Here is a 56555-nt window from a genome sequence, read left to right on the forward strand (position 1 = left end):
GCGCTGTTGTTCTCGGGCGGCAAGGATTCGGTCGTCGTGCTGCATCTTGCGCTGAAGGCCTTCGGCCTCGGCGGCAACCGCAAGACGACGCTGCCGTTCCCGCTCGTGCACATCGACACGGGCCACAACTACGAAGAAGTGATCGACTTCCGCGATCGCCGCGCGAAAGAGCTCGGCGCCGAGCTGGTGGTCGGCCACGTCGAGGATTCGATCAAGCGCGGGACGGTCGTGCTGCGCCGCGAAACCGATTCGCGCAACGCCGCGCAGGCCGTCACGCTGCTCGAGACGATCGAGCAGCACGGCTACACGGCGCTGATCGGCGGCGCGCGCCGCGACGAAGAGAAGGCACGTGCGAAGGAACGGATCTTCTCGTTCCGCGACGAATTCGGCCAGTGGGATCCGAAGGCGCAGCGCCCGGAACTGTGGAGCCTGTACAACGCGCGCCTGCACAAGGGCGAGCACCTGCGCGTGTTCCCGATCTCGAACTGGACCGAACTCGACGTGTGGCAGTACATCGCACGCGAAAATCTCGAACTGCCGTCGATCTATTACGCGCACGAGCGCGAGATCGTGCGCCGCAACGGGCTGCTCGTGCCCGTCACGCCGCTCACGCCGATGCGTGACGGCGAGACGAGCGAGGTCGCGCAGGTGCGCTTCCGCACGGTCGGCGACATCAGCTGCACGTGCCCGGTCGAGAGCGACGCCGACGACGTCGAGAAGATCATCGCCGAGACGGCGGTGACCGAGATCACCGAACGCGGCGCGACCCGGATGGACGATCAGGCATCCGAAGCCGCGATGGAACAGCGCAAGAAGCAAGGTTATTTCTGAAGCACACGAGGACATTCACATCATGAGCATCATCGAGAACAACGAAGACCTCGGCGTGCTGCGCTTCATCACCGCAGGCAGCGTCGACGACGGCAAGAGCACGCTGATCGGCCGCCTGCTGTACGACAGCAAGGCCGTGCTGTCCGACCAGCTGTCCGCGCTGTCGCGCGCGAAGAACAAGCGCACGGTCGGCGACGAGCTCGACCTCGCGCTGCTGACCGACGGCCTCGAAGCCGAGCGCGAGCAGGGCATCACGATCGACGTCGCCTACCGCTATTTCGCGACCGCGAAGCGCAAGTTCATCATCGCCGACACGCCGGGTCACGAGCAGTACACGCGCAACATGGTGACGGGCGCATCGACCGCGCATGCGGCGATCATCCTGGTCGACGCCACGCGCGTGACGATCGAGAACGGCGTCGCAGAACTGCTGCCGCAAACCAAGCGCCACAGCGCGATCGTGAAGCTGCTCGCGCTGCAGCACGTGATCGTCGCGATCAACAAGATGGACCTCGTCGACTACAGCGAAGCGCGCTTCAACGAGATCCGCGATGCGTACGTCGCACTCGCGAAGCAGCTCGGCCTGAACGACGTGCGCTTCGTGCCGGTGTCGGCGCTCAAGGGCGACAACATCGTCGGCGCGAGCGAGCGCATGCCGTGGTATGCGGGCGAGCCGCTGCTCGACGTGCTCGAATCGCTGCCGGTCGAGACGCAGGCGCATGACGCGCTGCGCTTCCCGGTGCAGTGGGTCGCACGCCAGGACGGCAGCTCGGCCGACGACTTCCGCGGCTACATGGGCCGGATCGAGTCGGGCGAGGTGAAGGTCGGTGACGAAATCGTCGTGCTGCCGTCGAACCGCACCGCCACGATCGCCGAGATCGTCGCACCGGTGCCGGGCGGCACGGCTTCCGTCGCGCACGCGTTCGCGGGCCAGACGGTGACCATTCGCCTCGAACAGGACGTCGACGTGTCGCGTGGCGACATGTTCGTCACGACGGCCGAGCCGATCGCGCCGGCGAAGAAGCTCGAGGCCGACCTGTGCTGGTTCGACGAGACGCCGCTCTCGCCGCAGCGCAAGTATCTGTTGAAGCAGACCACGAGCACGGTGTTCGCGAAGATCGGTGCCGTCAAGGAAGTACTCGACGTGCATACGCTGTCGCACGCCACCGACCGTCAGGAACTGAAAATGAACGACATCGGCCGCGTGGCGCTCACGCTGCAAAAGCCGATCGTCTGCGATACGTACGACGCGCACCCGGGTACGGGCGCATTCGTGCTGATCGACGAGGCGACGCACCACACGGTCGCCGCCGGCATGATCCGGGCGTTCTCGGCATAACCGGCATAACCGGCGTTTGGCGCCGCCCTGGCGGCGGCGCGCGCTGGTTGCCGTCCGCACGGGCAGGACAAGCGAAGCGACAAACATGGGCAAGGTGTATCTGATCGGAGCAGGGCCGGGCGCTGCGGACCTCATCACGGTGCGTGGCGCGCGGTTGCTCGCGCAGGCCGACGTCGTGCTGCACGACGCGCTGGTCGAGCCGGCGATGCTGGACTACGCGCCGAACGCGCGCAAGATCGCGGTCGGCAAGCGCTGCGGGCAGCGTTCGACCGCGCAGCACTTCATCAACAAGCAGATCGTCGATGCGGCGCGCGAGCATGCGTGCGTCGTGCGCCTGAAGGGCGGCGACCCGATGCTGTTCGGTCGCGCGGAAGAGGAAATGCGCGCGCTCGAGGCGGCGGGCATCGACTACGAGGTCGTGCCGGGCATCACTGCGGCGCTCGCGGGCGCCGCGACGCTGAAGCGCTCGCTGACGTTGCGCGGCGTGTCGCGCAGTGTCGCGTTCGCGACGCACAGTCGCGCACCGGGCAGTGACGAGATTCGCGAAGCGGCGCGTGCCGATTCGATCGTCTACTACATGGGCCGCGACAGCGCGCCCGGCATCGCGCAGGAACTGATCGACGCAGGCCGTGCGCCCGCGACGCCGGTGGCAATCGTCGAGGCATGCAGCACCGCGCGCGAACGCACGCTGACGCTCACGCTCGCGCAGATGGCGGCGGGCGACGCGCAGGCGTGGCTCGATCCGGCGGAACCGAGCCTGCTGATGATCGGCGATGCGTTCGCCGAACGTGCGCGGCTCGTGAAAGCGGGCGATGCATTGCGGGACGCTGCTTGAGTCGATGCGGCCCGGTAGCGGACGAATCCAATAAAAAAGCGCTGGCTTCTGCCAGCGCTTTTTTATTGGGGGCGTGGAAGCGGCTACGCGTCGCGGCCGAGCTGATCGACGCAGTAGCGCGCGATCGCATCGAGCACGCCATCGTCCTCTCCGACCGCCGTTGCGCAGCGGATCTCGACGCCGGGATGTGCGGCGCGGCATGCATCGACGAGTTGCGGCAGGTCGCGGCGCACATGACCGCCCTGGCCGAAGAACACCGGCACCACGGTGATGCGCGTGCAGCCGGCCGCGACCTGCGCGGCGACGGCCGCATCGAGCGGCGGCGTCATCAATTCGAGGAATGCGAGCGACACGTGCGGCGCGGATTCGCCGGCGCTGCGCAGCCGCGCGGCCAGCCGCTCGAACGGCTCGGCCCAGCGCGGATCGCGTGCGCCGTGACCGAACAGGACGATGCCTTGCGAACTCATGTCGAAGTCTCCGTCGTGACGGCGCTCAGTGCCGGTCGACCCACTTCAGCGCGAACAGGCCGAGCGCGAGATAGATGAGGCCCGGCGTCGCCGCGGTCAGCGGCGCGGGCCACGTATTCAGCGTGCCGATGTGCGAGAACAGCGTGTTGAGCAACTGGAAGCTCATGCCGAGCATGATGCCGCCGAACACCTTCACGCCGACCACGCCCGCCCGCGTATGCAGGTACGCGAACGGCAGCGACAGCACGAGCATCACGAACACCGCGAACGGGTACAGCAGCTTGCGCCACAGTGCGATGTCGTAGCGCTGCGTGTCCTGCTGGTTCTCGCGCAAGTGCTGGATGTAGCGGAACAGGTTGATGATCGACATGCGTTCCGGCGACACGAGCAGCACCGACAGGATCTGCGGCGTGAGGTCCGAGCGCAGCCGGTATTCGGGCAGCGTGACCTGCTGCGACCGGTACACCGGGTTCAGCGCGTCGGCAGGCTGGCCGCTGATCGGCTTGATCGGCGTCAGGACCGTTTCCGTGACGCCCTTGAGCAGCCAGTGGCCGGGCGGCTCGTAGCGGCCCGTCTGCGCGATTCGCACGTTCTGCAGCTGGAATTTCGAGTCGAACTCGTAGATCCGCACGTTACTGATCGTCGAGTCCGGCGACAGGCTGCCGACGTTGACGAAGCGCGTGACCTGCTCGCCGTTCTCGCGTGCCGCGAGCGTGTCCTTCACCCACACGCCCGACTGGAAGTTCGACGACACCGACGCGCCAAGCGCCTGCAGCCGCACGCGTTCGGACAGCTGGTCGGCGTACGGGCCGACGAATTCGCCGATCAGGTAAGTGATGATCACGAGCGGAATGCCGATCTTCAGCAGCGAACGCAGCGCCTGGTTGGTCGCGAGGCCCGACACGCGGAAGATCGTGAATTCCGAGTTCGCGGCCATCTGCGCGAACACGTAGATCGCGCTGATCAGCGCGGCGACCGGGATGATCTCGTAGAAGCGCGACGGGGTTTGCAGCGCGACGCGCAGCACCGCATAGCCGAACTTGTAGTTGCCGTGCCCGACCGAGTTCAGTTCGCTGATCAGGTCGAAGAAGAAGAACAGACCCGAGAACGCGAACAGGATGAAGACGAACGTGACGTAGATCTGCCGCGCGAAGTATTTTTCATAGAGCCGCATCGATCATGCTCCCGAGCGGCCGAACAGCGCGCGTGTAAACAGCGGACGATTGCGTACGCGCAACCAGAAGATGAACGCGACGATCACCGCGACGATCGCATGCAGCCCGACGAGGCCGACGCCGAACGACATCTTGCCCTGTTCGATCTGCGACTGGACGACGTTCAGCAGGTTCGAGTACGTGAGGTAGATCAGCACGGCCATCACGAGGTTGATCGTGCGGCTGCGGCGCGGGTTCTGGTACGAGAGCGGGATGCCGAGCACCAGCAGGTTGATCGCGATCAGCGGCAGCCCCGCGCGCCACGCGAATTCCGCGAGGTTGTCGCGCGTCGGGTTGCGCAGCAGGTCCAGCGTCGGCGTGCTGTTGGTGGTCGGTACGTTGGTGACCGGGGTGCTCGTGATCTTCACGCCGTAGCGCTGGAACTCCATGATCTTGAAGTTCGGCTGACCGGGCGTGCCGTCGTAGCGGCGGCCGTCTTCCAGCACGACGAAGCGATCGCCGTCCTTGGTTTCCGTATGGCCCGTGTGCGACACGACGACGTTGACCTTGCCGTTCTCGGTGGACGTGACGAACACGTTCTGCACCTTGCTCTGGTCCGGCGACATCTTCTCGATGAAGAACACGCGATGGTTCGTCGCCGATTCGCGGAACTGGCCCGGCGCGAGCAGCGAGATTTCGTCGCGCTGCTGGAAGCGTGCCTTGATCATCTTGCTCTGCTGGTTCGACCACGGCCAGCCGACGAACGCGAAGAACGCGATCAGCACGATGATCGGCGTCGCGAACACGCCGATCGGCTTGATCAGGCGCGTGAGGCTCACGCCGGACGCGAGCCACACCACCATTTCGGAGTCCCGATACCATCGGGTCAGCACGAACAGGATCGACACGAACAGCGTGACGACGAGCATCACGGCGAGATAGCCGATCACGGTCAGGCCGATCAGCACGAGCACGTCGCGCGGATCGATTTCACCGGACGCGGCGTAACCGACGATGCGGATCATCATCGTCGTGAGCATGATCGTGAGCAGCACCATGAACACGGCGCCAGCCGTATACGCAAGCTCGCGCTGGAGGGAGCGTTCGAAGATCATTCTTGATGAGAAGAGGGCGGGAGGCGGCGCACGCGTGATGGAGCGCTCGCGCCGCCACGGGAAAAATAGCGGATAATTGCGGCTTTCATCCTTAGCCCAGATTTTATCCGAGGACAAGCGCGATGGACTTTAGCATAAAAGGCTGTGATTGGAGCAAAGGCGAGACCAAGGGGTTCCTGACCGGGAAGTCCGACTGCATCGTGCTCGGCATCTTCGAGGCGCAGACCCTGTCTGGCGCGGCGCTCGACATCGACACGGCCACCAAGGGGCTCATTTCGCGCGTGGTGAAGGCCGGCGACATGGACGGCAAGCGTGGCCGGACGCTGTTCCTGCATGAAGTATCGGGCATCGGCGCGTCGCGCGTGCTGCTCGTCGGCCTCGGCAAGCAGGATGCTTTCAATCAGAAAGCCTACAACGACGCAGTGACGGCCGCATGGCGCGCGCTGCTGGCGACGAAGGTCGTCCAGGTCACGTTCTCGCTCGCGCAACTGCCGGTCGACGAGCGCGGCTCCGACTGGGGCGTGCGCGCGGCGATTCTCGCGCTGCGCAACGAGACGTACCGCTTCACGCAGATGAAGAGCAAGCCGGAACCGGCGTCGCACACGCTCAAGCGCGTCGTGTTCAGCGTCGATCCGTCCGACGAAAAGGCGGCGAAGCTGGCGATCAAGCAGGCCGTCGCGCTCGCCAACGGCATGGATCTGACCCGCGATCTGGGCAACCTCCCCGGCAACGTGTGCACGCCGACCTATCTCGGCAACACCGCGAAGAAGATCGCGAAGGATTGGGGCCTGAAGGCTGAGGTGCTCGGCCTGAAGCAGATCCAGGCGCTCAAGATGGGCTCGTTCCTGTCGGTCGCGCGCGCGTCGGTCGAACCGCCGCAGTTCATCGTGCTGCATTACCAGGGCGCTGCCGTGAAGGCCGCACCGGTCGTGCTGGTCGGCAAGGGCATCACGTTCGACACCGGCGGCATCTCGCTGAAGCCGGGCGAAGGCATGGACGAGATGAAGTACGACATGTGCGGCGCGGGTTCCGTGCTCGGCACGATGCGTGCGGTTGCCGAGATGGGCCTGAAGATCAACGTCGTCGCGATCGTGCCGACCTGCGAGAACATGCCGGGCGGCAACGCGACGAAGCCGGGCGACGTCGTCACCAGCATGAAGGGGCTGACGATCGAAGTGCTGAATACCGACGCCGAGGGCCGCCTGATCCTGTGCGACGCGCTGACCTACGCGGAGCGCTTCAAGCCGGCCGCGGTGATCGACGTGGCGACGCTGACGGGCGCCTGCGTGATCGCGCTCGGCGGCCACAACAGCGGCCTGTTCTCGAAGGACGATGCGCTCGCGGGCGAACTGCTCGACGCGTCGCGCGAGGCGAACGATCCGGCGTGGCGCATGCCGCTCGACGACGAGTACCAGGATCAGCTGAAGTCGAATTTCGCGGACATCGCGAACATCGGCGGACGTCCGGCCGGTGCCGTGACGGCGGCGTGCTTCCTGTCGCGCTTCACCGAAAGCTACCCGTGGGCGCACCTCGACATCGCGGGTACCGCATGGAAGGGCGGCGCGGCGAAGGGTGCGACCGGTCGTCCGGTGCCGCTGCTCGCGCAGTTCCTGATCGACCGCGCCGGCCAGTAATGGCGGTGCACACGACGATGCAGGTACGCGGGCAATGACGCGAATCGATTTCCATTCGAACGTCGGCGATTCGCTCGCGTACGCGTGCCGGCTGCTGCGCAAGGCCTATCAGGCCGGGCAGCCGGTCGTCGTGCTCGCCGAGCCCGCGCGCCTGCGCGCGCTCGACGAGCGGCTCTGGACTTTCTCGCCGCTCGATTTCATCCCGCATTGCGGCGTCGACAGCGCGCACGCGGCCGGCACGCCGATCGTGCTGACCGCCGACCTCGACCAGGTGCCGCATCACCACGTGCTGCTGAACCTCGGTGCCGCCGTGCCCGCGCAGTTCGCCCGCTTCGAGCGTTTGCTCGAAGTGGTCGGCAATGCGCCGGACGAACTCGCCGCGGGCCGCGACCGCTACCGCTTCTACCGCGATCGCGGATACGCGCTGAACAACTACAAGCAGGGCAGCTAGCCGAACCCGTCGACGGAGCGTTCCCGTGACACAAGCCGATTCATCCTCGATCCCGACGCTGACTGACGTACTGGTGCCGGGCAAGCCGGTGCCGGCGCGTTCGTCCGCGGCCGATGCGCCGTCGCCGCACGACGCTGCCGCCATTCCGGTGCTGACCGACGTGGTTGTGCCGGAGCGAGCCGCCGAAGCGCCCAGCGCGTTGCAACACGCGGAAACCGACCCTGAATCAGTGATCGTCGAGCGGGTGCCGACGCCGTACGTACCGGCCGTCGAACTGCCGGGCGACAGCGATGCGCCGGCCGAACCCGGTGCCGCGGAGCACGTCGTCGCAGAGGAGTCCGCGGCGATGCAGACGCCGCTTCGTTCGGCGCTCGTCGCCGACGATTCGCACCAACCCGATCTCGCTGCCGGGCCGCACGAGCCGGCCGGGCACACCGATGAAGCCGCCCAACCCGAGGCGCGGGTATCGGCCGCCGACGCGCCGGTTCCGGATCACGCCGCCGGCGCATCGCAGCCGGATGCGGCCGCCGCGCTGACCGCCGACGACGCGCAGTACATCGCCGAGCGTCTGCGTAACCGTCTGACGAATTACCTGGCCGGGGAAGGGCGCGAGGCGATCGAGGCGCGTTGCCGCGACGCGCTGCACGACCACACGGCCTGGCTGGTCGGCCAGATCACGCGTGAAGTGGCGCTGGCGCTCGAAACGGAAGTGATGGATTGGGTTCGCGACGCGGTCGATGACGAGATCGCCCGCCGCCGGGCCGGTCATTCAGGCTGACCGCGCGTTCGTTTCGGTGCGGGAACCGCGAGCGCGGTGCCGGTTGCGACCGACGAACCTGCCGGCGCGTGTGCGCGCCGGATCATTCTTTTCAGTGCAGCTTCAGTGCAGCGACAGCACCCACTGCGCGAGCGTGTGCGCTTCGGCACTCGTCAGCTGCGTATTGGCGGGCATCGGCACGTTGCCCCACACGCCCACACTGCCGTTTACGATCGACTGCGCGAGGTAATCGGCGGCGTCCGCGCGCGCGGCGTAGCGGCCGGCGATGTCACGGAACGACGGGCCCATCAACGGCTTGCCGACTGCGTGGCAGGCCAGGCAGTTCTTGCGCTGCGCGAGCGCGAGCCCGTCGGCGCCCGGGTCGGCGTACGCGGCTGCCGCGCTGCCGGTCAGCAGCATCACGAGCAGCGCGCGCAATATCGTCTGTTTCATGCAGTTCTCCACCGGCGGGGACGGCCGGCTTCACGGTCCGCGTGCATTATAAGAGTAAAGGGAACGCGCGTTTTGCGCGTTCCCCCGGCGGCCGTCTGCAATGGGGTCGCATGACACCCGACGCGCGTCAGCCGGTGACGGCGCCCTTGTTCGCCGGGCGGGCGAGGGCCGCGTACTTGGCCAGCACGCCGCGCGTGTAGCGCGGCGCCGGCTGCGTCCAGGCGGCGCGCCGGCGCGCGAGCTCCGCGTCGTCGACGTTCAGCTGCAGCACCAGCCGATGCGCATCGATCGTGATCGAGTCGCCTTCCTGCACGAGCGCGATCGTGCCGCCGACGAACGCCTCGGGTGCGACGTGGCCGACCACCATGCCCCAGGTGCCGCCGGAGAAGCGGCCGTCGGTGATGAAGCCGACCGACTCGCCGAGCCCCTTGCCGATGATCGCCGACGTCGGCGCGAGCATTTCCGGCATGCCGGGGCCGCCCTGCGGGCCGAGGTAGCGCAGCACGAGGATGTCGCCCGCGCGGATCCGGTCGCCGAGGATCGCATCCATCGCGCTTTGCTCGTCGTCGAACACGCGCGCCGGGCCGGTGATCACCGGGTTCTTCAGGCCGGTGATCTTCGCGACCGCGCCGTCTTCCGCGAGATTGCCCTTCAGGATCGCCAGATGGCCTTCCTTGTACAGTGCGCGGTCGATCGGGAAGATCACGTGCTGGCCCGCACGCGGCACGCCCGGCACGTCCTTCAGTTCCTCGGCGATCGTGCGGCCGGTGATCGTGATGCAGTCGCCATGCAGCAGCCCCGCGTCGAGCAGGATCCGCAGCACCTGCGGGATGCCGCCGGCCTTGTGCAGGTCGGTCGCGACGTACTGGCCCGACGGCTTCAGGTCGCAGATCACCGGCACGCGTTTGCGGATGCGCTCGAAGTCGTCGATCGTCCAGTCGATCTCGGCCGCGTGCGCGATCGCGAGGTAGTGCAGCACCGCGTTGGTCGAGCCGCCGGTCGCCATGATCAGCGACACGGCATTCTCGATCGACGCCTTCGTGATGATGTCGCGCGGCTTCAGGTCGCGCTTCACGGCCTCGACCAGCACGCGCGCCGATTCGGCGGCCGAATCGACCTTTTCCTGGTCGGGGTTGGCCATCGTCGACGAGTACATCAGCGACATGCCGAGCGCCTCGAACGACGAGCTCATCGTGTTCGCGGTGTACATGCCGCCGCACGAGCCCGACGTCGGGCACGCGTTCTGCTCGACCCCTTCGAAATCCTCCTGCGACATCCGGCCCGCGGTGAATTCGCCGACCGCCTCGAATGACGACACGATCGTCAGGTCGCGGCCCTTCCAGTGGCCGGGGCGGATCGTGCCGCCGTACACGTAGATGCCCGGCACGTTCAGGCGCGCGAGCGCGATCATGCCGCCCGGCATGTTCTTGTCGCAGCCGCCGACCACCACCACGCCGTCCATCCATTGGCCCTGCACGCAGGTTTCGATGCAGTCGGCGATCACTTCGCGCGACACGAGCGAGTACTTCATCCCCTCCGTGCCCATCGACATGCCGTCCGAGATCGTCGGCGTGCCGAAGATCTGCGGGTTCGCGTCAGCCCCTTTCACCGCCGCGACAGCCGCGTCCGACAGGCGCTGCAGGCCCGAGTTGCACGGCGTGATCGTCGAGTGACCGTTCGCAATGCCGATCATCGGCTTGTCGAAATCGTCCTTCTGGTAGCCGAGGGCGTAATACATCGAGCGATTCGGCGAACGGGCCACGCCTTGCGTGATGTGCTTCGAGCGGCGGTTGTACGACATGGGGGACTCCATCGTTGTATTGGCGACGCCCGCGAACGGCGCGCCGGTTCGGATGAAACAAGAATGGAGTTTCCGGTTTGGGATGTCCAATATATTATTTGTCGCTTACTAAGTCGTTTTGCGAATGAGTGAGGCATGGCTGATCCGACACCCGACCTGCGCCAATGGCGCTATTTCGCCACCGTTGCCGACGAACGCCATTTCGGCCGCGCGGCCGAGCGGCTGTCGATGACGCAGCCGCCGCTGTCGCAGGCGATCCGCTCGCTGGAGGACGCGCTCGGCGTCGCGCTGTTCGTGCGCACCAAGCGTTCGGTCGCGCTGACGGCGGTCGGCGCGGCGCTGCTGCCCGACGTGCGCCGGCTGCTCGCGTCGGCCGATGCGCTGCCGCCGCTCGCGAGGCGTCTCGCGCGCGGCGAGGCCGGTTCGCTGTCGCTCGCATTCGTGTCGACCGCCGATTACGGGCTGCTGCCGGCGCTGCTGCGCGCGTTCGGCGCGCGCTATCCGCAGGTGCGGCTGCAGCTCGCGGAGGCGACGAGCGACGTGCAGATCGACGAACTCGTCGCGGGCCGCATCGACGCCGGGCTGGTGATTCCGCCGGTGCCGCCACGCCACGCGGCCGGGTTGTCGTACCTGGCGGTCGTGCGCGAGCCGCTGGTGGTCGCGATGCCGGCGTCGGCCGCGCCGGATGCCGCCGAGAACGAGCCGGTGCATCTGGCCGAGGTGGCCGCGCTGCCGCTGGTGATCTTCCCGCGTCGTTTGGCGCCCGGCTTTTATGACATCATTACGGGCTGCTACGGCGCGGCGGGGGAAACCCCGCGCATCGGCCAGGAGGCGATCCAGATGCAGACGATCGTCAGCCTCGTGTCAGCCGGCATGGGCGTCGCACTGGTGCCGCAGTCGTTGCGTAACCTGCGGCGCACCGGCGTGGTCTACCGGCCGCTCGCCGGCGACGCACCCGTCGTCGAGACGGGCCTCGTGTGGCGCACGGGCGACGTGAGCCCGGTGCTCGCCGGCTTCATCGACGTCGTGCGTGCGCACGGTCTTGCCACGTGATGCGAACGATGACGCGCCGGCGCCGTCCAATGCGCGGTGCGACGCCTGTGCGAGCGTTGTACCGCATTCGAAAACTTCATCGCTAACCCATGATCATTCACCCGAATCTCGACCCCGTAGCGATCCACCTCGGGCCGCTGGCCGTGCGCTGGTACGGCCTCATGTATCTCGTCGGCTTCATCGCCGCGATCGTCGTCGGCCGGATCCGCCTGAAGCTGCCGCATGTCGCGGCGCAAGGCTGGACCGCGAAGGACATCGACGACATGATGTTCTACGGTGTCCTAGGCACCGTGCTGGGCGGCCGGCTCGGCTACGTGCTGTTCTACAAGGCCGATTTCTACTTCGCGCATCCGCTCGACATCTTCAAGGTGTGGGAAGGCGGGATGTCGTTCCACGGCGGCTTTCTCGGCGTGACGCTTGCGATGGTGCTGTTCGCGTGGCAACGCAAGCGCCACTGGCTGCAGGTCACCGATTTCGTCGCGCCGATGGTGCCGACAGGGCTCGCGGCCGGCCGGCTCGGCAACTTCATCAACGGCGAGCTGTGGGGCCGCGTGACGGATCCGCAAGCGCCGTGGGCGATGATGTTCCCGGGCGCGATGCGCGACGACGCCGCATGGCTGCCGAAGCATCCGGCACTCGTCGAGAAGTGGCATCTCGCCGACGTGTTCATGCAGTACCAGATGCTGCCGCGTCATCCTTCGCAGCTCTATGAAATCGCGCTTGAGGGTATTACGCTGTTCTTCGTGCTGTTCTTCTTCTCGCGCAAGCCGCGGCCGATGGGCGCCGTGTCCGCGCTGTTCCTGATCGGTTACGGCCTCGCACGCTTCACCGTCGAATTCGCGCGCGAACCGGACGATTTCCTCGGCCTGCTCGCACTCGGCCTGTCGATGGGGCAGTGGCTGTCGTTGCCGATGATCATCGCGGGCATCGCGCTGATGGTGTGGGCGTATCGCCGCCGCGCGAAGAACACCGCTGCCTGACAGTCGATGCCGGTGATGCATCCGGTGCGATGCCGATACGTACGATCGGTATCGCACACAAGGTCACCATGAAAAACGCCGGCCCTCGGGCCGGCGTTTTTGCATCTGCCTGAGGCGGCGCGATGCGCGTTACTTCATCTGCACGGATCCGTTGACCGTCACCGAGACGGTCGCCTTGCCGCCTTCGACCGCGATCGGCGCGCTCATTTTCGCGCTGTCCATCGGTGCCGCGGCCATCGCCATCATGCGCGGATACGGCTGAACGTTGCGGCCGCCGCCGACGTTCACGTCGCGGATCGAGTAGCTGCTGTAGCCGAACGCCTTCGCGGCTTCGTCCGCGCGTACGCGGAACGACTTGATTGCCTCGGTGGTGAGCTTCTGCTCGGCTGCACGCTGTGCTTCGGGCGACAGCGAGAACTCGACGTTCGCGACCTGCATCTGGTTCGACAACTGTCCCGCGAGCTTCGACGCCGCCGCGAAATCGCGCGATTCGAGCACGACTTCGGTGCGGCCGCGCCATGCGGAAATCTTCCCGTCGCGATCGGTGCTCGGATACACGGAGAACGCGCCGGTGTGCGCGGTGACGCCCGACACGCCCTTCGCCTGTGCGAGCGCCGCGTCGGCGCGCTGATTCAGCGCGGACGTCAGGCTGCCCGGATCCTTCGCCTGCTGCTCGTAGAACAGCGTGATGTGGATGATGTCCTGCGGTACGTCGGCGCTGGCCTGCGACGACAGCGACAGCACGCCCGCCGGCTCCGGAAAGTGCGGGTTCGCGGTCTGTGCATGCGCGGCCGGCGACGCGAGCGTCAGCGCGACGGGCACGGCAGCGGCGAGGGCGAGCGACAGCGCGAGTGCGGATTTCTTGGTCATTGTTGGACTCCTTGTGCGAGGGCGCGCACGCGGATCACGCGTGCGCGACGCGGGCGTACCGCGCGACGGAAAAACCGCCGTCGACCCGATCGGCGGACGGCGGTTGCTTAGGCTGCGCGAACGCGCCGCGAGTTCCGTGGCGGTGGCGCGCGTTGACCGGATTTGACGTTTCGCGCACGCCTACTTCATCAACTTTTCGGTGATGAAGCGCCATTCCGCACGCGTGACGGGCGTGATCGACAACCGGTTGCCGCGCGCGAGCACGCGCATGTCGGCGAGCTCGTCGTGTTCGCGCAGCGCCGCGAGCGGCACGAGCGGCGCTTTTTTCACGAAGTGCACGTCGACGAGCAGCCAGCGCGGCGTTTCCTGCGTCGACTTCGGGTCGTAATACGGGCTTTTCGGATCGAACTGGGTGGGATCGGGGTAGGGCGTCGACGACACTTCGGCAAGGCCTGCGATGCCTGGTTCGGGGCAGCTCGAGTGATAGAACAGCACGCCGTCGCCGATCTTCATCGTGTCGCGCATGAAATTGCGCGCCTGATAGTTGCGCACGCCAGTCCATGGCAGCGAACGCTGCGGTGCGTTCGCGAGATCGTCGATGCTTGCTTCGTCCGGTTCGGACTTCATCAGCCAGTATTGCATGGATCGTAATCGACGCAGAAAGGGCATGAGGGTCTGTTTGCATGCGGAACGCGCATGCGTTGCCACGAGAACGGCTGCTCGCGAGGCGTGCGACGCTGCTAATACTAGCGCATTCGCACGGAGCGCAATGCGGCGAGCGGCCGTTCTCGTGACAACCCCAAATAAAAAAAGCGTGTCACGGGAATGCCCGAAATCGCCCGCATGGCGGCGTCGTTCGTCGCTTGTTTGGCTCGCCGGACGGCGTGCCTCACTTCTTGCCTGCGCCCCGCAAGGAAGTCCCCTTGAGGGACGAGCGATTTCGGGCATTCGCATGCGCGTTCCGCATGCAAACAGACCCTGCAAAAGGAAACGGCATCGGGAGAAGCTCCCGATGCCGTTGGATAGGCCCCCGCCTTGGCCGCTAGGCCGGCATCCTGAACCTGGGGTTCAGAATTGGTCGCAGTTAGCAGCACTTCGGGTACATCAGACAGAGTGACGCGCGCGCCCGTGCTACAAATTTCCGCAACCGTGCACATGGCATTGGTTCAAGGAATATATGACCTTGGCGAACCAGGCAGGGAAGCTGACTGAACTGTGTTTCGTTGCGCCAATTTGACCACCGATGACCGCTGAGATCAAGGGGAATCGACGCATCGATCAAACGTTACTGCGTCTCGTGCTGTGCGAGCACCGCGCCGAGCTGTTCGTTCATCTGGTGCATTGTACGACGGATTTCCTCCGCCGGAAATGCTTCACCGTGCCGCACGCTGGTTTGCAGTCGCAGCAATTCGGATGCGAGCGACAACGCGGCCATCACCGCGATGCGATCGGTGCCGCGCACCGAACTGTTTGCGCGGATCTTCGACATTTCGGCGTCGACGCGCGCGACAGCCTCGAGCAGCGCCGCTTCGGTCTCGGCCGAACAGGCGAGCCGATAGGGCTGACCGAGAATCGAGACTTCGATCTGCTTGGTGCTCATGCATGTTCTCCGTGGCTGGCCGCGTCATCGCTATCCGTACGCGCCTGCGCGTCCAGCAGATCGAGCTGGTTGTCGGCCTGCTCCGCACTCTTCGAGCGCGGCAGCTTTTCGAGAATCGCGTTCAGTTTGACCTGGGCGTCGTCGATCTTTGCCGACAGGGTGTCGCGCTCGGCCGCAAGCGCATCGCGTTCCTCGCGCAGTTGCGCGAGCTCCGCGCGGACCGAGTCCGCTTCCGCGCGCAATTGCGCGACTTGCTCTTCGAGCGCGAGCCGTTCCGTGTGATAGCGCTTGTTCAGCGAAATCAGACGGCCAATATTTTGAGATAAGGTTTCGAGTTCGTTGAGCATCTGCTGCGTCCTCTAAAGACCCAGCATTTTAGCGCGGAATAACGCGCATTCCGACATCTGTAACGTTTCTAGTCGTAACACCCTCGCTTCTTGCCTCGAATCCGTGTGTCGAGCGTGCGCCGAAACGCGTGCGGGCCGCTTTCTTGACGCTCGTGCGGCCCGCTCCTAAACTGGCGCCGCCTCGGTGCTCGCGCGTGCGTCGCGCGGTTAAACGGGAAGCAGGGCGCGTACTCCGCCAGGACATCGCCAACCTGCGCTGCCCCCGCAACGGTAAGCGGCCGCGTCACACGACGCAGGCCGGCTCGGGCGTGTCCGACGTGCAGGTTGCGCACGCGGGCATGGGCCACTGCGCGCGACACGCGCGGGAAGGCGAGCCGGCACGCTGCAGCCCGGATACCGGCCGAGGCGAGGGGCCCCGCACGGGCTTCGTGACGCGCGGCCTGCGGGGAAGCGGGGCGCGCAGTGCTTCACGGGACTTGTCTTCGATGCTGACCCCAATCGTCCGCACGCCGCTCGGCGCGCAGCGCGGCGTGTTGCTCGCCGCCGTCGCGCGGATTGCCGCACACCCCGCTTCGGCGGGAGTCACGGCGACGTGCGCCATGATGGCGGCCGCGCGTGCTGACTCGCGCGCCGCAGTCGCCGATGTGTCGCGGCCGGCGACGATCGTTTCGTGCGTGCCGCGCACGCGCGCGAATGCGGCTGAGCAGTGCACCGGATTCGATACGCCGGATCTCGCCGCACGCGCAGACACTGACCCGATGCGGCGGCTTCCACTATATTGCGCAGAACGTCGGCCGCACGAAGGTGTCGCGGCTCGCCGGAGCGTCGCAGCATCCAGCCGGCACGGCCGACGCGCGACGGGTCGCGAGGTCGCGGGATGCGGCTCGACGGTCACGGAATCGTCGACGTCGCGGTGTGCGATGACATTGCCGCGTCACGATACGTCCGTGAATGCTTCAACAACCCCCTGTTCCACAAGGATGACGAGCTTGCGTATCCCCACAACACGCCGAGGCGCCGCGACCGTGTCGCGTTCGACCGGCAACGGCGGTCAGCGGAGGCGTCGCGCGTCGTGCGCGATGCCGCGCAGCGCATGAGCGCCGCTCGCGCCGCCACGATCTGGGCCGTGCTGGCGGCCGTGGTCGCGTTGCTGTTCGTCGCGTCGCTGTCGATCGGCAGCGTGCCGATGTCGCCGTGGCAAGCGCTCGCGTCGCTCGTCCCGCATGGCGGCGATGCGCTGTTCGCCGACATCGTGCGCACGCTGCGGCTGCCGCGCGCGCTCGCCGGCTTCGCCTGCGGCGCGCTGCTCGCGCTGGCCGGTGCACTGCTGCAGGTGCTGCTGCGCAATCCGCTCGCGGAGCCGTACGTGCTCGGCGTGTCCGGTGGCGCGGCCGGCTTCGCGCTCGTCGCGATGATCGCGGGCGCCGCATGGTGGCTCGTCGATGCGTCGGCGTTCGCGGGCTCGCTCGTGTCGGTCGCGCTCGTGCTCGGGCTCGCGCGTCGCGAACTGTGGCGCGGCGAATCGCGCGATGCATCGCCGCGACTGCTGCTCACCGGGGTCGTGATCGCGGCAGGGTGGGGCGCGCTCGTCACGCTGCTGCTGTCGCTCGCGCCCGACGGTCGGCTGCGCGGCATCCTCTTCTGGCTGACGGGCGACCTGAACGGCGTGACGGCGCCGTGGTTCGCATGGGGCGCGCTGCTGGTGGCCGCGTGCATCGCGCTGCCGGCCGCACCGCAACTGAACGTGCTGCTGCGCGGCGACGCGACCGCGCTCGCGCTCGGCGTGCCGGTCGCGCGACTGCGGGTGCGGATCTATCTCGTCGCGTCGCTGGCCGCGGCGGCGGCGGTAACGACGGCCGGCACGATCGGCTTCGTCGGCCTCGTCGTCCCGCACGCGCTGCGACTCGCGTTCGGCAACGACCAGCGCATGCTGCTGCCTGCGGCGATGCTCGCGGGCGGCGGCGGCGTGATGGCGGCCGATCTGCTCGCGCGCACCGCGATCGCGCCCGCACAGTTGCCCGTCGGCGTGATGACCGCGTTGATCGGCGTGCCGGTGTTCCTGTGGATGTTGCTGAGGAGACCGATGCGATGACGCTCACCGCAACGCGCACCGCAGGCGACCTGACCTGCACGGCGGCCGGCGTGACGCTGAAGGCCGGCGACCGTACGTTGCTCGACGGCTTCACGCAGACGTTCGGGCCGGGCGAGATCTGGTGTGTCGCCGGGCCGAACGGCGCGGGCAAGACGACGCTGCTCGCGACGCTCGCGGGGCTGCAGCCGCCGGCCGGCGGCCAGGTCGAGATCGACGGCCGGCCGCTTGCCGCATGGCCGCCCGAACAGCTCGCGCAACGGCGCGCACTGATGCCGCAGCAACTGCACGACGCGTTCAGCGCGACGGTATTCGATACGGTGCTGCTGAACCGCTTTCCGTATCTGGGTGGCTGGGGCTGGGAGCGTGACGGCGATCGCGCGGCGGCGCGCGATGCGCTCGCGACGTTCGGGCTGGCCGCGCTCGCATCGCGCGACGTGCTGTCGCTGTCCGGCGGCGAGCGCCAGCGCGTCGCGCTGGCCGCGACGCTGTGCCAGGATGCGCCGCTGATGCTGCTCGACGAGCCGCTGGCGCATCTCGACCTGCATCACCAGATCGATTGCCTGAGCGCGCTGACCGCATGGCTCGACGCGGGCCTGCGCACGGTGCTGTTCTCGTGCCACGACCTGAATCTCGCGCGGCGTTTCGCGACGCATGCGCTGTTGCTCGACGGCCGCGGCCACGCGTGGGCCGGCCCCGTGCACGACGTGCTGACGCCGGCGCGCGCGAGCAAGGCGTTCGGCTATCCGCTCGTGCTGATCCGCGAGAACGGCCGCGACGCGCTGCTGCCCGCGTGGCCCGAGTGGCGATGATCTTCCTTCTTTCGATGCGCGGCACCGGCCGCGCCAACGAGGCAACTTTCCGATGACGAACCCGACCGACTTCCCGCCCGCGATCGCACCGCTCGACGACACGCTGCGCAAGCGCCTGCAGCATGTGATCGATCACAAGACCAAGCCGCCCGGCAGCCTCGGCCAGCTCGAGGCGATCGCGTTGCAGATCGGGCTGATCCAGCGCACCGAGCGGCCGCAGGTGCAGCGTCCGGTGACGATCGTGTTCGCCGGCGACCACGGGATCGCGGCCGAAGGCGTGAGCCCGTATCCGCAGTCGGTCACCGCGCAGATGGTCGCGAACTTCCTGGCGGGCGGCGCGGCGATCAACGCGTTCTCCGGCGTCGCGCAGAGTGCGCTCGAGATCGTCGATGCCGGCGTTGCGTCGCCGCTGCCGGTATCCGACCGGCTGGTGTCGCTGCCGATCGCGCGCGGCACGCGCAACTTCGCGGTCGAGCCAGCGATGACGCGCGACGAGGCGAACACCGCGCTTGCGGCCGGCGCCGCGCGCGTACGCCTGCATGCATCGCTCGGCACGAACGTGATCGGCTTCGGCGAAATGGGGATCGCGAACACGTCGTCGGCCGCGTGCCTGATGAGCCGGTTGCTCGACGTGCCGATCGACGCGTGTGTCGGGCGCGGCACGGGGCTCGATGACCAGGGGCTCGCGCACAAGCGCGCGGTGCTCGGCCGCGCGCTCGTCAGGCATTCGCACGCGATCGCGCCGATCGACGTGCTCGCCACGTTCGGAGGTTTCGAGATTGCGATGATGACGGGTGCGTATCTCGCGGCCGCGAGCGAACGGATGACGATCCTGGTCGACGGCTTCATCGCGACGTCCGCATTGCTCGTCGCGGAACGCATCGCGCCCGGCGTGCGCGACTACTGCGTGTTCTCGCATGCATCGCACGAGGCCGGGCACCGGCGCATGCTCGAGCATTTCGGCGCGAAGCCGCTGCTCGCGCTCGACCTGCGGCTCGGCGAAGGCACGGGCGCGGCACTCGCGCTGCCGCTCGTGCGCGCGGCGGCCGCATTCCTCGCCGAGATGGCGAGCTTCGAGTCCGCCGGCGTCGACAACCGTGACGCCTGAGCGCGCGCGCGGCGTCCGCGCCGAACTGCGCTACTTCTTCGTCGCGCTCGGCTATTTCACGCGCGTGCCGGTGCCGCGCGCGATCGGCTACGAGGCGGGCGACCTCAACCAGGCGGCGCGTTATTTCCCGCTGATCGGCGCGTGCGTCGGCGCGTGGGGCGCGCTCGTCTATCTCGCCGCGCTGCGCGTGCTGCCGGCGACGATCGCGGTCGGGCTGTCGATGGCCGCGACGCTGCTCGCGACCGGCGCGTTCCACGAGGACGGCCTCGCCGACAGCTGCGATGCGTTTGGCGGCGGTTACGCGCGCGACGACGTGCTGCGGATCATGCACGATTCGCGGATCGGCACGTTCGGTGCGGTCGCGCTCGTGATCGCGCTGGGGTTGAAATGGCAGGCGCTTGCCGCGATGCCGCCGTTGCGCGCCGCATGGACGATGATCGCCGCGCATGCGGCGAGCCGTGCGGCGGCCGTGAGCCTGCTGATATCGCTCGACTACGTTCGTCCGGAAGGCAAGGCGAAGCCGGTTGCGCAGCGCATGGGCGCGCGTGCGGCATGGGTCGCGGCCGTGTTCGGGCTGCCGTGGCTGTTCTGGCCGGACTGGCGCGCGGGCCTCGCCGCGTTCGTCGCGCTCGTGCTCGTGCGCGCATGGGCGGCCCGTTATTTCGTGAAGCGGATCGGCGGGTATACGGGCGACTGTCTCGGCTTCGCGCAGCAACTGAGCGAGCTTGCAATCTACCTGGTGGTGCTCGGATGGATGTCGTCCTGATTCGCCATCCGGCCGTCGCCGTCGCGCCCGGCGTTTGTTACGGACGCAGCGACGTGCGGCTCGCCGCACCGGCCGAGCAGGGTGCGCATGCCGTGCGCGACCATCTGCTGGCGCTCGGGGCGCCGGCGCCCGCACAGGTCTGGACGAGCCCGCTGACGCGATGCGCATCGGTGGCCGAACGGCTCGCGCAGACGTTCGATGTGCCGCTGCGGCGCGATGCGGGCTGGCAGGAAATGGATTTCGGCACGTGGGAAATGCAGCGCTGGGACGATATCGACCGCGCGGCGCTCGATGCGTGGGCGGCCGACCTGATGCATGCGTGCGCGCACGGCGGCGAGAGCGTCGCGCGGTTCGCCGCGCGTGTCGCGCGAGTGGCCGACGCACTCACGCAGGCCGACGCGCCGCACTGGGCGCTCACGCATGCGGGCGTGATTCGCGTGTTCGCGTCGCACGTGTTGCGCGTGCCGCTCGACACGGTGCTGTCGCGACCGGTGCCGACCGGCGGTGTCGTCTGGTTGCGTGCGGACGATGCGGCGCGCACCTGGGAAGTCGTGCACTGGGACGAATAGGCGATCGCGCACCGGTGTGTCATCGGCTTGCGATCATGCATGCACCGGCCGCACAAAGGCATGCCGAAATCAGTGTGCCGGCCGACGCGCCCGCGCGGTATCGAGATCCTCGCACAGCACCGCCGCGCCCTGTGCGATCCGTGGTGACGGTCGCGTCAGCAGATCGCCGTCGATCGCGAACAGGTTGTTGCGCGCCACGGCCGTCAGCGCGGGCCATGTGCGCCAGCGCGCGAGGCTCGGCAGCGGCGCGTCCGAGTGCGTCGCCCCGGCGCTCGTCGTCACGATCGCCTCCGGATTGGCGGCGAGTACGGCTTCGTCGGTGACGGTCGGCACGAGCGGCTTCAGCGCGGCGAATACGTTGCGGCCGCCGCAGAGCGTGATCACGTCGTTGATCAGATGATCGCCGTTGAGTGTCATCAGTGGCCGGTCCCATACCTGGAAGAACATCGTGACGGGCGGACGCGTCGCGTAACGCGCGCGCAGCGCCGCGATGTCGCGCGAGAACGACGCGGCGGCCGCGTCGGCCGCCGGCTCCGTGCCGAGCAGCGTACCGAGCCGGCGCAGCGACGACGCCACGTCGTCGAGATGCTTCGGTTCGCTGAAGAACAGCGGGATGTGCAGCGCACGCAGCGCGTCGATCTGGCGTTCGGCGTTGCCGTGTCGCCAGACGACGATCAGGTCCGGCTTCAGCGCGGCGATCCGCTCGAGGTCGAGTGCCTTGTTGTCGCCGACGCGCGGCACGGCCTGCGCGGCGGGCGGATAGTCGCTGTACGTGACGGTGCCGACGAGCTTCGCGCCGCCGCCGGCCGCGTAGACCAGCTCGGTCGCGTGCGGCGCGAGACTGATCACGCGCTGCGCGGGCGCTGGCAGCGCGACGGTGTTGCCGGCGTCGTCGCGGGTCGTGACGTCGGCGTGAGCGAAGGGCGCGTGCGCGAGTGCGACCAGCGTCGCGAGCGGCGGCAGCCGGCGGAGCATGCGGGCGTTCATGCGGATTCCTGTTGTAACGTCGGGACGCACTGCGCGAGCGCTTCGACGATGCGCTGCCATTCGGCTTCGCTGCCCGGCAGGCCGATGCGCACGCTCGATGGTTGCGGGAAGTGCCGCGTCCAGATCCCGTGCGTGGCGAGTGCGGCATGCAGCGCGGCCGCGCGCGGGTCGTCGGTCCAGCTGAAGAGCGGTGTCGCGCGTACCGCGAAGCCGTGTGTGCGTAACAGCGTGGCGAGCCGTTCGCCGTCAGCGGCGAGCCGTTCGCGTGCGGTGGCCTGCCACGCACGATCGCCGAACGCGGCGACGACTGCATGACGTGCGGGGCCGCTCACGGTCCATGCGCCGAGCAGGTCGCGCAATGCGGCGATTTGCTCCGCGCAGGCGAGCACGAAGCCCGCGCGGATGCCGGCGAGACCGAAGAACTTGCCGACCGAGCGCAGCACGACGAGGCCCGCGCGATCCGCGTATTGCGCGAGCGACGGCGACGCGCCGGTATCCGCGAATGCTTCGTCGACGATCAGCGTACCGCCGCGCGCCGACAATTGCGCATGCCAGCCGAGCAGGCGTTCGGCCGGAACGAAATCGGCCGTCGGATTATTCGGATTCCCGACGATGGCGTGACGCAGCGTCGCGGGCAGCACGTCGGCACCGATGTCGAGCGGCACGACGCGATGGCCGTGACGCGCGAATGCCGGTGCGTATTCGCCATACGCGAGCGCCGCGACGCCGGCGTCACCGGCCGGCAACAGCGCGGGCAATGCGCGGATCGCGGCCTGGCTGCCGGCGACCGGCAGCACGTGCGCGGCATCGGGCGCGCCGTAGTAGCGGGCCGCACAGGCGGCGAGCGCGTCACCGTCGTCGGGCAACCGCCGCCATGCGTCGGCCGGCACGGGCGGCACCGGATAGCCGACCGGATTGATGCCGGTCGACAGGTCGAGCCAGGCGTCGTACGGAATGCCGTGGCGGCGTGCGGCTTCGTGCAGGTTGCCGCCGTGCGGGATGCGTGCGTCAGACATGATGGGTAGCGAGGATGAGGGCGCCGCTCGCGACGAGCAGCGCGAGCCACAGCGCGAGCGTGCGCGTGACGAGCGACAGCGCGGCGACAACGTGTGCGGCCGTCGCGGGCGCGCCGGTGCCGAGCGCGGGACGGTCCTCGATTTCGCCGTGATAGACGGCCGGGCCGCCAAGCTGCACGTTCAGGCTGCCGGCGCCGGCAGCCATCACGGGGCCCGCATTCGGGCTGTCCCAGTGACGCGCCTGCGTGCGCCAGCAGCGCCACGCGGCAGCGGTGTCGCCGAGCAGCGCATAGCTCGCGGCGGTGAGGCGCGCGGGTATCCAGTTCAGTGCGTCGTCCAGGCGTGCGGCGGCCCACCCGAAGGTCAGGAAGCGCGGCGTGCGATAGCCCCACATCGCGTCGAGCGTGTTCGCGAGCCGGAACAGCAGCGCGCCGGGACCGCCCGCGACGACGAACCAGAAGAGCGCGCCGAAGATCGCATCGTTGCCGTTTTCCAGCGCCGATTCGACGGCCGCGCGCGACAGCGCGCCTTCGTCGGCCTCGGTCGTGTCGCGCGAGACGATGCGCGCGGTCAGCGCGCGCGCGGCGTCGAGATCGTGCCGTAGCAGCGCGGCGGCGATCGGCGCGACGTGGTCGGCGAGGCTCCTCGCGCCGAGCGCGAACCACAGCAGCGCAACGTGCAGCGCGGCTGCGAGCGGCCAGGGCAGCACGACGGCGAGCCACGTCGCGACGGCCACCGGTGGCAGCACGGCCGCGCTCCATGCGGCCACGCCGACCACGCGGCCGCGCCGGCCGGTGTTCATCGCGCCTTCGATGCGCGCGGCGAGCCGGCCGAACGCGACGAGCGGATGCCAGTTGGCCGGTTCGCCGAACATGCGATCGACGATCGCGGCCGCGACCGCAAGCATCGCGACGATCGGCAGCGACAGCATCAGCATGACGGCGCCCCGGCTTTGAGCTCGAGCGGCAATCCGGCGACCAGCAGCGTGACGCGCGTCGCGAGTGCGGCGACGCGCTGGTTCAGGCGTCCGAGCTCGTCGACGTAGCGGCGCGTGACCGAGCCGAGCGGCACGACGCCGAGCCCGATTTCGTTGCTGACGACGATCACCTTCGCGCGGGCGCTGCGCAATGCGTGTTCGAGCTGCGCGACCTGCGCCGCGTACTGCGCATCGTCGAGCGGTTCGCCGTCGAGCGGGCACAGCAGGTTCGTGAGCCACAGCGTGAGGCAGTCGACGAGCAGGCACGCGCGCGGATCGTCGAGCCGCGCGAGCGTGCCGGCGAGATCGACGGGCGCGTCGGCGAAACCCCAGTCGGCCGGCCGGCGCGCGCGATGATGTGCGATGCGCTGCTCGAATTCGGCATCGGCGGGCGTCGCGGTCGCGGTGGCGATATAGGTGACGGGACGGCCGCTGTCGGCGGCGAGCCGCTCGGCATGCGCACTCTTGCCCGAGCGTGCGCCGCCGAGAACGAAGGTGAGGTCGTGCGGAATCATCGCGTGATTGTAACGGCGCGCGCGATAATGCGGCCTTCGCTTCGCCACGACTTTGCATACGATGAACGCACCCGAACCGCAGCCGCGCGGCACGTTGATGATCCAGGGCACGACGTCCGACGCGGGCAAGAGCACGCTCGTCGCCGGCCTGTGCCGCCTCGCGCGCCGCGCGGGCGCGCGTGTCGCGCCGTTCAAGCCGCAGAACATGGCGCTCAACAGCGCGGTGACGGCCGACGGCGGCGAAATCGGCCGCGCGCAGGCGCTGCAGGCGCTCGCCGCGGGCGTCGCGCCGCACACCGATTTCAACCCGGTGCTGCTGAAGCCGACGAGCGATCGCGGCGCGCAGGTGATCATTCACGGCAAGGCGCGCGCGAACCTCAATGCGCGGGCGTATCACGACTACAAGCCGGTCGCGTTCGATGCGGTGCTGGAATCGTACGCGCGGCTGCGCGCCGGCTACGACACGGTGCTCGTCGAAGGCGCGGGCAGCCCGGCCGAGATCAACCTGCGCGAAGGCGACATCGCGAACATGGGCTTTGCCGAGCGGGTGGACTGCCCGGTCGTGCTCGTGGCCGACATCGATCGCGGCGGCGTGTTCGCCCACCTGGTCGGCACGCTCGCCTGCCTGTCGGACAGCGAACGCGCGCGCGTGCGCGGCTTCGTGATCAATCGCTTCCGCGGCGATTTCAAGCTGCTCGAACCGGGCCTCGACTGGCTGCGCGCGCAGACGGGCAAGCCGGTGTTCGGCGTGCTGCCGTACCTGCACGGGCTGCTGCTCGATGCCGAGGACATGCTGCCGTCGCAGGCGCGCAGCGCCGCCGCGCGCGGCGACGCCGGCGTGCTGCGCGTGGTGGTGCCCGCGCTGCCGCGGATCAGCAACCACACCGATTTCGATCCGCTGCGCGCCCATCCGCAGGTCGAATTCACGTACTGGAAGAGCGGGCCGGTGCCGGATGCCGACCTGCTGATCCTGCCCGGCTCGAAGAGCGTGCAGCGCGATCTCGCGTGGCTGCGCGAGGCGGGCTGGGACCCGCTGATCCGCCGGCACCTGCGCTATGGCGGCAAGGTGATCGGCATCTGCGGCGGGATGCAGATGCTCGGCCGCACGCTGGACGATCCGCTCGGCCTCGAAGGCGCGCCCGGCAGCGTGCCGGGGCTCGCGCTGCTTGACTTCGACACGACGCTGCAGCCGGACAAGACGCTGAAGAATGTGACCGGGCGTCTCGCGCTGCCGGGCGCGGCCGCCGTGCACGGCTACGAGATCCACATGGGCGACACGCGCGGGCCCGCGCTGGCGGCGCCCGCGCTGGAACTGGCCGACGGCGCCGCGCCGGGCGGCCTGCGCACGGACGGCGCGGTGTCGGCCGACGGGCAGATTCTCGCGACCTACGTGCACGGCCTGTTCGACGCGCCCGATGCATGCTCGGCGTTGCTCGCGTGGGCCGGACTCGACGGCGCGGAGCGCATCGACTACCCGGCGCTGCGCGAGGCGTCGCTGGAGCGTCTGGCCGATTCGTTCGCCGAGCATCTCGACCTGCGCGCGCTGTATGCGGAATTCCGCTGACGCGCGGACGCTGCGGCCTGGCTTTTTCCGCTGGATCGCATACAACTCAGGTGGGCGGAGGTCCGCCCGAAGGAGCGCGACGATGAAGGCGCGATGGTGGTTGAGCATGCTGCTCGCGGCGCTGCTGGGCGCGTCGGCGATGGCGCACGCTTGCGACGGCTACGGGCCCGGCAGTGGCCCGGCCGGCTCGGGCGACGCGACGCAAGGCAAAAGCGGCGGCTGAGGTTCGCTTCAGGTATCGGCTGGCGGGGCATGATCGGTCATGCCCTTTTTTATTGTCTTATTCATTCCTGAGTGGAATCAGTTAAAGCCGAATCGCTTGTTTATTGGTCGAATGGGTTCGAATAAAGTGCGATCCATTCTCATCCACTCACGAAGGAATTCGCCATGAACCCCAATCGCCTGAACGATCTTGGCGCGACGCTGCTGCGCGTTGCCCTCGGCGTGCTGTACCTCGCGCACGTCGCGCAGAAGGTGTTCGTCTTCACGTTGCCCGGCACCGCGCAGTTCTTCGCGTCGATCGGCCTGCCGGGCTGGCTCGCGTACGTGACGACCTTCGTCGAGCTGGCCGGCGGCCTCGCGCTGCTCGCGGGCTTCCGCGTGCGCATCGCGGCGCTCGTGCTGCTGCCGTTCATGCTCGGCGCGGTGTCCGCGCATCTGCCGAACGGCTGGAGCTTCGCGTCGCCGAACGGCGGCTGGGAATACCCGGCGTTCTGGGCCGTCACGCTGGCCGTGCAGGCGCTGCTGGGCGGCGGCGCGTTCGCGCTCGGCACACCGCGGGCTGCGGCGCGTACCGCATAAACGGGCGACATCGGCGCAACCCGTTCCGGTGATACCCCGTTTGCCGATATCATCGCTCCCTGTATCCGCATTCGAGCGGCGCGTGCCATGCGGCACGCGCCGCGCGGCTTTTTCGGGGGAATTCATGACGGTGATCGTGGTGGCGAATCCGAAGGGCGGCGTGGGGAAGAGCACGCTGTCCACCAATCTTGCCGGCTATTTCGCGGCGCAGGGCGCATGGGTCGCGCTCGCCGATCTGGACCGGCAGCAGTCCGCGCATGCGTGGCTCGACCTGCGTCCGGCCGGGCTTCCGGCGATCGAGGCGTGGGATCTCGATCCGGATGCGCCGTCGAAGCCGCCGCGCGGCCTCGAATATGCGGTCATCGACACGCCGGCGGGGCTGCACGGCAACCGGCTGAACCTCGCGCTGCAGCTTGCCGACAAGGTGATCGTGCCGCTGCAGCCGTCGATGTTCGATATTCTCGCGACCCAGCAGTTTCTGGAGCGCCTCGCCGGCGAGAAGGCGGTGCGCAAGGGCAGCGTCGAGGTCGGGATCGTCGGGATGCGCGTCGATGCACGCACGCGTTCGTCCGACCAGTTGCACCGGTTCGTCGAAGGGCTCGGCCTGCCGGTGCTCGGCTACGTGCGCGACACGCAGAATTACGTGCAGATCGCCGCGCACGGCCTGACGCTGTGGGACGTCGCGAAGAGCCGCGTCGACAAGGATCTCGAGCAATGGCGGCCGATCGTGGAGTGGGCCGAGCGGCGCGCGCCGAAAGCGGAGAAGGCCAACAAGGCATCCTGAGCGCGCCGCGCGATCGGGGAAATATGAGAAAAGGGCCTGATTCGGCATCGTGCCGAATCAGGCCCTTCGTCCGTGTGCGGCGGGCGGTTACCCGGCGTGCCGTGGCACGCCGGCGGCCCTGCGCATTACGTCCAGTTCTGCGTCGGCACGTGATCGCGGTGGCCCTTGATCTTGTTGCCTTCGTCGATGAACACGAGCTTCGGTTTCCAGCCGGCCTGCAGCTCGGCTTCGTCGACCATCGCGAACGCCGCGATGATCACGAGGTCGCCGAGTTGCGCACGGCGCGCGGCCGAGCCGTTCAGCGAGATCATCCCGCTGCCGCGCTCGCCCTTGATCGCGTACGTCGAGAAGCGCTCGCCGTTGTTGATGTTCCAGATGTCGATCCGTTCGTTTTCGATCAGGCCCGCCGCTTCGAGCAGGTCCTCGTCGATCGCGCACGAGCCTTCGTAATGCAGCTCGCAGTGCGTGACGGCCGCGCGGTGGATCTTCGATTTGAGCATGTGGCGCTGCATGGGTATCTCCGTGATGCGTGAGAGGCGAGGCCGGGCGGCCGTCAGATTTCCAGGTTGTCGATGAGGCGCGTCGCGCCGAGCTTGGCGGCCGCGAGCACGACGAGCGGCTCGCCGGCTTCGAGTTCGGCGGCGCTCGGCGCGATCAGGTTCGCGCGGCGGCGGATCGAGATGTAATCGGGCACCCAGCCGCGCTCGGCCAGATGCGTGCGCGCGTTCTGCTCGAGCTTGCCGAGGTCGCGTTCGCCGCCGAGCACGCTGTCGCGCATGCGCTGCAGCGTTCTTGCGAGTTCGGGCGCTTCGCGGCGCTCGTCGGGCGTCAGGTAGCGGTTGCGCGACGACAGCGCGAGGCCGTCCTCGTCGCGCACCGTTTCGGCCGCGATGATCTCGACCGGCAGCGCGAGCTGCTGGCACATGCGGCGCACGATCATCAACTGCTGGTAATCCTTCTTGCCGAACACGGCGACGCGCGGCTGCACGCACGACATCAGCTTCGTGACGACCGTGCACACGCCGGTGAAGAAACCGGGGCGGAACTCGCCTTCCAGAATCCCGCCGAGGTCGTCCGGCGGCAGCACGCGGTACTCCTGCGGCTCCGGATACATGTCGCGCTCGGTCGGCGCGAACAGCACGTAGACATTGTTCGCCTGCAGCTTCTCGATATCGTCTTGCAGCGTGCGCGGATATTTGTCGAAATCCTCGTTCGGGCCGAACTGCAGCCGGTTGACGAAGATGCTCGCCACGACCGGATCACCGTGCTGGCGCGCGAGGCGCATCAGCGACAGGTGTCCTTCGTGCAGGTTGCCCATCGTCGGCACGAACGCCGTGCGGTTCTGTCCGCGCAGTTGGTCGCGCAGTTCCTGGATCGAGCTGATGACTTTCATGATCGGGTAGCGGGTTCCTCGCGCATGCGCGCGTTGGCGCCGCAGCTGCGGCGTCGGGGTCGAAGCGGAGAACGCCGGCGCGCGGGCGGCGCATCGGGCGTCGGCGGATTGTAGAGGATTTGGCCGCCGGACGCATCGAAAAAAGAACGATCGTTCATTTTTTAATCGGGCGCACCTCTGGCGGCGCGCGCAGCAACGGCACGCGCCCGCACGGCGGAATCACGTCGTGTGGTGGGGCTTTAAGCGGGCAGGTACGCGAGGCGTACGTAGATCGGGGCGAACGGTTCGGGCTGCGTAATCTCGACGAGCGATTCGCGCGCGAGTTCGAGCATCGCGATGAAGTTCACGACGACGACCGGCACGCCGCGCGACGTGTCGAACAGGTCGGCGAACTCCATGAAGCGCGCGTTCTGCAGCTTGCGCAGGATCAGGCTCATGTGTTCGCGCACCGACAGCTCCTCGCGGGAGATCTTGTGATGCTGGACGAGCTTCGCGCGCTTGAGCACGTCGGCCCATGCGGCGCGCAGGTCGTCGGAATCGACGTCGGGAAAGCGCGGCGTGATGCTCTGCTCGATGTAGACCTCGGCGCGCAGGAAGTCGCGCCCGAGCTGCGGCAGCTGGTCGAGGCGCTGCGCGGCGAGCTTCATCTGCTCGTATTCGAGCAGGCGGCGCACGAGTTCCGCGCGCGGATCCTCGGCTTCCTCGCCGGTGTCGGCCTTCTTGACCGGCAGCAGCATCCGCGACTTGATCTCGATGAGCATCGCGGCCATCAGCAGGTATTCGGCGGCCAGCTCGAGGTTCGACGTGCGGATCTGGTCGACATAGCCGAGATACTGCGCGGTGACCTGCGCCATCGGGATGTCGAGCACGTTGAAGTTCTGCTTGCGGATCAGGTACAGCAGCAGGTCGAGCGGACCTTCGAAGGTCTCGAGAAACACCTCGAGCGCATCGGGCGGGATGTACAGATCCTGCGGCAGCTTGAAGAGCGGCTCGCCGTACAGGCGAGCGAACGCCGCGACACCGTCGACCGTGTCGGGCGTCGAATCGGCGCCCGCGGGCGCGGCAATCGCGTCGTCCTGCCGGGCGGCGCTGGCCTCGTCGGCGGCGCTCACGTCGTCAGAAGTTCTGGTAGTAGACGTAGGACGTTTGCTTTACGCGCGATTCCTGCTGCTCGGCGCGCTCGTCGAGGTCGATCGGCTGCTTGTCCCACAGCAGGGAGCGGCCCTTGCGTTGCTCGTCTTCGAGCGTCGGCTTCTGTTGCTTGAGCTGGTTCAGGAATTGCGTGACGTCGGACTGATACGGCATGGCTTGGCTTTCCGTTTCGGGCGGCGCAGGAGGCGCCGGATTCTGCGAATGCAGGATTTTACCGCATCGCGGGGAACAGCCGGCGCCAATCGCGCGTCGAATCCGCGGGTCGGCGCCCGACGGGGCCCGGGCGCCGGTCGTTGCGCCCACGCGTCAAAGCGGCGCCCGCGCGGGCGTGGCCGCCGCCCTGTGGTCAAATACAGGGTTTTCCACAAAAACACGACAACCGAGGGCGAGGTCATATTTGGCGGGTCAGGCGAACCAGCAAGCACACACGGCGCATGACGCAGGGCGGCGCACGGCCCGCCGGCGCGCGCGATGCCGCGCCGCGGCCGTGGCCCGGGCAGCCCTCGTCGGCTGTCTCGCCGCGTTCGTCGCGCTGCCGGCCTACGCGAAGTACGACGTCGACATCGACGCGCCGCGCTCGATCCGCAAGTTGCTGAAGGCCCATCTCGATATTGCCCGTTTCGCGAAGCGCGACGACATCAGCGACGACCAGTTCGACTTCCTCGTGACCGCCACGCCGCAGCAGGTGCGCGACCTGACCGCGACGGCCGGCTATTTCTCGCCGATCGTGCGCACCGACGTGCGCACGCATGACGGCAAGCGCGACGTGCGCGTCGCCGTCGATCCGGGGCCGCAGACCGTCGTGTCGACGGTCGACCTGACGTTCAAGGGGCCGGTGGACGCCGAGGATCCGAAGCAGGAGGCCGCGACCCGGTTTGCGTTCTCGCTGAAGCCCGGCGACCCGTTTACGCAGTCCGACTGGGATGGCGCGAAGGGCGCGGCGCTCAGGCAACTGCAGTCGCGCCGCTATCTGGGCGCGAAGATCACGTCGTCGGAGGCGCGCATCGATCCGCGCACGCAGCGCGCGACGCTGGCCGTCACGTTCGACAGCGGCCCGACGTTTACGATCGGCAAGGTCGACGTCGACGGCGTGCGCCGCTATCCCGAGAAGATCGTCACGAACGTCAATCCGCTGTCGGAAGGCGAGATCTACGACGTGCAGCGGATCACCGAACTGCAGCGGCAGCTGCAGAACACGCCGTACTACGCGAGCGTCGCGATCGACGTCGGCGACGACACGTCGAAGCCCGAGCATACGCCCGTGCACGTGAAGGTCAGCGAGTTTCCGTACAACAACATTCGCGGCGGCGTGGGTTACGCGACCGATACCGGCCCGCACGTGCAGGGCTCGTACACGTACCTCGACACGTTCGGCGCCGCGTGGCCGCTCACCGTGTCGGGCCGGCTCGACCAGATCCAGCAGTACGGCCAGGTCCAGCTGTCGATGCCGCCGGGCGAGAAAGGCTGGACCAACAGCGTGCTCGCGTCGTACACGAACACCAACGTGTCGGACACGCGCATCTACAGCGCGCGGGTCGGCGCGCAGCGCACCCGCACCGGCCAGTTCATCGACTACGCGTACTCGCTGATGTACTACCAGGACCGGCTCGACCAGAACGGCGCCGGCCCGACCACGAGCCGCGCGCTCGTGCCGCAATGGGCCTGGACGCGCCGCAACGTCGACGATCCGCTGTTTCCGCGCTCGGGCAACCTGATCCACGCGGAGGCCGGCTTCGCGATCAAGGGCGTGGCGACCGACCAGACTTTCGTGCGCGGGTACGCGCGCGGCCAGCAATACCTGCCGATCGGGCGGCGTGACCTGTTCGTGTTCCGCGCGGAGCTCGGCGGCGTCTTCACGAGCGGCAGCTCGAACGGCGTGCCGGCGTCGCTGCTGTTCCGCGCGGGCGGCTCGAACTCGGTGCGCGGCTACGGTTACCAGAGCATCGGCAACAACGTCGACGGCTCCGTGCTGCCGACCAAGTATCTGATGACCGGCACCGCCGAATACCAGCACTGGTTCAATCGCGACTGGGGCGCCGCGACGTTCTTCGACATCGGTACCGCGACCGACGCGTGGGGCGAGCGGGTGTTCTACCCGGGTATCGGCATCGGCGCGCGCTGGCGCAGCCCCGTCGGCCCGATCAACGCCGATGTCGCCTACGGGCTGCGCAACCACAGCGTGCGCCCGTACCTGACGCTCGGCATCGCTTTCTGACCTTGTTGCCCGACCCACGACGAACCGCATGACGAAGGACCCGAACGACACGCCGCCGCCTCACGATCCGGACTCGCCCGAGCGCGCGCCCGACGCGCCGCCGCGCGCGCCGCGCCGCGGGCGTGCCGGCCGCGTCGTCGCGTGGACGCTCGCGACGAGCGTGCTGCTGGCCGCGCTGGCGGTCGGGCTGGTGCTGGCCGCGGCGACGACCGAGCGCGGCACGCGGCTCGCATGGCAGACGGCCGTGCGGGTGCTGGGCGGCCGGCTGACGGGGACCCTCGAAGGCGGCTCGCTCGCGACCGGCGTGCGGCTGCACGGCTTCGCGTGGACGAGCTCCGGCGGCGCCGGCACCGAAGTGCGGATCGACCGGCTGGACGGACGCTGGGCGCTGACCCGCGCGCCGTGGCGGCTGTCGGTCGCGTACCTGCGCGCGGGCACCGTCGACGTGCGGATCGTGCCGGGGCCGCCGACACCGGCCACGACGCCGCAGGACCTGAGCCTGCCGCTGCAGTTGCGGATCGACGACCTGCGCATCGATCACCTGGCGATCCACGAAGGCGGCTCGACGACGCAGCTCGATCATCTGGCGCTGAACGGCCGCAGCGACGGCCGTCACCATGAACTCCTGCTCGATGGCGTCGACACGCCGTACGGCGCGCTGACCGCGCACGTGAAGCTCGACGGCGTGAAGCCGTTCGCGCTGACGGGCGATGCGACCTATGCGGGCAAACTCTCCAACGAGCCGGTCAACGCGAGCGCGAACGTGTCGGGCTCGCTCGAAGCGCTCGTCGCGGACGTCACCGCGAGCGGGATGAAGCTGAACGGGCGCGCGCACGTCGAGGCTGCGCCGTTCGGCGCGGTGCCGCTCACGCGCGCTTCGCTGGTGTTCGATCACGTGAATCCGCAGGCGATCGCGCCCGGCGCGCCGGCCGCCGATCTCGCGGTGCGCGCCGAACTCGCGCCCGTGACCGCGCCGGCCGGCTCCGCGGCGGCGAAGGGCTTCGCGGTGACGGGCCCGGTGTCGATCGTCAACGCGAAGCCCGGCACGCTCGGCGATCATCTGCTGCCGGTCGTCGACGCGCACGCGACCGTGCATCTCGACGCGCACGCGCAGCGGATCGACGACCTCGCGCTGAAGCTGATCCGCGACGGCAGCGTGACCGGCCGCGGCACGCTGGCAGGCGGCAAGGGCCGCTTCGACCTGAAGGTCGCGAATCTCGACCTCAATGCATTCGTCGCCGAATTGCGGCCGATGCGCCTGGGCGGCCCGCTCGGCGTGACGCTCGGCGGCGACGTGACGACCGTCGACTTCAACCTGAACGATCCGAAGCTCGCGCTTGGCGCACGCGCGAAGGTCGCGCTGACGTCGCAGCAGACGGTGCTGACCGACGCACGCGTGACGGCGGGCAAGGGCCGGATCGACCTGACCGGCGTGTTCCGCCACGACGCGCACTCGAGCTACGACGCGAAGGCGACGCTGACCGCGTTCGATCCGCTGCTGCTCGCCGCGATGAATGCACCGCAGGCACCCGGCGGCAAGCCGGCCGCGAAAGTCGCCAAGGCGCCGGCCAAGCGCGGCGAGACGCGTGTGTCGGGCACGTTGACGGCCTCCGGCGCGTTCGCGCCGCAGGTGTCGACGAAGGGGACCTTCAAGCTCGGCGACAGCCTGTACGACGGCGTGCCGTTGACCGGCGCGGGCGTGTTGCAGCTTGCCGGCACGCGGATCCTGCCGAGCAACGCGAACCTGTCGATCGCCGGTAATCATGTCGACCTGCGCGGCAGTTTCGGCGCGCCCGGCGACCGGTTGCGCTTCGTCGTCGATGCGCCGCAGCTCGACCGGCTCGGCTTCGGCGTCCAGGGGCTCGTGCAGGCGCAGGGCGACCTGACCGGCAGCTTCGCGCATCCGAACGTGACGGCCACCTACAAGGCCGAGCACGTCGTGATCGGCGCGAACCGGATCGGCGCCGCGCAGGGCCGCGCCGACATCCGCGACGGCGCGAACGGCGCGCTCGTGTTCACGGCCGACGCGACCGACATCGCGCTCGGCTCGCTGCAGCTCAAATCGGTGCGCGCGAACCTCGACGGCACGCGCGCGAAGCACACGCTCGACGCGTCGGCGATCGGGATGGCCGGCGGCCGCGTGATCGACCTGACGCTTGCCGCGAACGGCGGCGTGGTCGAGAACCGTGACGGGATGCGCTGGGACGGCACCGTCACGCGTCTGGCGAATCGCGGCACGCCCGCGGTGGCGCTGCAGGCGCCGCTCGCGGTGTCCGCGGGCGCCGGCCGCGTGACGCTCGGCGCGACCCGGCTCACGCTCGAAGGCGCGGCGATCGACCTGAAGTCGTTCGTGTTCGATCGCGGCCAGATGCGCTCGGCCGGCTCCGTGAGCGGCGCATCGGTCGCGCGCTTCCTCGAGATCCGCCAGGAGCTGACGGGCGCGCGCCCGCCGGTGCGCACCGACGTCGTGCTCGATGCCGACTGGGACTTCTCGCTCGGCGCGAACGCGACCGGTTATCTGCAGGTGAAGCGGCGCAGCGGCGACGTGACGATCGAGAGCGGGCGCGGCATCGCGTCGCTCGGGCTGACCGACCTGTCCGCGCGCGCGAGCTTCGTGCCCGGCAACCGGCTCAACCTGGTGGCGCTCGCGAAGGCGAACCGGATCGGCACGCTCGACGCGAACGTCGCGGTGCCGTTCGCGCTGCGCGACGGCGTGTTCGGCATCGCCGACGACGGTCAGCTGTCGGGTCGTATCGATGCCGACATTCCGTCGCTGAAGGCGACCGGCAACCTGTTCGGGCCGAGCTACCTGCTCGGCGGGCGCGCGGCGCTGAAGCTGACGGTCGCCGGCACGCCGGCGAAGCCGAACGTGTCGGGGATGCTGACGGGCGACGATTTGTCCGCGACGCTCGTCGACGAGGGCGCGCAGCTGAAGGACGGCATCGTGCGCGTGAAGCTCTCGGACAACCTCGTCGAATTCCAGCAGGTCGAGTTCCACGGCGGCGACGGCACGCTGCGCGCAATCGGCCGCGTGCGGCTCGACGGCGAGGCGCCCGACCTGACCGCGAGCATCGTCGCGGACAAGCTCGAGCTGTTCGCGGCACCCGACCGCAAGCTGTCGCTGTCGGGCAAGGCGACCGTCGCGAACGACGGGCCGCGCGGCGCGCTGTCGATCGACGGCAAGTTCGTCGTCGATCGCGCGCTGTTCGATCTGCCGGAGGATGCGGCGCCGCACCTGTCGGACGATGTCGTCGTGGTGCGGCCGGACGGCACCGTGCGCGGCGAGACACCGACCGGCACGGCCGTCGCGAAGCCGCAGAAGGTCGCGGACAAGCCGGCGCCGTCGCTCGCGCCGCGCGCGAACATCGACATCGGCCTCGGCAACAACTTCCGCTTCAAGGGCCACGGCGCGGATCTCGGGCTGCGCGGCACGATCACCGTGATGAGCGCGCCCGGCGTGTCGCTGCGCGCGGTCGGCAATGTGCGCGTGACCGAAGGATCGACGTATACGTCGTTCGGGCGCAAGCTGGCGATCGAGAACGGCTTCTTCACGTTCAACGGCCCGGTGTCGAACCCGGGCGTGAACATTCTCGCGATGCGGCGCAATCAGGAGGTCGAGGCCGGCGTGCAGGTTACCGGTACGATCCAGTCGCTGACGGTCAAGCTGGTGTCGGAGCCGAACGTCACCGACAACGAAAAGCTGTCGTGGCTGCTGTTCGGGCACGGCACCGACCAGGGCAACAACGTCGGCCAGCAGGGTGCGATGACCGCGGCGCTCGGACTGCTCGGCAGCGTGACCGGCAAGCGCGTCGCGCAGACCTTCGGCCTCGACGAGGTCTCGGTCGGCCGCAGCGAAGTCGGCCTGATCGACCCGCAAGTCGTGCTGGTGTCGAAGGCGATCAACGAGCGTTTCGTGCTCGGCTTCGAGCAGGGCCTGCAGTCGGCGAGCAACGCGTTCAAGGCGACGATCAACCTGACGCGCTTCTGGTCGGTGTCCGCATATGGCGGCACGTTCCAGGGCGTCGACCTGAACTACACGCGGCGCTTCGATCGCTGGTTCGGGCAGCGTTGACGAAGGGCCGGCGCCGCGCGATGCGTGTGCGAGCGGCCTCTGTGCGCTAGGCCGTTGCGCCCGGCGCGGCGTCGGCCCGCGCGCACGCGTCGAATCCTTCCCGCGTTTGCGCGATCGTCACGTCGACCTGCAACGACCGGCCGTGCGCATCGACCCGCCGTGCACGGAAGTAATGCCGGTATTGCAGCGCGGCGATCGCCACCGGCGGCGCGACGCGCGCATTCCACGATTCGATCGCGAAGCCGTCGGCTTCGAGCCATTGCAGCAGCCGCGACACGCCCGCATCGTCGGGCGGGACGACGAGGTCGACGTCGTTCAGCGGCGTATCGCCGTCGATGGCGTCCGCGTGGCCGGCCAGACGCCGCGCGAAGCTGCCGATTACCGTGAATGCAAAGCCGTCGCGCGTGAGCGCGGCAACCAGCGCGCGGGCCGCGTCGACGTCGCTCGCGAGCGGCGCCTTGCGGCACACGAGCGCGTATTCGTGCGTGCGATCGGTGGCGCCGGCGCCGTGCGGCGCAGGGCCGCCCTCCCGTTCGTAGATCAGCACGCGTTCCTCGTGCAGCACGAAGCGCTCGCCGAGTAGCCGCGCGACATCCCACGCGAGCGGCACGAAGCGGCCGCCGATGCGCAGGTTCTGCGCCATCGCGATGCACCAGCCGCCCGGTTCGAGCAGCGCGTGCACGCCCGCGAACACGTTGCGCATCCGTTCCAAATACGGCGCGTAGTAGTCGACGCCGTACAGTTGTCCGTCGCTCGGGCGGCCGGGCAGGCCGCTGCAGCCGAAGTACGGCACGCTCGTCAGGCATAGCGTGAACGGGCCGCCCGCGTCGCGCGCGGCGGCCTGCGTCGCGGCGCTCGACAGGTCGCCGGCCAGCACCGGATGACGGGTGGATGCGGCGCCGGCGCGTGCGAGCCGTTCGCGTGCGAACGCGACACGCTGCGGATCGATTTCGACGCCGAGCGCCGGCACGCCGCATCGCGCAGCGGCGACGAGCGTCGTGCCGAAGCCGCCGAACGGATCGACGATCCAGCCGCCCGGCGTCGCGTGGCTGCCGATGAACGGCACCATCTGCTCGACCCAGCCGCAATCGCGCGCGTCAAACGAATCGCGGGCCCGCAGATCGGCGGGCAGGGTGGTGTCGGCGGCCTCGTCGGTCAGACGAAGCCAGCTAGTCACGACGGTCATCGCTGCTCCACAGAATGTCGCGCGTCGGTTGCCAGCCCGCGCACAGGTTGCCGTTCGGGTGGAACACGAGCTTGTACACGGCGTCGCGCAATTCGTGTTCGCGCATCACGCCGTAGTCGGAGGTTTCGAACACGACGTCGAGGCCGTCGCGATGCGCCCAGCGCGCGTTCCAGAAGTAGTAGCCGCCCGTCAGTTCGATGGGTTCATACTGCGCGGAAAACGCGCGGTCGGCTGCGCACGCGAGCAGCAATGCGTCGATCGGGATGCGCGTGCGGTCGATATGGCGCCGCGTCGCGTTGTGCCGGTAGGTGTCGGGCAGTGCCGAGAATTCGCGAAAGATCACCGCGCGGGCGCCGAGTGCGCGTGCATGGGCGACATAGCGCAGCACGTCCGCCGGCGTCTCGATGCCGCCGCGCTGCACGATGCACACGAGCTTGACCGGGACGTGCTCGCGCGCGGCGGCGAACGCCGCCTCGAACGCGGGCTGGTGCATGATGCGCTGGCCGGGCCGAAAGCGCATGATCGACTGGTTCACGTCGTCGCGATCGTGGTGTCGGGACCATTCGAGCCACGACAGCCCGAAGCCCGCGAGCGCGGGCAGCAGGGCGTCGCGATGCTCGACGAGGCCGGCGCCGTTCGTGTACAGCACGCTGCCGTTCGCGTCCGGACCGCCATCGCCGGCTGCGCGCAGCGTCGCGACGAGCGACAGCAGCCAGTGCGGATCGTCCGTGTTCTCGAGCCCCGACAGCGAATACGACAGCGGCACCCCGCGCAGCGCCCGTAGCGCGCGGCGAAGCATGTCGAAATAGTCGGCCGGCGGCCGCAGGCTCGCCGCCATCGGCCCCGCCGCGGTTTCGTCGACGAGCGTTTCCGAGCAGAACCGGCAGCGCGCGGAGCAGGGCTGTGCGGCCGCATACGGCGTGAACGTGAGCGGCTGCGCGAAGCGGAGCGTACGGCCGGCAACGGTGTGGACGTGCCAGCGGCCGGCGTCGGCGGCGGGCGGTTCGCGCAAGGCGAGCCACGCGAAGCGCTGCGCGAGCGTGTCGAACGCGCGGCTGCGCGCGACGAGCGGCGCGACAGCGTTCGCGTCGGCAATCGGCACGAGCGGAATCGTCATCGGCGCGCGCGCATTGCGCGTGCGCGGCGAAGCGCGCGGCCGTTCGGTGGACGAGGCGTCGGGTGCGTTTGTCATGGCGTTGTTGTGACGAGGCGCCCGCCGCCACGGCCTGGGTCGACCGCTCGATCGAAACGGTCTTCGGAATCCGGCGGGTCCGGTACAGCCGCTATGGTAACGGAACGCGTCCGCGCGCCATGCCGGGCAGGGCCGGGCATTTCCACGCCGCGGCATGAAAAAAGCCCCGCACGAAACGTGCGGGGCTTTTTTGCGCAAGCGGTGTTGCGTGTCGCTTACTTCACGCGCATGCCGGGTTTCGCGCCGCTATGCGGCTCGAGGATGTAGAGGCCCGGCTCGGCCTTCTCGTCGGCTGCCGACGCGGCGAGCACCATCCCTTCGGACAGGCCGAACTTCATCTTGCGCGGCGCGAGGTTCGCGACCATCACCGTCAGCTTGCCGACGAGCTGCTCGGGCTGGTACGCGGACTTGATGCCCGAGAACACGTTGCGGGTCTTTTCCTCGCCGATGTCGAGCGTGAGCTGCAGCAGCTTGTCCGAACCTTCGACGGCCTGGCACGCGACGATCTTCGCGATGCGCAGGTCGACCTTCGCGAAATCGTCGATCGAGATCGGGCCGTCGTCGGCGCCGTTCGCGGCGGCCGGCTGTGCGCTCGCCTTGGCGTTCTTCGCACCCTTCGATTCCTTGGCGGCGTTGGCACCCGCGGCCGCGGCGCCGGTGGCGTCGGCCTGCAGCGAATCGCGGTTCGCTGCGAGCAGCGCCTCGATCTGCTTCGGGTCGACGCGCGTCATCAGGTGCTGGTATGCCTTGATCGGCTGCGCCGACGACAGCGGCTTCGCGGCATCGGCCCACGTGAGCGGTGCGAGCCCAAAGAATGCCTCGACGGATTCGGCGACGCGCGGCATCACCGGCTTCAACGCGAGCGACAGCAGGCGGAACGCCTCGAGACTCACGCTGCAGGTTTCGTGCAGCGCGACCGCATTGGCGGGATCCTTCGCGAGTTCCCACGGCTTCGCGCCGTCGACGTACGCGTTCACTTCGTCCGCGAGCTCCATCGTGTGGCGCAGCGCGCGGTTGTATTCACGCGCTTCGTAGTTCGCGGCGATGTGCTCAATCGCGTCGCGCAGCTTCGCGACGAGCGGATGATTCATCGCGCTGTCCTGCACGCGGCCGTCGAAACGCTTGATCAGGAAGCCCGCCGCGCGGCTCGCGATGTTCACGTACTTGCCGACCAGGTCGCTGTTCACGCGGGCCTGGAAGTCGTCGAGGTTCAGGTCGAGGTCTTCCATCGTCGCGTTCAGCTTCGCGGCGAAGTAGTAGCGCAGCCATTCGGGGTTCAGGCCCGTGTCGATGTAGCTCTGTGCGGTGATGAACGTGCCGCGCGACTTCGACATCTTCGCGCCGTCGACCGTCAGGAAGCCGTGCGCGAACACGTTGGTCGGCGTGCGATGGCCCGAGAACTCGAGCATCGCCGGCCAGAACAGCGTGTGGAAATACAGGATGTCCTTGCCGATGAAGTGGTACTGCTCGGCGGTCGAGCCCGAGCGGATCCACGCGTCGAAGTCGATGCCCTTGCGGTCGCACAGGTTCTTGAAGCTCGCGTAGTAGCCGACCGGCGCGTCGAGCCACACGTAGAAGTACTTGCCGGGCGCGCCCGGGATCTCGAAGCCGAAGTACGGGGCGTCGCGCGAGATGTCCCAGTCGGCGAGCTTGGCTTCGCCGGCGTCGCCGAGCCATTCGCGCATCTTGTTGGTGGCTTCGGGCTGGGCGAGGCCGCTGACCCATTCGCGCAGGAACGACTCGCAGCGCGGGTCGGACAGGCGGAAGAAATAGTGCGTCGACTTCTTGCGCACCGGCGTCGCGCCGGACACGACCGAGTACGGGTTCAGCAGTTCGGTCGGCAGGTAGGTCGAGCCGCACACTTCGCAGTTGTCGCCGTACTGGTCCTTCGCGTGGCACTTCGGGCACTCGCCCTTGATGAAGCGGTCCGGCAGGAACATTTCCTTGACGGGGTCGTACGCCTGCTCGATCTCGCGCTCGGCGATCAGGTCGTTTTCCTTCAGCGCGAGGTAGATCTTCTCGCTCAGCACGCGGTTCTCGTCCGAATCGGTCGAGTAGAAGTTGTCGAACGACACGCCGAAGCTGTCGAAGTCGCGCTTGTGCTCGGCCCAGACGCGGTCGATCAGCTGCTTCGGCGTGAGGCCTTCCTTCTCCGCGCGCAGCATGACCGGCGTGCCGTGCGTGTCGTCGGCACCGATGTAGTAGACCTCGTGGCCATGCATTCGCAGCGCCCGCACCCAGATGTCGGTCTGGATGTACTCGACCAGGTGGCCGATGTGGATCTGCCCGTTGGCATAGGGCAGTGCGGACGTAACGAGGATCTGGCGGCTGCCTTGCGGCGCCGCAGCCTGCACGGAAGTGAGGTCGGATGCGGACATAGGGTCTGTAGAAGAACGGCGGAAACGACGGAAACTGCGATTCTAGCAGGGGCGCGCGCAGGTCAGTCGGGGGCGGTGCCGCGGACAGGGCAGCGCAAGAGGCGGGAGCGTCGGGCGAACGTGCGTGGCGACGTCATGTTGCGGCGCAGCACTTATTTTGCGGACAAAAAAAACCGGGGCGGATACGGCCCCGGAGCAACAACGACAAGAGGAGAATGGTGACGCGCCGGCAGCGCCAGCCGCGTACCGTAAAGACAGACCGCGGGTCGCGACAGAAGTTCGAAATTTTTTTCGATTTGTTGACGGTCCCGCGGCGAGCCTTGTGCGACGGGGTCGAGCGCCCGGCGCGCGCCCCCGTTTCCTCTCGCTACGCTGCTTACTGGTGCTGCGGTGCGCGCAGGTAGATCTCGACGCGGCGGTTTTGCGCGCGGCCGGCTTCGGTCGCGTTGTCCGCGATCGGGTTCGACGCGCCCATGCCTTGTGCCGACAGACGGCCGCCGGCGACGCCGCGCTGCACGAGCGCGTTCACGACGCTCTGCGCACGGTTCTGCGACAGCGTCTGGTTCAGCTGGGCCGAACCCGTGCTGTCCGTGTAGCCGACGATCGATGCCGTCACTTGCGGGTTCTGGTTCAGCGTCGTTGCCAGGTCGTTCAGGAGCGGCGTGAAGGCCGGCGTGATCGCGTACTGGTTCGTCGCGAACGTCACCGAGCTCGGCACGTTCAGCTTCAGCGAGCCGTCCGGCTGCTCGGTCATTTGCGTGCCCGTCTGCTGCGCCGACGGCGCGAGCTTGTTCTTGATCGCTTGCCAGTTGTAACCCGTCACGCCACCCACCAGCGCGCCGACGCCCGCGCCGATCGCCGCGCCCTTGCCGCCACCCGCCAGTGCGCCGATACCGGCGCCCAGCGCCGCACCCGTGCCGGTGCCGACGGCCGTATTGTTACCTTGCTGCGTGGCGCAGCCTGCCAGCAGTGCGCCGGCGAGTGCGAAGACGGACAGGCGAGTCGCGATTTTCATGTTCATCTTGGATTCCTCTCTTGGTTGAACGAGTCGACAACGATGACAAACAACGGTTACGGCTCCCTACACGGACCGCCCGAAAAAGGAGGGCGGGCCCGCGCTCGCGGCAGCCGTGGAGGCGGCTGCATGCCCTGTTCGCCAGCGTGGCTGTTCGGACAGGGTGACGCGTCAGCCTCTACAATATAGGCGGTTGGCGGCCGATTTGGCCCCATAGCGTGCCGCACGCGAAGATTGCTCCGCTGCGCGCGTTCGCGCAATGGCGTGCAACAGATTCTTTCACTTTTCCCGCTTTTCGCAGCGTTATTTGATATTTCTTGACGTTTGCGCGGGGAAAAAACGTTTTCACGGAGTTTCGATGAGCATTGACCGGGCACAAGTCGACGCCGCACTGGCGGCTGTCGTCGACCCCAATACCGACCGTCCGTATGCGGCGAACAAGGGCGTGCGCAACGTCGCGATCGACGGCGACGCCGTGGCGGTCGACGTGGTGCTCGGCTATCCCGCACGCAGCCAGCACGGCGACGTGCGCGCGCGCATCGCCGATGCGCTGAAGGGCGTGGCGGGCGTGCGCGAGGCGCGTGTCGCCGTGTCGCAGGAGATCGTCGCGCACACGGTACAGCGGGGCGTGAAGCTGCTGCCCAACGTGAAGAACATCGTCGCGGTTGCCTCGGGCAAGGGCGGCGTCGGCAAGAGCACGACTGCCGTGAACCTGGCGCTCGCGCTCGCGTCGGAAGGCGCGTCGGTCGGCATTCTCGACGCCGATATCTACGGCCCGTCGCTGCCGACCATGCTCGGCATTCACGGCCAGCGCCCGGAGTCACCCGATAACCAGTCGATGAACCCGCTGGTCGGCCACGGCCTGCAGGCGAACTCGATCGGCTTCCTGATCGAGGAAGACAACCCGATGGTGTGGCGCGGCCCGATGGCGACGTCGGCGCTCGAGCAGCTGCTGCGCCAGACGAACTGGCGCGAGCTCGACTACCTGATCGTCGACATGCCGCCGGGCACCGGCGACATCCAGCTCACGCTCGCGCAGCGCGTGCCGGTGACGGGCGCCGTGATCGTGACGACGCCGCAGGACATCGCGCTGCTCGACGCGAAGAAGGGCCTGAAGATGTTCGAGAAGGTCGGGATTCCGATCCTCGGGATCGTCGAGAACATGAGCATCCACATCTGCTCGAACTGCGGCCACGAAGAGCACATCTTCGGCGCCGGCGGGGCCGAGCGGATGGCGAAGGACTACGACGTGAACGTGCTCGGCAGCCTGCCGCTCGACATCGCGATCCGCGAGCGCGCGGACAGCGGCACGCCGACGGTCGCGGCCGAACCGGACGGCGCGCTGGCGCGGCGCTACCGCGACATCGCGCGCGGTGTGGCGCTGGCGATTGCCGAGCGTTCGCGCGACATGACGTCGAAGTTCCCGTCGATCGTTGTTCAAAATACGTAAAACCCTTGCGGGGCGGGGCCTCACGCTGTTTACGGCGCCGCGAGGCGCGGTATCATGGCGACTTTTCCCGGGTCCCTTTACCCGCCCGGCATGGCGGCCGTGTCGAACGGACGCCAGCCGGCATGAGGATCGAATGAACCAACGACATCACGGCGTGCGCGCCGGCCGCGCGCGGCGCGCGCTGCTGGCCGCTGCCGCGCTGGGCCTGCTGGCCGGCTGTACCTCTTTTTCCTCGTCGCACGAAAAGCGCGCCGACGCGCAGTTGCAGCCGACCGTCGGCTCGCAGACGCGCGGCGCGGTCACGTTCGTCGAGCGCCCGGACGGTGTCCAGGTCACCTACAACCTGGTCGGCCTGCCGCCGAACAGCGATCACGCACTGCAGGTGCACGAACGCGGCGACTGCAACGCGGGCGACGGGTCGAGCGCCGGCCAGGTATTCGCGCCGGCCGCCGACCGACTGCGCGCAGGCGCGCGCGTCGCCGGCGATCTCGGCAACATCCATGCGGACGCGAACGGCGTCGCGGCCGGTTTCATCGTCGCTCCCGATCTGGCCCTCGATGGCGTGCGCTCCGCGCTGAGCCGCGCGGTGCTGGTCCACCGCGACTCCAGCGATCCCGCGTTTCCGCAGCATGGCGCGGGGCCTGCGCTCGCGTGCGGCGTGATCCGTTGACGGCCGCTGCGTGCGCGAGCCGATGATCGCGTAAAATGTGCGCCTTTCCGGGTCGCTGTCTCATGTCAGTGACCCTTACCGACTGTCACGCAGCGTTTCCAGGCGCACCGATATGAGTATCAAGTCCGACAAGTGGATTCGGCGCATGGCCGAAGAGCACAAGATGATCGAGCCGTTCGTGCCCGATCAGGTTCGCGCGTCCCAGGACGGTCGCAGGATCGTCAGTTACGGCACGTCGAGCTACGGCTACGACATCCGCTGCGCGGACGAATTCAAGATTTTCACGAACATCAACTCGACGATCGTCGATCCGAAGAACTTCGACGAGGGTTCGTTTGTCGATTTCAAGGGCGACGTGTGCATCATCCCGCCGAACTCGTTCGCGCTGGCCCGCACCGTCGAATATTTCCGCATCCCGCGCACCGTCCTGACCGTCTGCCTCGGCAAGTCGACGTACGCGCGCTGCGGGATCATCGTCAACGTGACGCCGTTCGAACCCGAGTGGGAAGGCTACGTCACGCTGGAGTTCTCGAATACCACGCCGCTGCCGGCGAAGATTTACGCGAACGAAGGTGTCGCGCAGGTGCTGTTCTTCGAAAGCGACGAAGTGTGCGATGTGTCGTACGCGGATCGCGGCGGCAAGTATCAGGGTCAGCGCGGTGTCACGCTGCCGAAAACCTGATCTGGTTGCATAACGTCTCACCAGTTTCCGGGTGACCGCTGCGCGTGACGCGCCGCGGTCGTTCTTTTTGGAGAATCGCCCATGAAGTTTCGTTTCCCCGTCGTCATCATCGACGAAGATTTCCGCTCCGAGAACATCTCGGGCTCCGGCATCCGGGCATTGGCCGAGGCGATCGAGAAGGAGGGCGTCGAAGTCCTCGGCCTCACGAGCTACGGCGATCTGACGTCGTTCGCGCAGCAGTCGAGCCGCGCGTCGTGCTTCATCCTGTCGATCGACGACGACGAACTCATGCTCGGCGAAACGGGCCCGGACGGCGAGCTGCCCGAACTGGCGACCGCGATCATCGAGCTGCGTGCTTTCGTGACCGAAGTGCGCCGCCGCAACGCGGACATTCCGATCTTCCTGTACGGCGAGACGCGCACGTCGCGCCATCTGCCGAACGACATCCTGCGCGAACTGCACGGCTTCATCCACATGTTCGAGGACACGCCGGAGTTCGTCGCACGCCACATCATCCGCGAGGCGAAGGTCTATCTCGACTCGCTCGCGCCGCCGTTCTTCAAGGAACTGGTGAAGTACGCAGACGAAGGCTCGTACTCGTGGCACTGCCCGGGCCACTCGGGCGGCGTCGCGTTCCTGAAGAACCCGCTCGGCCAGATGTTCCACCAGTTCTTCGGCGAGAACATGCTGCGCGCGGACGTGTGCAACGCGGTCGACGAACTCGGCCAGCTGCTCGATCACACGGGCCCGGTCGCGGCGTCCGAGCGCAACGCGGCGCGCATCTTCAGCGCGGACCACCTGTTCTTCGTGACCAACGGCACGTCGACGTCGAACAAGATCGTCTGGCACGCGACGGTCGCGCCGGGCGACATCGTGCTGGTCGACCGCAACTGCCACAAGTCGATCCTGCACGCGATCACGATGACGGGCGCGATCCCGGTGTTCCTCACGCCGACGCGCAACCACTTCGGCATCATCGGGCCGATCCCGCGCGACGAATTCAAGCCGGAGAACATCCGCAAGAAGATCGAGGCGAACCCGTTCGCGCGCGAGGCGATGCGCCAGAATCCGGACATGAAGCCGCGCATCCTGACGATCACGCAGAGCACGTACGACGGCGTCGTCTACAACGTCGAGATGATCAAGGACCTGCTCGGCGACCTGCTCGACACGCTGCACTTCGACGAAGCGTGGCTGCCGCACGCGACGTTCCACGACTTCTACCGCGACATGCACGCGATCGGCGACGGCCGTCCGCGCACGGGCGCGCTCGTGTTCGCGACGCACTCGACGCACAAGCTGCTCGCGGGCATCTCGCAGGCGTCGCAGATCGTCGTGCAGGATTCGGAGAACCGCACGTTCGACAAGCACCGCTTCAACGAGGCGTACCTGATGCACACGTCGACGAGCCCGCAGTACGCGATCATCGCGTCGTGCGATGTCGCGGCCGCGATGATGGAGCCGCCGGGCGGCACCGCGCTCGTCGAGGAATCGATCGCCGAGGCGATCGACTTCCGTCGCGCGATGCGCAAGGTCGACGCCGAATACGGCGACGACTGGTTCTTCAGCGTGTGGGGTCCGGACGAGCTGGCCGAAGAGGGTATCGGTTCGCGCGACGACTGGATGCTGAAGCCGAACGACCACTGGCACGGCTTCGGCTCGCTGGCGGAAGGCTTCAACATGCTCGACCCGATCAAGGCGACGATCATCACGCCGGGGCTCGACGTCGACGGCGAGTTCGGCGACACCGGCATTCCGGCCGCGATCGTCACGAAGTACCTGGCCGAGCACGGGATCATCGTCGAGAAGACCGGCCTGTACTCGTTCTTCATCATGTTCACGATCGGCATCACGAAGGGCCGCTGGAACTCGATGGTGACCGAGCTGCAGCAGTTCAAGGACGACTACGACAACAACCAGCCGCTGTGGCGCGTGCTGCCGGAATTCGTCGCGCAGCATCCGCGCTACGAGCGCGTCGGCCTGCGCGACCTGTGCACGCAGATCCACGACGTGTACCGTGCGAACGACATTGCGCGCCTGACGACGGAGATGTACCTGTCGGACATGGAGCCGGCGATGAAGCCGTCGGACGCGTTCGCGAAGCTCGCGCACCGCAAGATCGACCGCGTGCCGCTCGACGAGCTCGAAGGCCGCGTGACGAGCATCCTGCTGACGCCGTACCCGCCGGGCATTCCGCTCTTGATTCCGGGCGAGCGCTTCAACAAGACGATCATGAACTACCTGCGGTTCGCGCGCGACTTCAACGAACGCTTCCCGGGCTTCCATACCGACATCCACGGCCTCGTCGCGGAAGAAGTGAACGGTCGCGTCGAGTATTTCGTCGACTGCGTGCGCGACTGATGGTGGCGCAGGAACGAATCCGGGCGATGCGCGCGGCGCTGGCCGCGCTCGTCGTCTGGGCGACGTGGCTGGCGGGGCCGATCGGGTGGAATGCGGCGCACGCGGAAGTGGCCGCTGCCGACCCGATCGACGTCGCGATGCGGCAGTGTCTCGCGCGGCGCGACCGGTCGTCGACGGCCGGCCAGATCCAGTGCATGGGCGAAGCGCAGCAGCAGTGGCAGGTGGTGATGGATGGTTCGTACCAGCGCCTGTCGAAGGATGCGCCGGCCGATGCGAAGCGCGGCTGGCAGGACAGTCAGCGCCGCTGGGTCACGTGGCGCAAGGATGAACTGCAGCTGCTGAAGGCGGTGTACGACACGACGCGCGGTACCGCGTACACGATGTCGAGCGCCGACATGCAGCTGCAGCCGGTGCGCGATCGCGCGCTCGCGCTGCGCGCGGCGGCCGATCGGTATGCGCCGCCTGCCGCGGTGCCGGTCGCGGCGACGAGCGGTGCGCAGGGCGGTGCAAGCACGGCGCAAGGCGCTGCCGCGGCAGCCGCCGGCAAGCCGGCGAACGTCGCGCGCGACCCGGCGATCCAGCGTGTGCGGCCGTGTGTGCAGGACGCCGCGTGCGAGCACGCGGTATTCGACCTGAACCGCTATTACCAGAAGCTGCGTCGCAAGATGCCGGCGCATTCGGCCGCGACGCTCGTGCGCGCGCAGCGTGCGTGGGTGGCGTTCCGCGATTCAACGGCGCCGCTCGTCGGCGAGGACGGGCGGGTCGACCTGATCGGCGCGCGCATCGCGACGATGAAGCGGTTGTCGGAGACGGCGGGCAACAAGTAACGTGCGGCCGCGACGCCGATCGTTCGCGACGATGCAAAACGGGCACCCTCGGGTGCCCGTTTTGCATTCGGGACGCTGCGTGACGTGCTTACGCGGGCTGCTGCGTATCGAGGCGGCCGAACCACGACGGCACGAGCGCGACCGCGTCGTCGAGCGACGCGAGCACGTGCAGGCTCAGCGCGACGATCTCGGGCGTGGGCGCCTTCAGGTCGGGCACCGTGACGACCGAGGCGCCGGCGCCGGCCGCCGATTGCGCGCCGAAATCGCTGTCCTCGAATGCGACACAGGCCTGTGCCGGCACGCCGAGGCGTTCGGCCGCGAGCCGGTAGACGGCCGGGTCGGGCTTGCCGCGGGAGACTTCGTCGCCGCCCGCGATCGCGCGGAAGAACGGCAGCACGCCGACCGCATCGAGCCGCGCGCGGATCACGTCGCGTGCGGACGACGACGCGACCGCGCACGGAATGCCGGCCTGTGCGAGCGTCTCGAGCAGCGCGAGCGCGCCGGACTTCAGCGGAAACTTCGGATGCGGTTCGGGCGCGGCGAGCTGTTCGCGCACGCGGATGCGCACGGCGTCGAACGTGTCGGGGTTGCCGATCAAGCGCGCGAGGATCACCTGGCCTTCGGCGAACGAGCGGCCGACGATCTGCAGGTAGTCGATCTCGGTCAGCACGACGCCGTGGGCGTTCGACACGTCGATCCACGTGTTCATGATGGTCCGCTCGGAATCGACGAGCAGGCCGTCCATGTCGAAGAGCGCGGCGGAGAAAATCATCGGCGGTATCCGGGAAGCGGGGAAGGCGACGGGCGGCGCGACGGCCGCCCGGATGAAAAACGGACGCCGAAGGCGTCCGTTCGTGACAGCAGGCTTACTTGCCGAGCGCGGCGCGGGCGGCCTTGACCGCCGCACGCACCTGGTCGGGTGCGGTGCCGCCCGGGTGATTGCGGCTCGCGACCGACCCTTCGAGCGTCAGGTAGCCGAACACGTCGTCGCCGATCAGGTGCGCGACGTTCGGCAGGTCCTGCTTCATTTCGTCGAGCGTCAGGTCGGCGAGGTCGATGCCGCGGTCGTCGCAGATCTTCACTGCGTGCGCGACGGCTTCGTGCGCATCGCGGAACGGCAGGCCGCGCTTCACGAGGTAGTCGGCGAGATCGGTGGCGGTCGAGAAGCCCTGCAGCGCGGCCGCGCGCATCGCGTCCGGTTTCACGGTGATGCCCGCGACCATTTCCGCGAAGATCCGCAGCGTGTCGGCGACGGTGTCGACCGTGTCGAACAGCGGTTCCTTGTCTTCCTGGTTGTCCTTGTTGTACGCGAGCGGCTGGCCCTTCATCAGCGTGAGGAGCGCCATCAGGTGGCCGTTCACGCGGCCGGTCTTGCCGCGTGCGAGCTCGGGCACGTCCGGGTTCTTCTTCTGCGGCATGATCGAGCTGCCGGTGCAGAAGCGGTCGGCGATGTCGATGAAGCCGACGCGCGGGCTCATCCACAGCACGAGTTCTTCGGAGAAGCGCGACACGTGCGTCATCACGAGTGCGGATGCCGCCGTGAATTCGATCGCGAAGTCGCGATCCGACACCGCGTCGAGCGAGTTCGCGCAGATGCCGTCGAAGCCGAGCGTCTTCGCAACCGCGTGACGGTCGATCGGGTAGCTGGTGCCGGCGAGCGCGGCCGCGCCGAGCGGCAGGCGGTTCACGCGGGTGCGGCAGTCGCGCATGCGTTCCGCGTCGCGCGTGAACATTTCCACGTAGGCGAGCAGGTGGTGGCCGAACGTGACCGGCTGCGCGACCTGCAGGTGCGTGAAGCCCGGCATGATCGTGTCGGCGTTCGTCTCGGCGAGGTCGATCAGGGCGCCGCGCAGGTCGGTCAGCAGGCCGCCGATGCGGTCGATCTCGCCGCGCAGCCACAGACGGATGTCGGTCGCGACCTGATCGTTACGCGAGCGGCCCGTGTGCAGGCGCTTGCCGGCGTCGCCGATCAGCGCGGTCAGGCGCGCCTCGATGTTCAGGTGGACGTCTTCCAGGTCGAGCTGCCACTCGAATTCGCCGCGCTCGATCTCGCCCTTGATCTGTGCCATCCCGCGTTCGATCGCGGCGAGGTCGTCGGCGCTGATGATCTTCTGCGCCGCGAGCATGCTCGCGTGCGCGAGCGAGCCGGCGATGTCGACGAGCGCGAGGCGCTTGTCGAAAAACACCGACGACGTGTAGCGCTTGACCAGCTCCGACATCGGTTCCGAGAAGCGGGCCGACCAGGCCTCGCCCTTTTTGTGCAGTTGGGACGTCATGGCGATTCTTCGAAGGGGAGTTGGGCGGCGTGCGCCGCCGAGGGAATCCCGCGATTCTAACATTCGCGGGGCGGCCCGCCGGCCTTTGCCGGCGCGGGCCGCTCGCTCAATCGCGCACGAGGACCACGAGCTTCAGGTCTTCGCGGTGCGCGGGCTTCAGCGTGATCTGCTGGTACACGAGACGGCCGTCGGCCGGGTGGTCGAACTCGCGCAGGCCGCCTTCTCGCTCGAACACGTCCTGCGACGCCCAGTACTGCGCGAACGCGTCGCTGCCGGCCATCAGCGCGTCGATCAGCGCGCGGGTCGGCGCGTCGGCCAGGTGGCGGATCGAGTCGGCGCGGAATTCGGCCGCGAGGCGCCGCGCCCGGGTGTCCCAGTCGACGATCAGCGTGCGCGCGGCCGGCGACATGAACGTGAAGCGCAGCAGGTTGCGGTCGTGCTCGCCGTCGAGCCAGCCCGTAAACAGCGCGGCGGCCGGCGCATTCCACGCGAGCGCGTTCCATTGGCGGTCGAGCACGTAGGCGGGCGTGGCGATCGCGGCGACGGTCGCCGCGAGCGTCGGCGGCAGGTCGCCGGCCGCGACGTCGGGCTCGGCCGGGTCGCGCTGCGCGGCCAGCTCGAACAGATACGCGCGCTCGGCCTTCGACAGCTGCAGCGCGACGGCGATCCGCGCGAGCGCGTCGGCCGACGCCGATACCGGGCGGCCCTGCTCGATCCACGTGTACCAGGTTGGGCTGACGCCGCAGAGCTGCGCGACTTCCTCGCGCCGCAGGCCCGGCGTGCGGCGGCGCGGGCCGGGCGGCAGGCCGACGGCCTGCGGCGACAGCCGTTCGCGGTGCGCGCGGATGAATTCACCGAGCGCGCGGGCGGGCGTCGCGTCGAGCGGCGGGGTGGGGGCAGAGGACGACGGGTTCATGCGAAAACGGCTGACATGGCTGAAACGACGAAAAGGGAAAAAGGCGCTGGGCGCGGCAACAATCAGGCAGGTGTAACGAATACCAGAATAACTGCTTAACTTGTACTGGTACAAGCGCGGCCCTATTGTAGCGATTCGCGCGCTGGCAGGCAGCGCGCGCCCCACCACAAGAAGGAGCGAACGATGAAACACCACGACCAGGTCGCCGACGCATTCGGCACGACGGCCGCCGCCTATCTGACGAGCACGGTTCACGCGACGGGCGCCGATCTGCAGGCGCTGGCCGACGCCGTGCGCGCGACGCCCGATGCCGCGGTGCTCGATCTCGGTTGCGGCGCGGGCCATGCGAGCTTCGCGGTCGCGCCGCACGTGCGCGAGGTGGTCGCGTACGATCTCGCCGCGCCGATGCTCGCGACCGTCGACGGCGCCGCGCGCGAGCGCGGGCTTGCGAACGTTCGAACGCAGCAGGGCCCGGCCGAGCGGCTGCCGTTCGACGCGGGGACCTTCGACTGGGTGGTGAGCCGGATGAGCGCACACCACTGGCACGACGTGCGCGCAGCGCTCGCCGAAGTGCGCCGCGTGCTCAAGCCGGGCGGCCGCGTGCTGATGATCGACATCGCGGGCAACGACCATCCGCTGCTCGACACGTACCTGCAGGCCGCGGAAGTGTTGCGCGACGCGTCCCATGTGCGCGATTACCGTGCCGACGAGTGGCTCGCGATGTTCCGTGGCGCCGGGTTCGATGCGCAGGTGCAGAGCCGCTGGCGCCTGCCGATCGACTTCGACACGTGGGTCGCGCGAATCCGCACGCCGGCCGACAGCGTCGCCGGCATCCATGCGCTGTGGGCGCATGCGCCCGACGAGGTGCGTGGCTACTACGCGGTGCAGGCGGACGGATCGTTCGAGCACGATGCATTGCTGATCGACGCGCAATGAGCGCGCGGCGCGGCGGCTCGCACCGGCGCGTTTCCCGATGAAAAAAGCCTCGATACGCGCGGGCCGCGTATCGAGGCTTTCGTTTCGTACTGCCGGCCGGCCGGCCGGCCGGCGCGGGGCGAACCCGCGCCGCACGCGGATCAGCCGGTATTGCGCAGGCCGGCCGCGATCCCGTTGATGGTCAGGTGAATCCCGCGACGCAGCCGCGCGTTCGTGTCGCCCGCGCGGTGACGCTTGATCAGCTCGACCTGCAGGTGGTTCAGCGGATCGAGATACGGGAAGCGGTTCTTGATCGAACGCGCGAGCAGCGGGTTGGTCGCGAGGCGGCCTTCGTGCCCGGTGATTTCCGCGAGCGCCTGCGACGTGCGCTCCCATTCCGCGACGATCCGCTCGAACACGTGCTTGCGCAGCTTGCGATCGGCAACGAGCTGCGCGTAGCGCGACGCGACCGCGAGATCGGTCTTCGCGAGCACCATGTCCATGTTCGACAGCAGGTTCGCGAAGAACGGCCAGGTCTTGTTCATCTTCTTGAGCAGCGTGACGCGCTTCGTGCGGTCGGCCTCGTCCGATGCGCCGTCGAGATACGCACTTACCGCGCTGCCGAAGCCGTACCAGCCCGTCAGCAGCAGCCGGCATTGCCCCCACGAGAAGCCCCACGGAATCGCGCGCAGATCCTCGATCTTGCGGTGCTTCGGATCCTGCAGCTTGCGCGACGCCGGACGGCTGCCGATGTTCAGCTCGGCGATCTCGGTGATCGGCGTCGACGAGAAGAAGTAGTCGGTGAAGCCCGGCGTTTCATAAACGAGCGCGCGATACGACGCCATCGCGGCATCGGACAGCGTCTGCATCGCGGCTTCGAACGCGGGCAGTTGCGCGGGCGCGTTCGACTGCGGCAGCAGCGACGCCTCCAGCGTGGCGGCCACGACCGTTTCGAGGTTGCGCCGGCCGATCTCGGGGTTCGCGAACTTGCTCGCGATCACCTCGCCTTGTTCGGTCAGGCGGATCTGGCCGTTCACGGTGCCCGGCGGCTGCGACAGGATCGCCTGGTAGGTCGGGCCACCCCCGCGGCCGACCGTGCCGCCGCGACCGTGGAACAGGCGCAGCGTGATCTTGCGTTCGCGGAACAGGTCGACGAGCGCGAGTTCCGCGCGATACAGCTCCCAGTTCGACGTGAGGAAGCCGCCGTCCTTGTTGGAGTCCGAGTAGCCGAGCATCACTTCCTGTTCGGCGCCCTGGTGTGCGATCAGCGCGTCGACGCCCGGCAGTGCGAAGTACTCGCGCATGATGCGCGCGGCGTCGCGCAGGTCGGGGATCGTCTCGAACAGCGGGATCACCATCAGGCCGCTCTTCGCATTGCCGCCGAGCGTGCCGTCGAGCAGGCCCGTCTCCTTCTGCAGCAGCAGCACCTCGACGAGGTCGCTGACGGTTTCCGTATGCGAAATGATGTAGTTGCGCACGGCGCGCGGGCCGAACTGCGCACGCACGTCGCGGGCCTTCTCGAACACGCCGAGCTCGCTCTGCGCGAGCGCCGAGTATTCGAGGTACGGCGAGCGCAGCGGACGCGGATCGGCGAGCGCGGCGAGCAGCACGCGCAGCTTGTCTTCCTCGGCGAGCGCCGCGTAGTCGGCTTCGACGCCCGCACGCGCAAACAGCTCGGCGACCACGGCTTCGTGGATGTCGGAGCTCTGGCGCAGGTCGATGCTCGCGAGATGGAAGCCGAACACTTCGGCCGCGCGCATGAGCGGCGCGAGGCGCGGTGCGGCGAGCGACGTGCCGTGATGCTCGTCGAGCGACGCGGTCAGCACCTTCAGGTCGGCGACGAACGCTTCGGAATCCGCGTATGGCACGGCGCGTACCGGCGGCGCGCCGCGGCCCGCGCTGCGCACCGGCACCGTGCCTTCGCCGAGACGCACGCGGGCGCTTGCGGCGAGTCGCGTGTAGATGCCGATCAGCGCGCGGCGATACGGCTCGTCGACGCGATGCGGCGACTGGTCGGGCGATGCGGCCGCGAGCGCCTTCACCGCGTCGTTCGCGCCGACCAGCAGGTTCGACACCGACAGCTCGGCGCCGAGCTTGTGCACCTGTTCCAGATAGTGTTCGAGGATCACCGCGGCCTGGCGGGTGATCGCTTCGTCGAGCGTCGGCGCCGTCACGTTCGGGTTGCCGTCGCGGTCGCCGCCGATCCAGCTGCCCATCTGGAAGAACGCGGGCACGCGCGCCTGCAGGCCGTGCTCGGCGAGCGCGGCCTCGATGTCGCCGTACAGCGCCGGCAGTTCGTCGAGGAACGTCGCGCGGTAGTACGACAGTGCGTTCTCGATCTCGTCGCCGACCGTCAGGCGCGCATCGCGCAGCATGCGGGTCTGCCACAGCGCGGTCACGCGCGCGCGCAGCATCGATTCGTTGTATGCGCGTTCACGCGTGGTGAGCGGCTGGTCGCGCTCGGCGAGCAGGCGTGCGATGTCGTGCTGCGCGTCGAGGATGCTCTTGCGCTGCACTTCGGTCGGGTGCGCGGTCAGCACCGGGACGATCAGCGCATCGTCGAAGAAGCGTTGCAGCAGGCGCTTGGATGCGTTGCCGGTCGTCTTCAACTGTTCGAGCGCGTACGCGACGGTGCCCGGCTGCGATGCGGAGCCGGCCAGCGCGTGGATGCGGCGGCGGCGGTTGTGATGGCGGTCTTCCGCGATGTTCGCGAGGTGCGAGAAATAGCTGAACGCGCGCACGACGCTCACCGTCTGCTCCGGCGTCAGCTTGCGCAGCTTCTTCTCGAGCGTCTGCGCGGCCTCGCTGTCGTCCTCGCGGCGAAACTTCACCGCCGTCTGGCGAATGGTTTCGACGACGTCGAACACCGTGTCGCCTTCCTGCTCGCGCACCACGTCGCCGAGCAGGCGGCCGAGAAAGCGGATGTCTTCGAACAGCGGGCCGTCCTTGTCCTCGCGCGTGCGGGCGCCGGGCTTCGAGGTACGGGCCGCCGGGCCGGCGTTTTTAATGGTGCGTTTTGTCTGACGTATCGGGTCTTTCGGTTTCGTTGCCGTTTTCGCACGGCCGTTCGCGGCAGTGGCGACGGTGCCCGTCTGGGCGTCGGAGGAGGGCAGGGCAGCATTGCGGCGCGCCGTACGCGCCGATCCGGAAGACTTCACGATGGGTTTCCTTGGGAAAGCTCGAGTCAAAAGGGACTGCGGGGACTGCGGAAACTACGGGAACTGCGGGAACTGCGGTCAAGCAACCAGCTACGTGCGGCACATTCGCGCATCGGTGTCGCCGCCCGCGCCGAAGCGCGGCGGGCGCAGGCTCCGGGCCCGGGCGGGCTGGGGCGTGCGTGCTACCATTGTTCGATCTTCAATCCCGTCCTTCGATGTTCCAGCAATGAATTCCGAGATTCCTGCGGCAGGGCCGCGACAGACGCAGTCGCCCGCGACGCTGACGATTGCTTCGCGTGAGAGCCGCCTGGCGATGTGGCAAGCCGAACATGTGCGTGATGCGCTGCGCAAATTATATCCAGCTTGTGACGTGAAAATCCTCGGGATGACGACCCGTGGCGATCAGATTCTCGATCGTACGTTGTCGAAGGTCGGCGGCAAGGGCCTGTTCGTGAAGGAACTGGAGAATGCGCTCGCCGACGGTCGTGCCGACCTGGCCGTGCATTCGCTGAAGGACGTGCCGATGGCGCTGCCCGACGGTTTCGCGCTCACGGCCATCATGGAGCGCGAGGATCCGCGCGACGCGTTCGTGTCGAACGACTACGCGTCGCTCGACGCGCTGCCGGCCGGCGCGGTCGTCGGTACGTCGAGCCTGCGCCGCGAGGCGATGCTGCGCGCGCGCTATCCGCACCTGAACGTGCTGCCGCTGCGCGGCAACCTCGACACGCGCCTGTCCAAACTCGATCGCGGCGATTACGCGGCGATCATTCTCGCGGCCGCGGGCCTGAAGCGCCTGGGCCTCGACGCGCGGATCCGCGCGCTGATCGACGTCGAGGACAGCCCGCCGGCCGCCGGCCAGGGCGCGCTCGGCATCGAGATCGCCGCGCACCGCGCCGACGTCGCCGCGTGGCTGGCACCGCTGCACGACCGGCAGACCGCGCTTGCGGTCGAGGCCGAGCGGATGGTGTCGCGTGCGCTCGGCGGCAGCTGCGAAGTGCCGCTCGCCGCGCATGCGGTGTGGCG

The 56555-nt window shown here is 68.3% G+C and carries 51 protein-coding genes, 1 other RNA gene and 1 riboswitch (2 of these 53 running past the window's edge); of the genes, 26 read left to right on the forward strand and 26 right to left on the reverse strand.

Annotation, left to right across the window (positions count from 1 at the left end; all coding sequences use genetic code 11):
- The 3 genes from cysD to cobA all read left to right on the forward strand — a co-directional run.
- Nucleotides 1-831, forward strand: partial view of a sulfate adenylyltransferase subunit CysD gene (gene cysD / locus BX604_RS11325; RefSeq protein WP_098550881.1) — the 3' portion only. The gene continues 132 nt to the left of window position 1, outside the view; 831 of the gene's 963 nt are visible here — the last part of the coding sequence; the start codon falls outside the window, past its left edge; its stop codon occupies nt 829-831.
- Between the two features lie 22 nt (nt 832-853).
- Nucleotides 854-2170, forward strand: coding sequence for a sulfate adenylyltransferase subunit 1 (locus tag BX604_RS11330; RefSeq protein WP_098550882.1), 1317 nt, complete (start codon nt 854-856; stop codon nt 2168-2170).
- 85 nt (nt 2171-2255) lie between these two features.
- Complete coding sequence (gene cobA, locus BX604_RS11335) at nt 2256-3005, forward strand: uroporphyrinogen-III C-methyltransferase (protein WP_098550883.1); 750 nt, start codon at nt 2256-2258, stop codon at nt 3003-3005.
- Between the two features lie 83 nt (nt 3006-3088).
- Here the strand turns inward: cobA and BX604_RS11340 are convergent, their stop codons facing one another.
- From BX604_RS11340 to lptF, 3 genes are read right to left on the reverse strand one after another with little or no spacing between them, the layout of a single operon-like run.
- Entirely contained in the window at nt 3089-3472 is a 384-nt protein-coding gene (locus BX604_RS11340; protein ID WP_098550884.1) for a sirohydrochlorin chelatase, read from the reverse strand.
- Between the two features lie 25 nt (nt 3473-3497).
- Nucleotides 3498-4646, reverse strand: coding sequence for an LPS export ABC transporter permease LptG (gene lptG, locus BX604_RS11345; RefSeq protein ID WP_098550885.1), 1149 nt, complete (start codon nt 4644-4646; stop codon nt 3498-3500).
- 3 nt (nt 4647-4649) lie between these two features.
- Nucleotides 4650-5741, reverse strand: a complete 1092-nt coding sequence (gene lptF / locus BX604_RS11350; RefSeq protein WP_098550886.1) for an LPS export ABC transporter permease LptF — start codon at nt 5739-5741, stop codon at nt 4650-4652.
- 122 nt (nt 5742-5863) lie between these two features.
- On the opposite strand from lptF, the gene BX604_RS11355 reads away from it, so the two are divergent.
- Genes BX604_RS11355 through BX604_RS11365 form a run of 3 tightly spaced genes read left to right on the forward strand, consistent with a single transcriptional unit; the run spans nt 5864 to nt 8604 of the window.
- Nucleotides 5864-7375, forward strand: coding sequence for a leucyl aminopeptidase (locus tag BX604_RS11355; RefSeq protein ID WP_098550887.1), 1512 nt, complete (start codon nt 5864-5866; stop codon nt 7373-7375).
- 34 nt (nt 7376-7409) lie between these two features.
- Nucleotides 7410-7826: a DNA polymerase III subunit chi gene (locus tag BX604_RS11360; RefSeq protein ID WP_098550888.1), complete on the forward strand. Its 417-nt coding sequence runs from the start codon at nt 7410-7412 to the stop codon at nt 7824-7826.
- A 25-nt stretch (nt 7827-7851) separates the two neighbouring features.
- Nucleotides 7852-8604: a DUF2486 family protein gene (locus tag BX604_RS11365; protein ID WP_098550889.1), complete on the forward strand. Its 753-nt coding sequence runs from the start codon at nt 7852-7854 to the stop codon at nt 8602-8604.
- A gap of 102 nt (nt 8605-8706) precedes the next feature.
- Here the strand turns inward: BX604_RS11365 and BX604_RS11370 are convergent, their stop codons facing one another.
- The gene (locus BX604_RS11370; protein ID WP_098550890.1) at nt 8707-9036 is read right to left on the reverse strand and encodes a c-type cytochrome; all 330 of its coding nucleotides are present in this window, start codon (nt 9034-9036) and stop codon (nt 8707-8709) included.
- A 127-nt stretch (nt 9037-9163) separates the two neighbouring features.
- Nucleotides 9164-10837, reverse strand: a complete 1674-nt coding sequence (gene ilvD / locus BX604_RS11375; protein ID WP_098550891.1) for a dihydroxy-acid dehydratase — start codon at nt 10835-10837, stop codon at nt 9164-9166.
- Between the two features lie 135 nt (nt 10838-10972).
- On the opposite strand from ilvD, the gene BX604_RS11380 reads away from it, so the two are divergent.
- Complete coding sequence (locus BX604_RS11380) at nt 10973-11890, forward strand: LysR substrate-binding domain-containing protein (protein WP_098550892.1); 918 nt, start codon at nt 10973-10975, stop codon at nt 11888-11890.
- 89 nt (nt 11891-11979) lie between these two features.
- Nucleotides 11980-12870 (forward strand): prolipoprotein diacylglyceryl transferase, encoded by an 891-nt coding sequence (gene lgt / locus BX604_RS11385; protein WP_098550893.1) that lies wholly within the window; start codon nt 11980-11982, stop codon nt 12868-12870.
- Between the two features lie 129 nt (nt 12871-12999).
- On the opposite strand, the gene BX604_RS11390 is transcribed toward lgt, so the two are convergent.
- The 5 genes from BX604_RS11390 to BX604_RS11410 all read right to left on the reverse strand — a co-directional run bounded on the left by BX604_RS11390 (nt 13000) and on the right by BX604_RS11410 (nt 15687).
- Nucleotides 13000-13740, reverse strand: coding sequence for an SIMPL domain-containing protein (locus BX604_RS11390; RefSeq protein WP_098550894.1), 741 nt, complete (start codon nt 13738-13740; stop codon nt 13000-13002).
- 180 nt (nt 13741-13920) lie between these two features.
- Complete coding sequence (locus BX604_RS11395; protein ID WP_098550895.1) at nt 13921-14382, reverse strand: EVE domain-containing protein; 462 nt, start codon at nt 14380-14382, stop codon at nt 13921-13923.
- Nucleotides 14383-14763: 381 nt separating this feature from the next.
- A non-coding RNA gene (ssrS, locus tag BX604_RS11400) (6S RNA) lies at nt 14764-14945 on the reverse strand.
- An 80-nt stretch (nt 14946-15025) separates the two neighbouring features.
- A complete protein-coding gene (locus BX604_RS11405) occupies nt 15026-15340 on the reverse strand; it encodes a cell division protein ZapA (protein ID WP_011885730.1) in 315 nt (104 codons plus the stop codon).
- On the reverse strand, nt 15337-15687 hold the full coding sequence (locus tag BX604_RS11410) for an ATPase (RefSeq protein WP_098550896.1): 351 nt from the start codon (nt 15685-15687) through the stop codon (nt 15337-15339). Before BX604_RS11410 ends, BX604_RS11405 begins: the two co-directional genes overlap by 4 nt.
- Before the next feature lie 165 nt (nt 15688-15852).
- Nucleotides 15853-16106, forward strand: a riboswitch (cobalamin riboswitch).
- Between the two features lie 548 nt (nt 16107-16654).
- On the opposite strand from BX604_RS11410, the gene BX604_RS11415 reads away from it, so the two are divergent.
- Genes BX604_RS11415 through cobC form a run of 5 tightly spaced genes read left to right on the forward strand, consistent with a single transcriptional unit; the run spans nt 16655 to nt 21031 of the window.
- Entirely contained in the window at nt 16655-17779 is a 1125-nt protein-coding gene (locus BX604_RS11415; RefSeq protein WP_373562423.1) for a FecCD family ABC transporter permease, read from the forward strand.
- On the forward strand, nt 17776-18588 hold the full coding sequence (locus BX604_RS11420; RefSeq protein ID WP_098550897.1) for an ABC transporter ATP-binding protein: 813 nt from the start codon (nt 17776-17778) through the stop codon (nt 18586-18588). Before BX604_RS11415 ends, BX604_RS11420 begins: the two co-directional genes overlap by 4 nt.
- Nucleotides 18589-18640: 52 nt before the next feature.
- On the forward strand, nt 18641-19696 hold the full coding sequence (cobT, locus tag BX604_RS11425) for a nicotinate-nucleotide--dimethylbenzimidazole phosphoribosyltransferase (RefSeq protein WP_098550898.1): 1056 nt from the start codon (nt 18641-18643) through the stop codon (nt 19694-19696).
- Nucleotides 19686-20462, forward strand: a complete 777-nt coding sequence (locus tag BX604_RS11430) for an adenosylcobinamide-GDP ribazoletransferase (protein ID WP_098550899.1) — start codon at nt 19686-19688, stop codon at nt 20460-20462. Before cobT ends, BX604_RS11430 begins: the two co-directional genes overlap by 11 nt.
- Entirely contained in the window at nt 20447-21031 is a 585-nt protein-coding gene (gene cobC / locus BX604_RS11435; RefSeq protein ID WP_098550900.1) for an alpha-ribazole phosphatase, read from the forward strand. Before BX604_RS11430 ends, cobC begins: the two co-directional genes overlap by 16 nt.
- Nucleotides 21032-21100: 69 nt before the next feature.
- Here the strand turns inward: cobC and BX604_RS11440 are convergent, their stop codons facing one another.
- The 4 genes from BX604_RS11440 to cobU are packed head-to-tail and all read right to left on the reverse strand — an operon-like array spanning nt 21101 to nt 24525.
- Nucleotides 21101-22018: a cobalamin-binding protein gene (locus tag BX604_RS11440; RefSeq protein ID WP_098550901.1), complete on the reverse strand. Its 918-nt coding sequence runs from the start codon at nt 22016-22018 to the stop codon at nt 21101-21103.
- Nucleotides 22015-23034 (reverse strand): threonine-phosphate decarboxylase CobD, encoded by a 1020-nt coding sequence (gene cobD, locus BX604_RS11445; RefSeq protein WP_098550902.1) that lies wholly within the window; start codon nt 23032-23034, stop codon nt 22015-22017. Before cobD ends, BX604_RS11440 begins: the two co-directional genes overlap by 4 nt.
- Complete coding sequence (gene cbiB / locus BX604_RS11450; protein ID WP_098550903.1) at nt 23027-23971, reverse strand: adenosylcobinamide-phosphate synthase CbiB; 945 nt, start codon at nt 23969-23971, stop codon at nt 23027-23029. Before cbiB ends, cobD begins: the two co-directional genes overlap by 8 nt.
- Nucleotides 23965-24525, reverse strand: a complete 561-nt coding sequence (gene cobU / locus BX604_RS11455) for a bifunctional adenosylcobinamide kinase/adenosylcobinamide-phosphate guanylyltransferase (protein WP_098552833.1) — start codon at nt 24523-24525, stop codon at nt 23965-23967. Before cobU ends, cbiB begins: the two co-directional genes overlap by 7 nt.
- A 61-nt stretch (nt 24526-24586) precedes the next feature.
- On the opposite strand from cobU, the gene BX604_RS11460 reads away from it, so the two are divergent.
- From BX604_RS11460 to BX604_RS11470, 4 genes are all read left to right on the forward strand, one after another.
- Nucleotides 24587-26089 carry a cobyric acid synthase gene (locus BX604_RS11460; protein ID WP_098550904.1) on the forward strand — a complete coding sequence of 501 codons (1503 nt, stop codon included), beginning with the start codon at nt 24587-24589 and terminating at the stop codon, nt 26087-26089.
- A gap of 82 nt (nt 26090-26171) precedes the next feature.
- Nucleotides 26172-26312, forward strand: coding sequence for a hypothetical protein (locus tag BX604_RS38935; RefSeq protein ID WP_175801185.1), 141 nt, complete (start codon nt 26172-26174; stop codon nt 26310-26312).
- Nucleotides 26313-26476: 164 nt separating this feature from the next.
- Nucleotides 26477-26890, forward strand: coding sequence for a DoxX family protein (locus BX604_RS11465; RefSeq protein WP_098550905.1), 414 nt, complete (start codon nt 26477-26479; stop codon nt 26888-26890).
- Between the two features lie 124 nt (nt 26891-27014).
- Nucleotides 27015-27674, forward strand: coding sequence for a ParA family protein (locus BX604_RS11470; protein WP_098550906.1), 660 nt, complete (start codon nt 27015-27017; stop codon nt 27672-27674).
- A gap of 125 nt (nt 27675-27799) precedes the next feature.
- Here the strand turns inward: BX604_RS11470 and panD are convergent, their stop codons facing one another.
- From panD to BX604_RS11490, 4 genes are all read right to left on the reverse strand, one after another.
- On the reverse strand, nt 27800-28186 hold the full coding sequence (panD, locus tag BX604_RS11475) for an aspartate 1-decarboxylase (protein ID WP_006484038.1): 387 nt from the start codon (nt 28184-28186) through the stop codon (nt 27800-27802).
- 41 nt (nt 28187-28227) lie between these two features.
- The gene (panC, locus tag BX604_RS11480; protein WP_098550907.1) at nt 28228-29067 is read right to left on the reverse strand and encodes a pantoate--beta-alanine ligase; all 840 of its coding nucleotides are present in this window, start codon (nt 29065-29067) and stop codon (nt 28228-28230) included.
- A gap of 239 nt (nt 29068-29306) precedes the next feature.
- Complete coding sequence (locus BX604_RS11485) at nt 29307-30179, reverse strand: segregation and condensation protein A (protein ID WP_096502211.1); 873 nt, start codon at nt 30177-30179, stop codon at nt 29307-29309.
- Between the two features lie 4 nt (nt 30180-30183).
- The gene (locus tag BX604_RS11490) at nt 30184-30372 is read right to left on the reverse strand and encodes a DUF3460 family protein (protein ID WP_006754527.1); all 189 of its coding nucleotides are present in this window, start codon (nt 30370-30372) and stop codon (nt 30184-30186) included.
- 244 nt (nt 30373-30616) lie between these two features.
- On the opposite strand from BX604_RS11490, the gene BX604_RS11495 reads away from it, so the two are divergent.
- Both BX604_RS11495 and BX604_RS11500 read left to right on the forward strand, forming a co-directional pair.
- Nucleotides 30617-32434, forward strand: a complete 1818-nt coding sequence (locus BX604_RS11495) for an autotransporter assembly complex protein TamA (protein WP_098550908.1) — start codon at nt 30617-30619, stop codon at nt 32432-32434.
- A gap of 28 nt (nt 32435-32462) precedes the next feature.
- On the forward strand, nt 32463-36506 hold the full coding sequence (locus BX604_RS11500) for a translocation/assembly module TamB domain-containing protein (protein ID WP_098550909.1): 4044 nt from the start codon (nt 32463-32465) through the stop codon (nt 36504-36506).
- Nucleotides 36507-36552: 46 nt separating this feature from the next.
- Here BX604_RS11500 and BX604_RS11505 read toward each other — a convergent pair whose 3' ends face one another.
- From BX604_RS11505 to BX604_RS11525, 4 genes are all read right to left on the reverse strand, one after another.
- The gene (locus tag BX604_RS11505) at nt 36553-37692 is read right to left on the reverse strand and encodes a DNA methyltransferase (RefSeq protein ID WP_098550910.1); all 1140 of its coding nucleotides are present in this window, start codon (nt 37690-37692) and stop codon (nt 36553-36555) included.
- A complete protein-coding gene (locus BX604_RS11510; RefSeq protein ID WP_257146292.1) occupies nt 37676-38884 on the reverse strand; it encodes a hypothetical protein in 1209 nt (402 codons plus the stop codon). Before BX604_RS11510 ends, BX604_RS11505 begins: the two co-directional genes overlap by 17 nt.
- Before the next feature lie 215 nt (nt 38885-39099).
- Entirely contained in the window at nt 39100-41262 is a 2163-nt protein-coding gene (gene metG / locus BX604_RS11515) for a methionine--tRNA ligase (protein WP_098550911.1), read from the reverse strand.
- A 376-nt stretch (nt 41263-41638) separates the two neighbouring features.
- Nucleotides 41639-42283: an OmpA family protein gene (locus BX604_RS11525; protein WP_098550912.1), complete on the reverse strand. Its 645-nt coding sequence runs from the start codon at nt 42281-42283 to the stop codon at nt 41639-41641.
- A gap of 352 nt (nt 42284-42635) precedes the next feature.
- Here BX604_RS11525 and apbC point away from each other — a divergent pair, with 352 nt between their 5' ends.
- The 5 genes from apbC (at nt 42636) to BX604_RS11550 (ending at nt 48267) form a co-directional block, all read left to right on the forward strand.
- Nucleotides 42636-43727, forward strand: coding sequence for an iron-sulfur cluster carrier protein ApbC (apbC, locus tag BX604_RS11530; protein ID WP_098550913.1), 1092 nt, complete (start codon nt 42636-42638; stop codon nt 43725-43727).
- Nucleotides 43728-43860: 133 nt separating this feature from the next.
- Nucleotides 43861-44397: a superoxide dismutase [Cu-Zn] gene (gene sodC, locus BX604_RS11535; protein ID WP_098550914.1), complete on the forward strand. Its 537-nt coding sequence runs from the start codon at nt 43861-43863 to the stop codon at nt 44395-44397.
- Between the two features lie 112 nt (nt 44398-44509).
- Nucleotides 44510-45079 (forward strand): dCTP deaminase, encoded by a 570-nt coding sequence (gene dcd, locus BX604_RS11540; protein WP_098550915.1) that lies wholly within the window; start codon nt 44510-44512, stop codon nt 45077-45079.
- 81 nt (nt 45080-45160) lie between these two features.
- Nucleotides 45161-47440, forward strand: a complete 2280-nt coding sequence (locus tag BX604_RS11545) for an arginine/lysine/ornithine decarboxylase (protein ID WP_098550916.1) — start codon at nt 45161-45163, stop codon at nt 47438-47440.
- 26 nt (nt 47441-47466) lie between these two features.
- Nucleotides 47467-48267, forward strand: a complete 801-nt coding sequence (locus tag BX604_RS11550; RefSeq protein ID WP_179894794.1) for a lysozyme inhibitor LprI family protein — start codon at nt 47467-47469, stop codon at nt 48265-48267.
- An 88-nt stretch (nt 48268-48355) separates the two neighbouring features.
- Here BX604_RS11550 and BX604_RS11555 read toward each other — a convergent pair whose 3' ends face one another.
- The 3 genes from BX604_RS11555 to BX604_RS11565 form a co-directional block, all read right to left on the reverse strand.
- On the reverse strand, nt 48356-49039 hold the full coding sequence (locus BX604_RS11555) for an HAD family hydrolase (protein ID WP_098550918.1): 684 nt from the start codon (nt 49037-49039) through the stop codon (nt 48356-48358).
- Nucleotides 49040-49133: 94 nt separating this feature from the next.
- Nucleotides 49134-50543 (reverse strand): argininosuccinate lyase, encoded by a 1410-nt coding sequence (argH, locus tag BX604_RS11560; protein ID WP_098550919.1) that lies wholly within the window; start codon nt 50541-50543, stop codon nt 49134-49136.
- 106 nt (nt 50544-50649) lie between these two features.
- On the reverse strand, nt 50650-51459 hold the full coding sequence (locus BX604_RS11565) for a helix-turn-helix transcriptional regulator (RefSeq protein ID WP_098550920.1): 810 nt from the start codon (nt 51457-51459) through the stop codon (nt 50650-50652).
- Between the two features lie 183 nt (nt 51460-51642).
- On the opposite strand from BX604_RS11565, the gene BX604_RS11570 reads away from it, so the two are divergent.
- Nucleotides 51643-52395, forward strand: a complete 753-nt coding sequence (locus BX604_RS11570; protein ID WP_098550921.1) for a class I SAM-dependent methyltransferase — start codon at nt 51643-51645, stop codon at nt 52393-52395.
- 140 nt (nt 52396-52535) lie between these two features.
- Here the strand turns inward: BX604_RS11570 and ppc are convergent, their stop codons facing one another.
- The gene (gene ppc, locus BX604_RS11575) at nt 52536-55532 is read right to left on the reverse strand and encodes a phosphoenolpyruvate carboxylase (RefSeq protein ID WP_098550922.1); all 2997 of its coding nucleotides are present in this window, start codon (nt 55530-55532) and stop codon (nt 52536-52538) included.
- A gap of 226 nt (nt 55533-55758) precedes the next feature.
- On the opposite strand from ppc, the gene hemC reads away from it, so the two are divergent.
- On the forward strand, nt 55759-56555 hold the 5' portion of the coding sequence (gene hemC, locus BX604_RS11580) for a hydroxymethylbilane synthase (RefSeq protein ID WP_098550923.1). The gene runs 205 nt beyond the window's last position; 797 of the gene's 1002 nt are visible here — the first part of the coding sequence; it begins with the start codon at nt 55759-55761; its stop codon lies beyond the right edge, outside the window.

The sequence above is a fragment of the Burkholderia sp. JKS000303 genome (genome assembly GCF_002563755.1).
Taxonomy (GTDB): Bacteria; Pseudomonadota; Gammaproteobacteria; order Burkholderiales; family Burkholderiaceae; genus Burkholderia; species Burkholderia anthina_B.

Coding starts and splice junctions, on each gene's coding strand:
- apbC (WP_098550913.1), top strand. CDS start 42,636: ATGAGCATTGACCGGGCACAAGTCGACGCCGCACTGGCGGCTGTCGTC.
- cobC (WP_098550900.1), top strand. CDS start 20,447: ATGGATGTCGTCCTGATTCGCCATCCGGCCGTCGCCGTCGCGCCCGGC.
- BX604_RS11470 (WP_098550906.1), top strand. CDS start 27,015: ATGACGGTGATCGTGGTGGCGAATCCGAAGGGCGGCGTGGGGAAGAGC.
- BX604_RS11405 (WP_011885730.1), bottom strand. CDS start 15,340: ATGAGCACCAAGCAGATCGAAGTCTCGATTCTCGGTCAGCCCTATCGG.
- cobD (WP_098550902.1), bottom strand. CDS start 23,034: ATGTCTGACGCACGCATCCCGCACGGCGGCAACCTGCACGAAGCCGCA.
- BX604_RS11565 (WP_098550920.1), bottom strand. CDS start 51,459: ATGAACCCGTCGTCCTCTGCCCCCACCCCGCCGCTCGACGCGACGCCC.
- cobU (WP_098552833.1), bottom strand. CDS start 24,525: ATGATTCCGCACGACCTCACCTTCGTTCTCGGCGGCGCACGCTCGGGC.
- BX604_RS11525 (WP_098550912.1), bottom strand. CDS start 42,283: ATGAACATGAAAATCGCGACTCGCCTGTCCGTCTTCGCACTCGCCGGC.
- panC (WP_098550907.1), bottom strand. CDS start 29,067: ATGAAAGTCATCAGCTCGATCCAGGAACTGCGCGACCAACTGCGCGGA.
- BX604_RS11370 (WP_098550890.1), bottom strand. CDS start 9,036: ATGAAACAGACGATATTGCGCGCGCTGCTCGTGATGCTGCTGACCGGC.
- lptG (WP_098550885.1), bottom strand. CDS start 4,646: ATGCGGCTCTATGAAAAATACTTCGCGCGGCAGATCTACGTCACGTTC.
- lptF (WP_098550886.1), bottom strand. CDS start 5,741: ATGATCTTCGAACGCTCCCTCCAGCGCGAGCTTGCGTATACGGCTGGC.
- BX604_RS11555 (WP_098550918.1), bottom strand. CDS start 49,039: ATGATTTTCTCCGCCGCGCTCTTCGACATGGACGGCCTGCTCGTCGAT.
- BX604_RS11460 (WP_098550904.1), top strand. CDS start 24,587: ATGAACGCACCCGAACCGCAGCCGCGCGGCACGTTGATGATCCAGGGC.
- lgt (WP_098550893.1), top strand. CDS start 11,980: ATGATCATTCACCCGAATCTCGACCCCGTAGCGATCCACCTCGGGCCG.
- BX604_RS11490 (WP_006754527.1), bottom strand. CDS start 30,372: ATGCCGTATCAGTCCGACGTCACGCAATTCCTGAACCAGCTCAAGCAA.
- BX604_RS11410 (WP_098550896.1), bottom strand. CDS start 15,687: ATGCTCAACGAACTCGAAACCTTATCTCAAAATATTGGCCGTCTGATT.
- BX604_RS11360 (WP_098550888.1), top strand. CDS start 7,410: ATGACGCGAATCGATTTCCATTCGAACGTCGGCGATTCGCTCGCGTAC.
- dcd (WP_098550915.1), top strand. CDS start 44,510: ATGAGTATCAAGTCCGACAAGTGGATTCGGCGCATGGCCGAAGAGCAC.
- ilvD (WP_098550891.1), bottom strand. CDS start 10,837: ATGTCGTACAACCGCCGCTCGAAGCACATCACGCAAGGCGTGGCCCGT.
- BX604_RS11330 (WP_098550882.1), top strand. CDS start 854: ATGAGCATCATCGAGAACAACGAAGACCTCGGCGTGCTGCGCTTCATC.
- BX604_RS11500 (WP_098550909.1), top strand. CDS start 32,463: ATGACGAAGGACCCGAACGACACGCCGCCGCCTCACGATCCGGACTCG.
- sodC (WP_098550914.1), top strand. CDS start 43,861: ATGAACCAACGACATCACGGCGTGCGCGCCGGCCGCGCGCGGCGCGCG.
- metG (WP_098550911.1), bottom strand. CDS start 41,262: ATGTCCGCATCCGACCTCACTTCCGTGCAGGCTGCGGCGCCGCAAGGC.
- BX604_RS38935 (WP_175801185.1), top strand. CDS start 26,172: ATGAAGGCGCGATGGTGGTTGAGCATGCTGCTCGCGGCGCTGCTGGGC.
- BX604_RS11545 (WP_098550916.1), top strand. CDS start 45,161: ATGAAGTTTCGTTTCCCCGTCGTCATCATCGACGAAGATTTCCGCTCC.
- panD (WP_006484038.1), bottom strand. CDS start 28,186: ATGCAGCGCCACATGCTCAAATCGAAGATCCACCGCGCGGCCGTCACG.
- BX604_RS11510 (WP_257146292.1), bottom strand. CDS start 38,884: ATGACAAACGCACCCGACGCCTCGTCCACCGAACGGCCGCGCGCTTCG.
- argH (WP_098550919.1), bottom strand. CDS start 50,543: ATGACGTCCCAACTGCACAAAAAGGGCGAGGCCTGGTCGGCCCGCTTC.
- BX604_RS11355 (WP_098550887.1), top strand. CDS start 5,864: ATGGACTTTAGCATAAAAGGCTGTGATTGGAGCAAAGGCGAGACCAAG.
- BX604_RS11505 (WP_098550910.1), bottom strand. CDS start 37,692: ATGACCGTCGTGACTAGCTGGCTTCGTCTGACCGACGAGGCCGCCGAC.
- BX604_RS11465 (WP_098550905.1), top strand. CDS start 26,477: ATGAACCCCAATCGCCTGAACGATCTTGGCGCGACGCTGCTGCGCGTT.
- cobT (WP_098550898.1), top strand. CDS start 18,641: ATGACGAACCCGACCGACTTCCCGCCCGCGATCGCACCGCTCGACGAC.
- BX604_RS11440 (WP_098550901.1), bottom strand. CDS start 22,018: ATGAACGCCCGCATGCTCCGCCGGCTGCCGCCGCTCGCGACGCTGGTC.
- BX604_RS11340 (WP_098550884.1), bottom strand. CDS start 3,472: ATGAGTTCGCAAGGCATCGTCCTGTTCGGTCACGGCGCACGCGATCCG.
- BX604_RS11390 (WP_098550894.1), bottom strand. CDS start 13,740: ATGACCAAGAAATCCGCACTCGCGCTGTCGCTCGCCCTCGCCGCTGCC.
- BX604_RS11420 (WP_098550897.1), top strand. CDS start 17,776: ATGACGCTCACCGCAACGCGCACCGCAGGCGACCTGACCTGCACGGCG.
- BX604_RS11380 (WP_098550892.1), top strand. CDS start 10,973: ATGGCTGATCCGACACCCGACCTGCGCCAATGGCGCTATTTCGCCACC.
- BX604_RS11550 (WP_179894794.1), top strand. CDS start 47,467: ATGCGCGCGGCGCTGGCCGCGCTCGTCGTCTGGGCGACGTGGCTGGCG.
- cbiB (WP_098550903.1), bottom strand. CDS start 23,971: ATGCTGATGCTGTCGCTGCCGATCGTCGCGATGCTTGCGGTCGCGGCC.
- cobA (WP_098550883.1), top strand. CDS start 2,256: ATGGGCAAGGTGTATCTGATCGGAGCAGGGCCGGGCGCTGCGGACCTC.
- BX604_RS11570 (WP_098550921.1), top strand. CDS start 51,643: ATGAAACACCACGACCAGGTCGCCGACGCATTCGGCACGACGGCCGCC.
- BX604_RS11395 (WP_098550895.1), bottom strand. CDS start 14,382: ATGCAATACTGGCTGATGAAGTCCGAACCGGACGAAGCAAGCATCGAC.